Raw genomic sequence first — 57,671 nt, forward strand, 5'->3', positions numbered from 1 at the left:
CGCTCAGACGTAGTCCTTGTACTTGTCGAGGAATCGCACCGGCTTGGAGAGCGCGTCACGGCGGAACGGGTCGCCCAGCTCGCGCGTGCACATGATCTCGATGATCGTCGTCTTGCCGTGGTTCATCTGCAGGTCGATCGCCTTCTTGAGCGCCGGCCCCACGTCCTCCAGACGATCGACCGTGATGCCCTCGGCACCCATCGCGCGCGCGATCTCGGCAAAGCTCTGGTTGTCCAGCTCGCCAGCGACGAAGCGGCGGTTGTAGAAGTCCACCTGGTTCTTCTTCTCCGCACCCCACTGACGGTTGTGGAACACCACCGCGGTCACCGGAATGTTGTGGCGCACGCAGGTCATCGTCTCCATCAGGCTCATGCCCCACGCGCCGTCACCCGCGTACGACACCGCAGGACGGTGCGGCGCGGCCACCTTGGCGCCGATGATGGTCGGGAAGGCGTAGCCGCAGTTGCCAAAGCTCATCGCCGCAAAGAAGCTCCTCGGCTTCTCGAAGCGCAGGTAGCTGTTGGCCACCGAGTTGATGTTGCCGATGTCGGTCGACACCATCACGTCCTCGGGCATCGCCTTCTCGAGCTCGCGCAGCACCTGGCGCGGGTGCAGGTACTCGCCGCCCGAGAACGGCTTTTCCTTGGCGTTCTCTTCGATCATGTCCAGGCTGAACGGGTCGCGCTCGTGCGTCCATTCGTCGAGCTCCTTCTCCCACGCGGCTTTCTCGGCGGCGATCTTCGCCGCGCGCTCGCCCTGGGTGGCGTCGCAGTCGAGCGCACGATTCGCGAGCCGCGCCGTCAGCGCCACCGCCGCCGCCTTGGCATCACCGCAGATACCCACCGAGATCTTCTTCACCAGCCCGAGCATCTTGTTGTCCGCGTCGATCTGGATGATCTTGGCGTTCTTGGGCCAGTAGTCCATGCCGTGCTGCGGCAGCGTGCCGAACGGGCCCAGGCGCGAACCCAGCGCCACCACCACGTCGGCCTGGCTGATCAGCTTCATCGCCGCCTTTGAGCCCTGGTAGCCCAGCGGGCCGCACCACAGCGGGTGGCTCGCCGGGAACGAGTCGTTGTGCAGGTAGCTGTTGACCACCGGCGCACCGAGCCGCTCGGCCAGCGCCTTGCACTCCTCGATCGCGTCGGCCATCACCACGCCGCCGCCCGAGATGATCACCGGGAACTTGGCCTTGGCCAGCAGCTCGGCCGCTTCATTGAGGCTTTGCTCGCCGCCGGCGCCACGGTCCAGCCGCGCCGGCTTGGGGATCTCGCAGGTGATCTCGCCGTAGAAGTAGTCGCGCGGAATGTTCAGCTGCGTCGGGCCCATCTCGCTCATCGCGCGGTCGAAGCAGCGACCGGTGTACTCGGCCATGCGCGCCGGGTGGGTGACGTGGCCCTGGTACTTGGTGAACTCCTGGAACATCGGCAGCTGCTTGCACTCCTGGAAGCCGCCCAGCCCCATCGTCATCGTCCCCGTCTCGGGGGTGATGATCACCACCGGGCTGTGCGCCCAGTAGGCCGCACCGATCGCGGTCACGCAGTTGCTGATGCCCGGGCCGTTCTGCCCGATCACCACGCCGTGGCGGCCCGACACCCGCGAGTAGCCGTCGGCCATGTGGCCCGCGCCCTGCTCGTGCACCACCGGGATCAGCCGGATGCCGGCCGGCGCGAAAATGTCCATCGCGTCCATGAAGGCCGAGCCCATGATGCCGAACATGTCGGTGACGCCGTTGGCCACCAGGGTTTCGACGAAGGCTTCGGAGGGGGTCATCTTGGTCGGGCCGCTGGCCACGCTGCGGCCGTCGGGGGTGGGCTGGCTCATGCTGTCTCCTGGGAGTTAGTTGAACGAAATCGGTACCAAACATTCCGATATCCGAGATACGTGAACGCACTCTAGGTCCAACACCCCAAAAGGTCAACATCAAATTCCAAAAAACGGTACGACTTGAATATTTTTTTGAAACCGGACTAATATGCCGCACCGGAACGAATCGTGTATCCGGCGCCACGGAAGCAAGGCCTGCTCCGTGCATGAAGAGACCGAGGAGACAGCAGTGACGGAAACAGTCCTGACCCACCCCGACCGCATGGTGTCGGTGCGCGAAGTGTTCGGAATCGACACCGACCTGAAGGTGCCGGCGTTCGCCGAACGCGACGACCATGTGCCCGACGTCGACACCGCCTATCGCTTCAACCCCGACGTCACGCTGGCAATCCTCGCCGGCTTCAGCCGCAACCGCCGGGTGATGGTGCAGGGCCTGCACGGCACCGGCAAATCCACCCATATCGAACAGGTGGCGGCGCGCCTGAACTGGCCTTGCGTACGGGTGAATCTGGACGGCCACATCAGCCGCCTCGACCTCGTCGGCAAGGACGCCATCGTCGTGCGCGATGGCCTGCAAGTAACCGAGTTCCAGGAAGGCATCGTGCCCTGGGCGCTGCAGCGCCCGGTCGCGCTGATCTTCGATGAGTACGACGCCGGCCGCCCCGACGTGATGTTCGTGATCCAGCGCATTCTCGAGCGCGACGGCAAGTTCACCCTGCTCGACCAGAACCGCGTGATCCACCCCCACCCCTGGTTCCGCCTGTTCGCCACATCGAACACCGTTGGCCTGGGCAACCTGTCGGGCCTGTACCACGGCACCCAGGTGCTGAACCATGCCCAGATGGACCGCTGGAACATCGTCGCCACGCTCAACTACCTGCCGCGCGAGGAAGAGGTCGCGATCGTGCTCGCGCGCGTGCCGGGCAAGAACTACGACAAGGGCCGCCAGCTGATCGCCTCGATGGTCGCGGTGGCCGAGCTCACCCGCAAGGGCTTCGCCGCCGGCGACCTCTCGACCCTGATGTCGCCGCGCACCGTCATCACCTGGGCCGAGAACTGCGAGATCTTCCGCAATCCGGCGCTCGCCTTCCGCCTGTCCTTCCTCAACAAATGCGACGAGGTCGAGCGCCCGATCGTCGCCGAGTACTACCAGCGCTGCTTCGGCGAGGAGCTGGACGAATCCTGGATGCGTACGTCGGAAGCGCAATGATGGCGACGGCGCAGCAGAACGCGAAGCGGCAGCAGAAGGTCGAGGAACTGTGCGCCGCCACCCTGCGCGCCCTCACTGGTGACGCCGCGCTGCACTACCGCGGCCGGCGCCTGCACCGCGGATCGCGGCCGTTGCCGATGCATGCGCCGCACCTGCGCATCGACCCCGACCACGACGACTTCGCCGACTGTCGCGCCGCCGCCGACGGCATGGCGCTGCGCCTGCTGCATTCGGACGCCCAACTGCACCGCAGCCTGTGCCCCGCCGACCCGATCGAGCGCCTGCTGTTCGAACTGCTCGAGCAACTGCGCGTGGAAACCCTCGCGCCGGCCGACATGCCGGGCATGGTCATCAACCTGCACCACCGCTTCGAGAACTGGTCGCGCGCCTTCTACCGCTCCGGCCTCACCGAGGGACGGCTCGGCATCCTGCTGTACACCGTGGCGCAGATCTGCTGGTCGCGGCTCACCACGAAGCCGGTGCTGGAGGAAACCGAGGACTACATCGAGAGCACCCGCTTCTCGCTCGTCTCCCAGCTCGGCAGCGCGCTCGCCGGCATTCGCCGCAATCGCCACGACCAGCGCCGCTTCGCCCCCCATGCGCTCGAGATCGCGCGCATCGTGGCCGAGACGATCCATGCCGAGACCGCAGCCTCGGCTGGCGACGAGGAGGCCGACGCGAAGGACGAAGAGATCCGGCGCGGCTTCGCCCTGCTGCTCGACTTCGACCGCGACGAAGGCGACGACGACGGTATCGCCTCGGCCCTCACCGGCCACAGCAAGGCCTTCGAGGACGCAGAACAGGCCTACCGCGTATTCACCACCCGCTACGACACCGAGGTGCAGGCCGGGACGCTCGTGCGCAAGGCCCTGCTGCGCGAGTACCGCGAGCGCCTGGACAAACGCATCGCCGCGCAGGGCATCAACCTGCCGCGACTGGCGCGCCTGTTCGCCGCCATCCTTGCCGAGCCGCAGCGCGACGGCTGGATGTTCGGTGAGGAAGAAGGCCATATCGACGGCCGCCGCCTGAGCCAGCTCGTGAGCTCACCGACCGAGCGCCGCCTGTTCCGCCAGGAGCAGTACAAGCCGGCGGCCGACTGCGTGGTGAGTTTCCTGCTCGATTGCTCGGGCTCGATGAAGGCGCACATCGAGCCGGTCGCGATGATGGTCGACATCATGATCCGCGCGCTCGAGATGGTGGGCGTGCGCACCGAACTGCTCGGCTTCACCACCGGGGCCTGGAACGGCGGCCGCGCCCACCGCGAATGGCTCACCCGCGGCCGGCCGCCCCGCCCGGGACGCTTGAACGAGGTCTGCCACATGGTGTTCAAGGACGCCGATCGCAGCTGGCGGCGGGCGCGCACCGACATCGCCGCGCTGTTCAAGGCCGACCTGTTCCGCGAAGGCATCGACGGCGAGGCGGTGGACTGGGCGTGCAACCGCATGCTGGCGCGCGGCGAGGCAAGGCGCATCCTGGTCGTGATCTCCGACGGCAGCCCCGCAGACGGCGCAACCGGACTGGCAAACGACCCTTTCTACCTCGACAACCACCTCAAGGACGTGGTCGCGCGCCGCGAGCAGCAGGGCGCAGTGGAGATCCTCGGCCTCGGCGTCGGCCTCGACCTCAGCCCCTTCTACCGCCGTTGTCTGGCCACCGACATGAGCAAGGCGCTCGACAACGAGCTGTTCTTTGACATTGTCCAACTCATCAGCGGCCGCCATCGGCGCTGACGGTTCGCCACGGCGCAAGGACATCAACCACTTACGATCGGAGCATTCGACATGGCCAAGACACGAATGGTCACGCAGTTCGGCCTGGGGACCTCTATCCGCAGTCAGGACTACACACAGGCCGCGGCACGCGCGATCCGCGACGCGCTATGGCACAACTCGCTCAACGTGGCGACCGCGTTCGATTTCCCGCGCGAGGCGATGCTGATCGACGTCGAGATCGGCGTGCAGAAACCCGAGGCGGTCGACAGCACCGCCCTGCTCGACATCTTCCCCTACGGCCAACCCACTATCCGCGTCGTACGCGGCGGCCTCGACGTCTGCAAGCCGGACGGCAGCGATCCTACCGTGATCGCCAACGCCGCCATCGTGGTGTCCTTCGACATGGAGCGCAATCATGACTGAGAAACGCATCATCCTCGAAATGGGGACCGGCAACGACCTGTACGGCGGCGACTACACCAAGGCCGCCTGCCGTGCAGTGCAGGACGCCCTGCACCATTCATCCATCGTGCTGTTCAAGTCGCTCGGCTACGACCACCGCGACATGCGCGTGCAGGTGACGATCGGCGTGCAGCAGCCCGACAAGGTCGATGCGGCAGTGGTCGCCGCCACGCTGCCACGCGGGCGCGCCGAGGTGAAGGTGGTGTTCGGCGGACTGGACGTCCACGACCCGGTGCAGGAGACCACGCATGTGATCGCCACCGCAGCCGTTGCCGCGCTGCTGCCGATCGAGCCGGGTGCCTGGCGCCTGAGCGCGCCTGCGCAGGCCTGAACGCCGCCGTCCGGCTTCAGGCACCCGCGCGCATCGGCACGCCGGCCGCCGTCCGACCACAGTTGCCCGCTGGCTGACGTGAGCGTACTACCGGAGCCTCGGCCGCTGCGAGCAGGGCCCGGTCCGCTTCGTCGAGATGGAGACCCCGGGCTTCGAGCTGGCCGAGCATATCGTCGAGTTCCCAGGGCGCGGCGAGCAGGCGCTTGCGGCCATTGCGGAACTGCACATGGAGCCAGTAGGCATCCGTTTCCGGCGAATGCCGCAGGTAGAGACGCGCGACCTCTTCCGGCGAGGACAGCGCCGTCTCCAGCGCGCCCTCTTTCTTGGTACGTCCCCTGAAATAGGAGATCGCCAGAAAGGCGGCCAGGGCCACGAAACCGGTCAGCAACTCGAGCATGGATGACTCCCCCCAATGAACGACATGCAAGGAGAGCCCGCAGCCGAACGGCTCGGGATGGTCTCCCTGATCAAGATCATGTGTGGGGAGAATAAAACGAATGGAGTTCTGAAGCACCCCTATCTATAAAACCAATTGCTATAAGCAACCCGACCGCCTTCCGCACGCCGCAGGATGACGAACCGGTCGCCGACCGCGCAAGCAGTCGGCGACCGGCCATGTGCGCCTGACGAAGCCTGGGACCCGCTCAACCAGGCTGCGGGATCAGGCCGAGCGACAACCAGGGCACGAAGGCGATGATGAGCCAGGAGATGGTGAGGCCCATCATGTACATCAGCGCGAAGCGCACGAGCTTCGAATACGGGATACCCGTGACGCCGCTGGCCACAAAGAGGTTGAGGCCGAAAGGCGGCGTGATGAACCCGATCGCGGCACCTACCAGAAAGATCACCGAGAAATGCACCGGATCAACGCCCGCCGCGATCGCGATCGGCGCAAGGATGGGGGCGAAGATCACCGTCACAGGCAGACTCTCGAGAATCGTACCGGCGGCAAGCACGATACCCATGCACACCAGCAGCACGACTACGTCACCACTTCCGAACCAGGCGATGAAGGACTGCACCGTCTCGGCGGCGCCGAGCAGGGCGAAGACCTGCTGCATCACGATGGAAATGGCAATCATCGGCGCCAGCATGCCGGTAAGCTGGCCGGAGCGCAGCAGGATGTCGGGCAAGGCCCGCCACCTGATTTCGCGGGTGACGATCAGGCCGGCGATCAGGCAGAAGCCCACGGTAATCGCCGCCGCCTCGGTGGGCGAGAAGATGCCCGAGTAGATCCCGAAAATGACGATGAAGATGGCGAAGAACCCCAGATAGGCACTGCCCGCCGAGCGCACTACGCGCCCCACATCGAGCGGCGAGATGGAGCCCCAGCCATGCTTTCGGCACATCCACCAGCACACCGCCTGCATCGCGATCACCATCAGCATGCCCGGCAGGATGCCGGCAACGAACAGATCGGAGATCGACAAGTTCATCAGGAAGCCATACACGATGAAGATGATCGACGGTGGAATGATGATCCCGACCGTGCCACCGGCCGCGGCCGTGGCAGCGGCGAAGCGGCTGTCGTAGCCATCCTTCACCAGCAGCGGCTGCATGATGCCGCCGATGGTCGCGGTGGTCGCCGAGTTGGAACCCGAGATGGCCGCGAACAGCCCGCAGGAGCCGATCGTGGCCAGGCCGAGGCCGCCGCGCATCCAGCTCAGGCAGGCGTGGGCGAACTCGGCCAGGCGCTTGGCAATGCCCGCTGCGGCGATGAGGTCACCGGTGAGAATGAATAAGGGCAGCGAAAGCAGCCCGAAGAAGTTCAGCCCCTCGAATAGCGTCACACCGATGTTGGCAAGCGTAAAGTCGATGACCAGCGACGCGCCGGTGACCCACATGCCGATGACGAGGAAGATGGGCACGCCGAGCAGGAACAGCACGACGACGCCCAGTGAAACCAGAGTGATGAGAGTCGAATTGTCCATGATGCCTCCTCAGTCTCCACCAATTGCCTGGATGTCGACCAGGAAGGGTTCGCGGCGGCGGTAACGGCCAATGTCTTCGACCAGGTTCTGCAGGGCGCGGAACATCAGCAGGCACCAGCCGACCGGGGTGGCCAGGTAGAACCACCACTGCATGACGTTGTCGGTGCCTTGCACGATGGCGAAGTTGTCATAGGCGAGTTGCGTCTGCTCGATGGTGAACCAGGCCACCATGGTGCCGAAGCCGACCCACAGGATTGCGTCAAGCCACATGCAGGCGAACTGGGCTCCGTAGGGCATGCGCAGGCGGAGGTCGTTGAACACCAGATGAGTGCGCTTGCGTACGTTGTAGGCGCAGCCAATCCAAGTTACCCACAGGAACAGGTAAATCGGAATGGAGGAACTCCAGGGGACCTGAGTACTGAAAACATAGCGCTCGAACACCGCGTAAACGATGATCAGGGCCATGCTGGAATAGGCGATCAGGATCAGGGTGCGTTCGGCGTTGCGGTCTAGCCACCGAACGAGTGCCAGAAGATAGGCCATTGGGGGAACTCCGAAATGAGGGAGGCGCCCTGCGCCGACCAGGCTGACGAGCCGGCGCAAGGCGTACGGCAGGTCGGGGCTACCAACCAGCCATCAAGCGGACTGCCACCAGCGTTGCGGTTTCACGTCAGCCACAGGGGTATCTTTCGGGATTTCGCGCGCAACCATGAAGATCTCCTTGTAAACATCGTGCCCCCCGGACATCTTGTTGAGGCGCTCCCGCCACTCTGCCCAGGGCTCGGGTCGGTACTCGGGCGAGCACATCTTCTCGGCCTTGAGAATCTCGGCATCGGAGAGCGTGGCCACGCGCACGCCGTTCTTTGCGAAAACGGTATCCGGCCCCGGGTCTAGGACCGCACCGACCACTTCAACGAGCGCACGCTCCTGCTCGCGCTGGGTATATTGCTGTGCGTCGTAGGCCACCTCCATCACGATGTCCTGGATGGCAGGGGGCAGCTTCTCAAAGGTCGCGTTGTTCATCGCGGTGTGCTCAGTACCGCAGAAGAACTTCAGGTCCACCGCCTGCGCGAGCACAGGCGCCATGTTGGCGTAGGCCGCCGCCCCCATCCAGGTCTCGGCGCCGTCGATGAGGCCCTGCTTTAGGCCGTCGAGCGTCTCTTCCCAGGCGATCGGCACCGGGTTCAGATTCATGAGCTGCATGGCGATGCGGCCGAGCTGGGTGCCGGTAACGCGGTTCTTGGTGCCAGCCAGTTCCTCGATGGTGGTCACTGTCGGGCGGTTGGCGAACTTCTTGCCGAGCATCAGGCCACGCAGTTCGCAGTGGGTGTACAGGAACTGGATGTTGTGGCGCTTGCGCATCGGCTCACGAAAGAGCTTTTCGCTCTTCGGGTGATAGAAGAAGTAGTGCTGGGCCGCGCGCGAGGGGAACATGTAGGCAAAGTCGAGCACGTTGTAGTACGGCGCCGAGCCAGCCGAGTTCTGGGTACTGGCCGAGAAGATGTCGACGATGCCCTGCTGGGCCTTCTTCACGCAGTCGAGCTGGTTGCAGATCTGGTTGCTGCCGATGAACTCGATCTTCAGCGCGCCGTTGGTGCGTCTCTCTAGCTCCTGGGCAAACCACAGCTGACCCGACTCCTGAATCTTCAGGTTGCTTTCGTTGAAGCCTGATGCACCGAACTTCAGCGTCATCAGCGGCGTCGAGGCATTGCGCGCGTCGGCGGTCTGCGAGGCAGCGCGGGCGAGCCCCTCGAAGGTCAGCGGGCCGACCATGCCTGCGGCCGCAAGTGCGGTGGAGGTCAGCCCGTAGCGGCCGGCAATGCGCAGAAAGCCGCGACGATCCAGCTTGGTCTCTTTGCTCATGGTGTGTCTCCTCTTTGATGGGTGGGCTCGACGGCCCTGTGTGGAATCGCTTCTGCGTTGAGTGGACGCCGTCGCCGCGTCAGATGCGGTCGGCGAGCATCATGTCGGCGGCCTTCTCTCCGATCATAATGACGGGGGCATTGGTATTACCCGAGACGAGCTCGGGCATGATCGAGGCATCTGCCACACGTAGGCCGACCAAGCCACGCACCCTGAGTCGAGCGTCCACGACCGCATCCTCGTCCGAGCCCATTTTGCAGGTGCCGGCCGGGTGGTAGATCGACTGGCTGTAGCGGCGAGCGGCGTCGAGCAACTCGGCGTCGCTCTGGTACTTCGCGCCCGGCACGAACTCGGAGATGATGTGCGGCTTGAGCGCGGGCGCCTCGGCGATGCGGCGTGCGACCTTGACGCCACCGATCACCACCGCATGGTCGCGCTCGTCACCCAGGTAGTTGGCATGGATCGCGGGATAGGCGAGCGGGTCGGCCGAACGGATCTCGATACGGCCACGACTCCACGGCCGCAGCTGACACACCGAGGACGTGAAGGCCGAGAAGGGATGTGCGCCCTCCCCCGGCTTGTCGGCAGACAACGGCTGCATGTGGAACTGGATGTCGGGGCGCTCGACCTCGGGCGAGGAGCGCGTGAAGATGGCCACCTGACTGGCCGCCAGGGTCAGTGGTCCGGTACGCGAGAACATGTATTGCAGTCCGATCCAGAGCTTATGGATCGGACTGTTCACCTCGTCGTTCAGCGTACGCTCGCGGGTCTTGAAGACCAGCCTCACCTGCAGGTGGTCCTGCAGGTTGCGGCCGACGCCAGGCAGGGCGTGGAGCACCTGCACCCCCGCTCGCCGCAGAACCTCGACCGGACCAACGCCCGAATTCTGCAGGATCTGGGGCGAGCCGATGGCGCCCGCGGCCAGCACGATCTCGCAGCGCGCCCGGGCGATGCGGCGTTCTCCGCCCTGAAGATACTCCACGCCGACCGCGCGCTTGCCCTCGAAGAGGATGCGCAAGATCTGGGCGTGAGTCTCGACGCGCAGATTGGAGCGCCCCATGGCGGGCCGCAGGAAGCCCTTCGCGGTACTCCAGCGGAAACCCTTGTGCGCGGTCTGCTGAAAGTAGCCTACGCCTTCCTGACTCGCGCCGTTGTAGTCGTCGTTATAGGGAATGCCGATCTCCTGCGCAGCCTTGATGAAGTGGTCGGCGATCGGCCTGCGCAGGCGCAGATCCGAGACTTTCAGCGGTCCGCCCACGCCGTGATACTCGCTCGCGCCACGCTCCTGGTCTTCGGACCTCTTGAAGTACGGAAGCACCTCGTCGAAGCTCCAGCCCTCGTTGCCCAGCGCTGCCCAGCGGTCATAGTCCTCCCGCTGGCCGCGTACGTAGAGCAGGCCGTTGAGCGAGCTCGAACCGCCCAGCACCTTGCCACGCGGCCACTGGATCTCGCGGCCGGCAACCTTCTCGTCAGGCTCGGTCCGGTAGCACCAATCCAGCTTCGGATTGTGCAGAGTCTTGAAGTAGCCAACCGGGATGTGGATCCAGGGGTTGCTATCGCGGCCGCCAGCCTCAAGCAAGAGCACCTGGTTACGCTCGTCGGCGCTCAGGCGATTGGCCAGCACGCAACCGGCCGAGCCTGCCCCGACGACGATGTAATCAGCTTCAATGGACATCTAGAAGGTCTCCTGACTGCACCGTTAGGAATACGATGCTGATGTTCTGAGTAACGCCTCACGCCTTGTTTATGAAACGCAGCGTTTCAATAAAGCGCATACGCACTATTAATGAGGCCATACGCAAAACAAACACAAATCGAGCATTCCGATCCGAACTGAAACGCAACGGCGCAAAAGTGAACCAAAAAGGCGTCAAGAAACGCATTACGGATCTCGGAGACCCTTCGACGTAGCTTGTGCACATCGACGCTATTGGCGAGATGAAAGTGACTGGCGCGCGGAAGCAACGCCTTTCCGTAGACGCGTGTCCGAAGGCCAAGAGCACCTCACGACAGCTTGCCGAGACCTTCTCGCTTCCGAGGCCTCCATCCAAGTCCTTTCTCGTTGTACCGCAGGCAAGCCTTAATGAAACACAGCGTTTCAAAAGATCGATACATTTCGTACCATTGCATCAAGAGTCACAGAGAAACAGAAGCCCGACACGGATGACGGAAGTGACACGCGAATCAGGACACATGGGCGGAGGGCCCCACGCACCGAAATCGGACGACGCGGTAGTCGTGCATGACGAAGGCAGCGAAGACGTTCGCCGCCTTCGCCCGCTCACTGTCCTCGAACACCTCACGGAATCTACCCAGCCGCTCACGCTGGCTCAGCTCGCAAGCCTCATGAGCGTGCCCAAGAGCACCCTCATGAGACTGCTTCGCGCAATGGAAGACCAAGGCTACGTGCTTCATCTACCCGCGGAGCGAGGCTTTGTCGCCGGAACGCGCGCCACTACGCTGGCGCTACGCACGCTTCGCGGCTCGAACATGCGTAGAGAGTGCCGCGCCGTACTTCGCGCGCTCGTCGACAAGCTTGGGGAGTCCTGTAACCTCACTGTTCCTGATGCAGGCCGAGTGCTCTACGTCGAGCGCGTTGAGACCACCGAGCCGTTACGCATGCACTTGCAGCCGGGCACCTTCGTGCCGATGCACTGCACCGCAAGTGGCAAGCTCTTCCTTTCATCCATGTCCCTGCTCGAACGTCGCCGCCTGCTTGCCAACCTCACCCTGACACGCCACTCCCCCCGCACTCTGGTGGATATGGAAGCGCTCGAGGTGGAACTCGCGCGCAATGCCAAACTCGGCCTCGGAATTGACAATGAAGAGTTCGTCCGCGGCATGATCGCCGTCGCAGTCCCGGTGCTTGGCGAGGGCAGCAAGGCGGTGGCGGCGATTGCCTGCCACGCGCCGACTGCGCGCGTCTCGCTCGACGACCTGATGGCCAAGGTACCAAGCATGCGCATTGCAGCAGACGCGATGCGAACCATCCTCTTCCCAACGCCGAGCGCGTGAAGCTACGACGCAGATTAAGAGCAGCTGGCCGAGCACGAGGCCCCAGAAACCGGGCGGCATGCCAAAAATCGAGCATGCTCCGGCATCTGACTAGCCAGGTGCTCACGTATTCCGCAGTCACGAAAAGCAGAGTGCATGCAGCTTGCGGCCTGATCGGTGCCGCAGAAACAACTAACGATACAGCGTATTGAAGACCAGTCCGGAGCCGATCAGGATCAGCACCCCGAACGCGATGCGGCGCATCGTGACTTGAGCGAAGGGCGGCGGATAGCGCCGTCCTGCGATCGTCGCCAGCGCTACCAGCGGAACGGTGAAGCCGATCAACGCCCACACCGCCGGCGTAAACGTTCCCTGCGTACCGGCGAATATGGTCCGCGTGCCGGCGGTGAAGGCGAAGGTCAGCAGCAGCATGTTGCGCACGGTCGCCAGATCGAAAGGCTGGCGGTAGAAGTGAAAGATCACGGGGGGGCCGGCCATGCCGAACAGGCCGCCGAAAAGACCGGAGAAGAAGCCGCTGACGAAGAAGCTCAGGTTGGAGGATCGTTTGACGAGCGGCGCCGGGCGCAGCATGAATACGACCCCGCTGTAGATGATGGTGAGCCCAAGCAGGAGTTGCAGCAGGTTGGCCGCGGTGGCGCTCATGTACTCGAGCAGCAGGACACCCGCCAGGGTCGACGGCAGCACACCGACCAGCACGTAGCGTGCCGCCGGCCAGTCGATGTGGTGCAGCTTGCCGGGCAGCGCCACCGCACTGTTCATCAGCGTGACCAGGCTGATGATGGCGGCCACCAGCGAGATCGGCGCCAGGCCAAAGCCGCTGCTGACACCGATGACGATCATGCCCAGGCCAAAGCCGGTCACGGTCTGGAAGTAGGTCCCGACGGCGATCACCGCCAGCAGGGCCACCGCAGTCTCGATGCTCATCGGACTCTCCTCATGGATTCATGATCGTCCTCACCTTGAGACGTCGTCACGCTCCCTGAGCTGCGTACCAGCACATGCACAGGCAGGATCGTGCGCCGACTCATGTTCAGACCTTGAATTGACCGAGCAAGGCATCCTGGTCACGCACCCGCGCGGCCATGACCTTGCAGTGGTCGAGCTGCCGCTCGGCCACCTCGGTCACTTCGCGTCCGATGTCGCGGATCACGCCGGTGTTGCGGTCGATCTCGGACGCGCTCGCACTCTGCTGCTGAGCAAGTTCGGCAATGCGCAGGTTCATCGTGCTGATGAGGGTGATTGCCTCGCGCACACGGGCAAGGATGCCATTTGCAGTCTCGGCCTCGACGGCAGTCCGCGCGGCGGTTTCGCTGCTCTGGAGCATACGGCTTTCGGCTTGCTGGACGCCGGTGCGCAGCTCCTCGATGATGCCGCGGATATCACGCGTCGACTCCTGCGTGAGGGCCGCGAGGTTACGGACCTCATCGGCGACGACGGCGAAGCCACGGCCGGCCTCACCCGCCCGCGCCGCCTCGATCGCCGCATTGAGGGCGAGCAGATTGGTCTGGTCGGCAATACCGGTGATCTTGGCGAGGATCGATTCGACACTCTGGCTCAAGCGCACCAGCGCGTTGACAGAGTGGCTGGTGGCATCCATTTCCTCGGCGAGCTGGCGGATGGCCGCAGTCGAGCTGGATACCACGCGCACGCCTTCCCCGGTCTCGTCATGGGCAGCGACCGCGGCCTGCGCAGCCTCGTGAGCGTGGACGGCGACGTTCTGCGCCGCAGCGCTCATCTCGTGCATTGCACCGACCAGCCGCTCGAGCTCTTCCATCTGCCGGCGCAGGCGCTCGGCGGCATGACCGGCCTCGCCCGATGTCCTGGCGCTCGCCTCACCAAGCTGGTGGGCGCTGTCCTTGACGTTGCGGATCAGGGCCTGCAGGTGGGCGACGAAACCATTGAACGCGCGCGAGACGTGCGCAATCTCGTCCCGTCCCTTCTCGCCGAGACGACGCGTCAGGTCTCCCTCTCCTCGGTTGACCTCGTCCAGCGCGTGGTGCAGACGCGCGAGCGGATCGAGCAGCCGGCCCATCAGCACGGCGAGCACGAGCAGGCTCACCAGCACACCTGCGAGGGTGCCGGCAACCGCGCGCCGGCTCAGTGCGTCGGCCTCGGCCATCAGCACGGCCTCGTCGAGTACGATGCCGACGTACCAATCCATGCCGGTCAGTCCCGCAAGCGGCGTAAACGAGACCAGCAGGCGTCGGCCGCCAGCCTGTGTCTCCGTGAGCCCCTTGTCGAGCGGAGGCTGTGCGCCATCGAAGAGTTCGCCATAGGGCTTGCCGTTGAGTGCCGCATCGGGGTGGGAGATGATGCGGCCGGTACGCGTCATCAGGAAAGCGTGACCGGCGCCGTTGAAGTCGAGGGTGTTGATCGCCTCGGCGATCGTCTGCAGGCTCAGGTCGCCACCAAAGGCACCCATGAAACGGCCGCGGTCACTGAGTCGTGCCACCGCCGAGATCAGGATCTCGCCGCTTGCCGCGTCCGCATAGGGTTCGGTGAGCACGGCGCGTTCGGCGCGCTCGGCCAGCGCGTACCATGGCCGCTTGCGCGCGTCCCAGCCCGGCGGGTCCCAGCTCGGCGTATTGGTGATGCGGGCACCATCGCTGTCGAGCCCGCCGAAGATCAACAGGAACTGCTCGCGCAGCAGCGGCCGGTCGAACACACGCTGAATGTGGATGGCACTGAAGTCGGCATCGATGCTCTGCGCCGCCATGTCGATGAGCTGGAGCTTGGCGTTGAGCCAATGTTCGATCTGGCGTGCAAGGCCTGCGCCGGCCTCGCCGATGCTGGCCTCGGCCTGTGCACGCAGGCTGGCACGCACCTGTGCGACCTGCACGAACGACAGCATGCTCAGGGTGACGAACAGCACGAGCGCGCTGGCGATACCCACCTTGTACGATACCTTCATCGCGTTTCCTCCCTGCCCTCAGCCGGACGCGTCCGCCACTGCACTCAGCGCGCCGCCCTGGCTGCGGCATCCTGTGCCTGGACGACGGTCACCGCGATGACGTGGAACACGTCCTCGGCGCTGCAACCGCGTGACAGATCGTTGGCCGGCTTGGCCAGGCCCTGCAGCAACGGCCCGATGGCGACTGCGCCGCCGACGCGCTCGGCAAGCTTGTAGCCGATGTTGCCGGCCTCGAGATTGGGGAAGATCAGTACGTTGGCCCGCCCCTTCACCTGCGACTGGGGGAGCTTTCGATTCGCAATCTCGGCGACGATGGCGGCATCGAGCTGGACGTCGCCATCTATCGCCAGTCCAGGGCGCAGCGCCTTGACGCGCTCGGAAGCGGCAACGACCTTGTCCACCGCTGCATGCTTGGCGCTGCCGCTCGTGGAGAAGGACAACATCGCTACGCGCGGTTCCTCTCCGAGCAGGCTGCGGGCACTGTCGGACGCGGCCATTGCGATCTCGGCCAGCGCCTCGGCATCCGGATCGACCACCAGGCCGCAATCCGAGAAGATGAGCCCTCCCTTCAGACTGTGGAAGGGCTCGCACATCATCATCAGGAAGAAGCTCGACACAAGCTTGAACGCCGGGTCGGTACCGATCACCTGGATCGCGGTCCGCACCACGTCGGCGGTGGTGTGCACCGCGCCGGCCACCGAGCCGTCGGCATCGCCCATGCGCACCATGAGGTTGGCGAACACGAGCGGCTTGCGCACCTCCTCCGCGGCTGCCGCGCGCGTCATGCCCTTCTTCTCGCGCAGCCGGAACAGCTCCTCGGCATAGCCCTCGGCGCGAGGCGAGTCGGCCGGGTCGATCAGGGTCATGCCGCTCAGGTCGATGGCCTCGTTCTCTGCCAGCTGTGTAATGCGGGCACGATCGCCGACCAGCAGGATGCGCGCCGTACCTTCGCGTGTCGCGCGCAGCCCGGCCTGCAGCACGCGTGGGTCGTCGCCTTCGCACAGCGCGATGCGCCCCGGATTGGCACGGGCGCGATCGATGATGCGATTGATAGCCTTCATGATTCTGGGTCCTCTGCATCCCGCCCTGCACACGCTCGAGCGGGAAAAGATGCCGGCCGCCAGGGCACGGGGCCCTGGCGCCGGCCAAGCTCAATCCCAGGGGGAGGGAGGAGTGGATTGAGCGGAGGAACCCGCCACGCCCGAGCTGGGCGCGGCGGGGGTTCGGAACCCCGGAGCGCTCAGACGTAGTCCTTGTACTTGTCGAGGAATCGCACCGGCTTGGAGAGCGCGTCACGGCGGAACGGGTCGCCCAGCTCGCGCGTGCACATGATCTCGATGATCGTCGTCTTGCCGTGGTTCATCTGCAGGTCGATCGCCTTCTTGAGCGCCGGCCCCACGTCCTCCAGACGATCGACCGTGATGCCCTCGGCACCCATCGCGCGCGCGATCTCGGCAAAGCTCTGGTTGTCCAGCTCGCCAGCGACGAAGCGGCGGTTGTAGAAGTCCACCTGGTTCTTCTTCTCCGCACCCCACTGACGGTTGTGGAACACCACCGCGGTCACCGGAATGTTGTGGCGCACGCAGGTCATCGTCTCCATCAGGCTCATGCCCCACGCGCCGTCACCCGCGTACGACACCGCAGGACGGTGCGGCGCGGCCACCTTGGCGCCGATGATGGTCGGGAAGGCGTAGCCGCAGTTGCCAAAGCTCATCGCCGCAAAGAAGCTCCTCGGCTTCTCGAAGCGCAGGTAGCTGTTGGGCACCGAGTTGATGTTGCCGATGTCGGTCGACACCATCACGTCCTCGGGCATCGCCTTCTCGAGCTCGCGCAGCACCTGGCGCGGGTGCAGGTACTCACCGCCCGAGAACGGCTTTTCCTTGGCGTTCTCTTCGATCATGTCCAGGCTGAACGGGTCGCGCTCGTGCGTCCATTCGTCGAGCTCCTTCTCCCACGCGGCTTTCTCGGCGGCGATCTTCGCCGCGCGCTCGCCCTGGGTGGCGTCGCAGTCGAGCGCACGATTCGCGAGCCGCGCCGTCAGCGCCACCGCCGCCGCCTTGGCATCACCGCAGATACCCACCGAGATCTTCTTCACCAGCCCGAGCATCTTGTTGTCCGCGTCGATCTGGATGATCTTGGCGTTCTTGGGCCAGTAGTCCATGCCGTGCTGCGGCAGCGTGCCGAACGGGCCCAGGCGCGAACCCAGCGCCACCACCACGTCGGCCTGGCTGATCAGCTTCATCGCCGCCTTTGAGCCCTGGTAGCCCAGCGGGCCGCACCACAGCGGGTGGCTCGCCGGGAACGAGTCGTTGTGCAGGTAGCTGTTGACCACCGGCGCACCGAGCCGCTCGGCCAGCGCCTTGCACTCCTCGATCGCGTCGGCCATCACCACGCCGCCGCCCGAGATGATCACCGGGAACTTGGCCTTGGCCAGCAGCTCGGCCGCTTCATTGAGGCTTTGCTCGCCGCCGGCGCCACGGTCCAGCCGCGCCGGCTTGGGGATCTCGCAGGTGATCTCGCCGTAGAAGTAGTCGCGCGGAATGTTCAGCTGCGTCGGGCCCATCTCGCTCATCGCGCGGTCGAAGCAGCGACCGGTGTACTCGGCCATGCGCGCCGGGTGGGTGACGTGGCCCTGGTACTTGGTGAACTCCTGGAACATCGGCAGCTGCTTGCACTCCTGGAAGCCGCCCAGCCCCATCGTCATCGTGCCCGTCTCGGGGGTGATGATCACCACCGGGCTGTGCGCCCAGTAGGCCGCGCCGATCGCGGTCACGCAGTTGCTGATGCCCGGGCCGTTCTGCCCGATCACCACGCCGTGGCGGCCCGACACCCGCGAGTAGCCGTCGGCCATGTGGCCCGCGCCCTGCTCGTGCACCACCGGGATCAGCCGGATGCCGGCCGGCGCGAAAATGTCCATCGCGTCCATGAAGGCCGAGCCCATGATGCCGAACATGTCGGTGACGCCGTTGGCCACCAGGGTTTCGACGAAGGCTTCGGAGGGGGTCATCTTGGTCGGGCCGCTGGCCACGCTGCGGCCGTCGGGGGTGGGCTGGCTCATGCTGTCTCCTGGGAGTTAGTTGAACGAAATCGGTACCAAACATTCCGATATCCGAGATACGTGAACGCACTCTAGGTCCAACACCCCAAAAGGTCAACATCAGATTCCAAAAACCGGTACGATACGTTCACTTTTCAGGAATATTTCGGAGAGGACACCATGACTGAGCTCCGTTCGAACCGCGCCGAGATCGCCAAGATCGATGGCGATACCCCCACCATGCGTTTGCTGGCGCTGCTCGAGGTCATTGCGGCCAAGGACCAGCTCGTGACGCTGCAGGGGCTCGTCGAGGAAACCGGCCTGCCCAAGCCGACCCTGCACCGCATGCTCCAGCAACTGGAGGCGGCAGGCATGCTCCAGCGCGACAGCGATGGGCGGCAGTACGGCACCGGCGCGCGCCTGCGCCGCCTCGCCGAGAACCTCCTCCTCAATGACACGATCCATGGGGCGCGCCACGCCGTGCTGCGGCAACTCGTGGAAGAAGTGGGCGAAAGCTGCAACATCACCGCGTTGTCGGGAAGCGAGGTCTTGTATCTGGACCGCGTCGAGACAGCCGCCCCACTGCGCTTCTATCTGCACCCGGGCTCGCGGGTTCCGGCGCACTGCTCCGCAAGCGGCAAGCTGTTCCTGGCGCAGATGACGCCCGCCCAACGCCGCCGACTGCTCGCCAACGCGCCGCTGATGCAATACACGACGCGTACGCTCACCAACCTGAACGCCCTTGAAGCCGAAATCGAGCAGGTGCGCGAGCTTGGCTATGCCTTCGACAACGAGGAGTTTCTGCCCGGCCTGTTCTGCATTGCCGTCCTTGTGCCCGCGCCCGAGGGGCGTTCGAACATGGGGATCGCCATGCAGGCCCCGATCATGCGGATGACCGAACGCAACGCTCTCGACTCCTTACCGGCGCTGCGCCGCGCGGCCTCGGCACTGGCGGCAATCGAAGCCGACAGCGCAGGTAGCTCGCAGGCCGAGTGCGCCTGAGTCAGAACCAGCACGTGGATCGGGGAGGCCAGGATGAGGATTGCGGTGCTCGGCGGCGGCGTCATCGGCATCAGCACTGCCTGGTACTTGCACAGCAAGGGCTTCGAGGTGACGGTCATCGATCGCCAACCCGATGCCGGCATGGAGACCAGCTATGCCAATGGCGGGCAGATCTCGGTGTCGCATGCCGAACCTTGGGCAGGCCCGCGTACGCCTTTGAAAGCCCTGTACTGGCTCGGTCGCGAAGACGCGCCACTGCGCTTCCGGCTGCGCGCCGACCGGGCACTGCTGAACTGGTCGGCGGCCTTCCTCCGCGAATGCCTGCCGTGGCGCACGCGCGCCAACATTGGACGCATCGTGGAGCTGGCGCGCTACAGCCGCAGCGAACTGCAGAGGCTGCGCGCCGCCTTTGCAGAGGATTGCCCGCTTGACTACGACCATCAGGAACGCGGGATCCTGCATTTCTACACCGACCGCCGGGAGTACGAGCACGCACTGCGTGCGGCATCTGTCCTGCGCGACTTCGGTTGTGACCGGCGGCCAGTCGGGGTCGATGAGTGCATTGCGATCGAACCCGCGCTCGAGGGTGCCCGCAAGCTGCTGGTGGGCGGTGACTTCACCGCCGACGATGAGTCCGGGGATGCACATCGCTTCACCCGAAGCCTCGGCGAGCGCTGCCGGCGAGCCGGCGTGGCATTTCGCTTCGGCACCACGATCACGAACCTTGAGCATACAGGGCAGCGCGTTGCCGCGGCACGTACGCTTCAGGGCGAGCACATCGAAGCGGATGGTTTCATCGTCGCCACGGGCAGCGCCAGCCCACAGCTGCTGACGCCACTGGGCATTCGCGCACCCATTTATCCGGCCAAGGGCTACTCGGCGACGATTCCCCTCGCGGAAGATAGCGTTGCGCCATTCACCAGCCTGACCGATGACGGCCACAAGCTCGTGTTCTCGCGCCTGGGGAACTCGCTGCGGGTCGCCGGTACGGCCGAATTCGACGGCTTCAACCTGCGCCCCAACCTCGTCCGCCAGGAGGCCATGATGCGCCGGGTGCACGAGCTGTTCCCTCAGCTCAGGCCCGCGGGCGCAGCAAAGACCTGGTGCGGGCTTCGACCAGCGACCCCGGGAGGCGTACCCCTCGTGGGCGCAACCCGCTACGAGAACCTGTGGCTGAACACCGGCCACGGCACACTCGGATGGACCATGGCCTGCGGATCGGCCGCCGCGCTGAGCGACCTGGTTGCGGGGCGCGCACCCGCGGTGCATCTAGCTGAAGTTGCCTGAAAGGGCTCAAGCTGCGCAGCGCGCACGCCCCCCCCCAGGCGGGGCGGCGTCAGACGTCCGGCGCGCCCTCGGTGGCCAAGGTATCGAGCGCGGCTTCCACCGTCATCTCCTCGGCCTCCAGCTCCACCGTCTGCAGCATCGGCTTGCCTGCCGGAGCCTGCAGCGCATGCTGGGCGCCGCTGAAGAGGTCGCGCTTGAGCGTCTCGATGGCTGCAACCCAGGCGGCAACCGGCTCGCACTCGGGCAGGAGTTCGCCATTGCGGCACACCGTGAGGCGCTTGCCTTCGAGCGCCAGCTGGACCCCGGGCAAGGGGCGGATTCGGACCGCATCGTCACTGCGCGCAGCAAAGCGCAGCATGGTCTCACGCTCGTCGTCGAGCAGATCGAGGATGAGCGCGGGCAAGGCGTAGATCGGCAGGTCGCCGGTGCGCAAGGGACCACGCTTGCCGTCGATGACGACGAGCGGAGTCGACACCAGGGTACGGAACATGGGGTCGTCGAACTGTGCGCGGTTCGGCGCGAGCAGGCCTGACTCGGCATAGCCGCCATGGTTCCAGCCCAGCGAAGGCAGGTGGTCGCCGAACAGCACGATGATGGCGTCGGGGTCACGCTCGCGCAGTTCGCCGAGGAAGGCCATCAGTTCGCGCGACTTGTAATACACCGTGTTGGCATAAGCCTTGACCAGGGCATTGTCGGTCCTGGTATCGATGACCTGCGGGCGCTGCGCGTTGAGCGGATAGTCGAGGTGGCCAAAATAGGTCAGCACATAGTTGAACACCGGCTGGCCATTACCGAGCTCAGGGCCGATGCGTTCGAGCACCTGGCGATAGAGCGACGCATCGCTGAGGAACTCGCGGTTCATGTCGTCGAGTTCGAAGTCGCGGTCGGACCAGTAGTGCTCGAAACCAATGCGTCGGTAGGCGTTGATGCGGTTCCAGAACGGCGCCGCATTCGGGTGCGAGGCGTAGCTGCGGTAGCCGGCCTCGCCCAGGTGACGCGGCAGGCAGGGCACGTCGCGCCGCAGCCGGCCTTCGAAGAAGACGGCATCGGTCATCACCGGGAAGCCGCACAAGGCCTCGAACTCGGCATTTGCGGTGTAGCCGCCGAACACCGGCGACATCACCTTGGCGTTGCCGGCAGCTTTCCACAGCTTGCGGAAGGCCGGATCGAGCGGGTCGGCCGACAGACCGGCCGCCTTGAGCGCCACCGGATCCCAGAAGGACTCGAGCACGATCATGTGCACATTGCGCCCGCCCCGTCCGTCACGACGGGCCGCGGCGCGCATGAAGGGGCTGGGCTGAGTCGCACCGAGCAGGGCGAGCGCGCCATCAACCTCGTCGGAGGCCGGTGCAGCCCCCCTGCGCGCAAGGTTGCGCGCCGCCTCCTGCACCAGATGAATGGGCAGGCCGCGCATCTCATAGTTGCCGCGCTGGTTCCACACCCAGTCGCCAAAGCGGGCATCCATCCAGCTCGTGACCACGGCCGGCTGGGCAACGATCATCCAGACGCCCGCGGCCACGGTGGCCACGGCGCCCCAGGCGCGCGGACTGCGCCAGGCGAACATCCAGGCCAGAGCCCCCAGCGGCAGCGCGAGCATCGCCACGCTGCCCCAAAGCTGCCAGCCTTCCAGCAACAAAAAGAGATTTCTTGCCGCGACGAAGTCGTCGGGCATGACCGGGCCGCCCAGCACCGCAAGTTTGAGCGCATTACCTACCGTAAACGCAGAGAACAGCACGACCATCGCCACGCCGAAGCGCGCGACGCTGCGCGCCATCAGGAACAGCAGGCCGCCGATCAGCAGGTGTGCGGAGAGGTCACGCAGCCAGGCGTCCGGACGCGGCGCCACATCCAGGAAATGGGCGCTGGCCCATTGTGCGAGCGCATACCAGGCGGCCACCAGTCCCAACGCATAGCCCCACTCGCGCGCGTGACGAAGCCCTGCGCGCGGACGCGTGACGCCGACAGCGGGAGACTGCGCCGCTGACTGTGACTCGGACCTGGCGGGGGAACGGCTTGCGGACGTGGGCACGGCGGCACTCCGGAAGAAAATCGGGAGTGAGGATAATACGCGTGTAACAATCGTCTGTTATCGAGCGCGTCCGCTTTTCCCCGCAATGCAACAATGCAAATTGCGACAAGTCTTTGCGACCCGCAGCCGCCCACTCACGGTCTCAGCAACGGGAAGCGACGAACTGCAGCGCAAGTCCGTAGCCCTGAGTGCCGAAGCCGGCCATCACCGCCTCGGCAACATCCGACAAGTACGAGTGGTGACGGAAGGGCTCGCGCTTGTGCACGTTCGAGATATGCACCTCGACGAAGGGGATCGCCACCCCGGCAAGCGCATCGCGGATCGCCACGCTGGTATGCGTGTAGGCACCCGGGTTGATCAGCACCCAGGCGACGCCCTCGCCACGCGCGGCATGGATGCGATCGACAATCGCGCCTTCATGGTTGCTCTGGAAGCACAGCACCTCGACGCCCAGCGCCTCGCCCTGCTCCTGCAGGCCGCGCTCGACATCGACAAGGGTGGTGGCGCCGTAGATCTCGGGCTCGCGCGTACCGAGCAGGTTTAGGTTGGGGCCGTTGATGACGAGAACCTTGGGCATGGGGCAGGACTCCGCAAAACACAGTCGTAAAAAAGGCGGCCCGCAGACCGCCTTTCGCGAATCGCTTCAGCGCAGAGGATATCAGCGCGGCAGCAGGCTCTCACCCATCAGGAACTCGTCGACTGCACGGGCGCACTGGCGGCCCTCACGAATCGCCCACACGACCAGCGACTGGCCGCGGCGCATGTCGCCGGCGGCGAATACCTTGGGCACGTTGGTGGTGTAGCAGCCTTCGCCGTCGGTGGTCGCCTTGGCGTTGCCGCGCGCGTCCTTGTCGACACCGAAGGCCTCGAGCACACCGCCCACCGGCTGGGTGAAGCCCATGGCGAACAGCACGAGGTCGGCCTTGATCTCGAACTCGGAGCCCGGCACCTCGGACATCCTGCCGTCCTTCCACTCCAGGCGACAGGCCTTGAGCGCCTTGACCTTGCCGTTCTTGCCGATGAACTCCTTGGTCGCGACAGCGAAGTCGCGCTCGCAGCCTTCCTCGTGCGAGGAGGAGGTGCGCAGCTTGGTCGGCCAGTACGGCCACACCAGCGGCTTGTTCTCCTGCTCGGGCGGCATCGGCATCAGCTCGAACTGGGTCACGCTCGCCGCACCGTGGCGGTTCGAGGTTCCGACACAATCGGAACCGGTGTCACCGCCGCCGATCACCACCACGTGCTTGCCCTTGGCCGAGATCGGGTTGGGCTTGTCGCCGGCGACCTGCTTGTTCTGCGGGATGAGGAACTCGAGCGCGTAATGCACGCCACCGAGCTCGCGCCCCGGCACCGGCAGGTCGCGCGGCACTTCGGCGCCGCCTGCCAGCACCACGGCATCGAAGTCCTTCTGCAGTTGCTCGGCGCTGATGACTTCCTTGGCATCATTGACGATGCCGGCCGGCATGTCCTTCGCGGCGACGAGCACACCGGTGCGGAAGCGCACGCCCTCGGCCTGCATCTGCTCGACACGGCGGTCGATCAGGCCCTTCTCCATCTTGAAGTCGGGGATGCCATAGCGCAGCAGGCCGCCGATGCGGTCGTTCTTCTCGAACACGGTGACGTCATGGCCGGCGCGTGCCAGCTGCTGCGCAGCCGCCAGGCCAGCCGGGCCGGAACCGACCACCGCAACCTTCTTGCCGGTCCGGGTTTCGGGCGGCAGCGGCAGCACCCAGCCCTCCTCCCAGGCCTTGTCGATGATGGCGTGCTCGATCGACTTGATGCCCACCGCGTCGGTGTTGATGTTCAGCGTGCACGCGGCCTCGCAGGGCGCGGGGCAGATACGGCCGGTGAACTCGGGGAAGTTGTTGGTCGAGTGCAGCACCTCGATCGCCTCGCGCCAGTGGCCGCGATACACGAGGTCGTTCCAGTCCGGAATGATGTTGTTGACCGGGCAGCCGTTGTTGCAGAACGGGATACCACAGTCCATGCAACGCGCGCCCTGGACCGATGCCTGCTCGTCGGTCAGGCGCAGGACGAACTCCTTGTAGGTCTTCAGGCGCTTGTCGACCGGCTCGTAGGCCTCGGACAGACGCTGATGCTCCAGAAATCCAGTGGGCTTGCCCATTTATGCGGCCTCCTTCTCTGCTTCACGCGCCTCGGCCATCTCGGCCAGCGCGCGACGGTACTCATGCGGGAACACCTTGACGAACTTCTTCCGCCAGGTGGCCCAGTTGTTCAGGATCTCGCGGGCGCGCACGCTGCCGGCGAAGCGGACATGGCGCTCGATCAGGCCCTTGAGGATGAGCTCGTCGCCCATCGTCAGGTGGTCGATGTCGACACGGCCATGGGATTCGAGATCGTCACCCGACTCCGAGCCCTTGCGCGCAGCGATCTCGTCGGGCAGCGGCTCGAGCGCAACCTGCGCCATGTTGCAGCGCTGCTCGAAAGTGCCGTCCTCGTCGAGCACGTAGGCCACGCCGCCCGACATGCCGGCGGCGAAGTTGCGGCCGGTCTGGCCGAGCACGACCACGGTGCCGCCGGTCATGTACTCGCAGCCATGGTCGCCCACGCCTTCCACCACCGCAGTGGCGCCGGAGTTGCGCACTGCGAAGCGCTCGCCGGCAACGCCGGCGAAGTACACCTCACCCTCGGTGGCGCCATAGAGCACGGTGTTGCCGACGATGATGTTCTCCGGCGTGCTGCCGCGGAACTCGGCCTTCGGACGCACGACGATGCGCCCACCCGACAGCCCCTTGCCGACGTAGTCGTTACCCTCGCCCACCAGCTCGAGCGTCACGCCACGTGCCAGGAAGGCGCCGAAGCTCTGGCCCGCGGTGCCGTTGAGGCGGATGTGGATGGTGTCGTTGGGCAGGCCGGCGTGGCCGTAGCGCGCCGCAACCTGTCCGGAGAGCATGGCACCGACCGTGCGGTTGATGTTGCGCACCGGCAGGTCGATGTTGACCTTCTCGCCCTTCTCGAGCGCCGGCTTGGCAAGTGCGATCAGCTGCTGGTCGAGCGCGCCCTCGAGGCCGTGGTCCTGGGTCTCGGTGTGCAGTCGCGGCACTTCGGCCGGCACCGGCGGCAGGTAGAAGATGCGCGAGTAGTCCAGCCCTTGTGCCTTCCAGTGCGCGATGCCCTGCTTCATGTCGAGCAGGTCGGCACGGCCGATGAGCTCGTCGAACTTGCGCACGCCGAGCTGGGCCATCAGCTCGCGCACTTCTTCGGCGACAAAGAAGAAGTAGTTGACGACGTGCTCGGGCTGGCCCTGGAAGCGCGCGCGCAGCACCGGATCCTGGGTGGCGACGCCAACCGGGCAGGTGTTGAGGTGGCACTTGCGCATCATGATGCAGCCTTCGACGACCAGCGGCGCGGTGGCGAAGCCGAACTCGTCGGCGCCGAGCAGCGCGCCGACGACGACGTCGCGGCCGGTCTTGATCTGGCCGTCGACCTGCAGGCGGATGCGCGAACGCAGCCGGTTGAGCACCAGCGTCTGCTGGGTCTCGGCCAGGCCGAGCTCCCACGGCGAACCGGCGTGCTTGATCGAGCTCCACGGCGAGGCGCCAGTGCCGCCGTCATGGCCGGCGACGACGATGTGGTCGGCCTTGGCCTTGGCCACGCCGGCGGCCACCGTGCCGATGCCGATCTCGGACACCAGCTTGACCGAGATGCTCGCAACCGGGTTGGCGTTCTTGAGGTCGTGGATGAGCTGGGCCAGGTCTTCGATCGAATAGATGTCATGGTGCGGCGGCGGCGAGATGAGGCCGACGCCGGGCACCGAGTGGCGCAGGAAGCCAATGTACTCCGAGACCTTGTGACCGGGCAGCTGGCCCCCTTCGCCGGGCTTCGCGCCCTGGGCCATCTTGATCTGGATCTGGTCGGCGTTGACCAGGTACTCGGTGGTGACGCCGAAGCGGCCCGAGGCCACCTGCTTGATCGCCGAGCGCAGCGAGTCGCCAGCCTTGAGCTCGAGGTCGCGCGCAATGCGCTTCTCACCGATCACCTGCGACAGGCGGATGGCCTCGGTCAGCGGCTTGAAGCGCATCGGGTCTTCGCCGCCCTCGCCGGTGTTCGACTTGCCGCCGATGCGGTTCATTGCCACCGCGAGGGTGGTATGGGCTTCGGTGGAAATCGAGCCGAGCGACATGGCGCCGGTGGCAAAGCGTTTGACGATTTCCTTGGCGGGTTCGACCTCGTCCAGCGGCACCGGGGTGGCCGCAGTCTTGAACTCGAACAGGCCGCGCAGCGTCATGTGGCGCTTGCCCTGGTCGTTGATGATCTTGGCGTATTCCTTGTAGGTTTCGGCCTTGCCCGAGCGCGTGGCGTGCTGCAGCTTGGCGATCGCGTCCGGCGTCCACATGTGCTCTTCGCCGCGGATGCGGAAGGCGTACTCACCACCGGCATCGAGCATGTCGTGCAGTACCGGGTCGGCCGAGAACGCGGCCTTGTGCAGACGGATGGCCTCTTCCATCACCTCGAACACGCCGATACCTTCCACCTGGCTGGTGGTGCCGGTGAAGTACTTGTCGAGCAGTGCCTGCTTGAGGCCGACGGCCTCGAAGATCTGCGCGCCGGTGTAGGACATGTAGGTCGAGATGCCCATCTTGGACATGACCTTCATCAGGCCCTTGCCGACCGCCTTGACGAAATGCTTGACGTACTTGGCGGCGGCTTCGGCATCGCCCGCCATGTGCTCGAGCGTCTCGAGCGCGAGGTAGGGATGGATCGCCTCGGCGCCGTAGCCGGCGAGCACCGCGAAGTGGTGTACCTCGCGCGCAGAGCCGGTCTCGACCACCAGGCCGGTGCGCGTGCGCAGGCCCTTCTCCACCAGGTGCTGGTGGATCGCGGACAAGGCCAGCAGCGCCGGGATGGCGACGCGGTCGGCGGCCAGCTTGCGGTCGGACACGATCAGGATGTTGGTACCGCCCAGCACAGCGTTTTCGGCGTCGGCACAGAGCGAAGCCAGACGCGCCTCCACGCCTTCGTTGCCCCACTCGGCCGGATAGCAGATATCAAGCTCGGCCGAGCGGAACTTGTTCTGCGTGTAGCGCGCGATGTTGCGGATCTTGGCCATGCCGGCGAAGTCGAGCACGGGCTGGCTGACCTCGAGGCGGAACGGCGGGTTGATCTCGTTGATTTCGAGCAGGTTCGGACGCGGGCCGATGAAGGACACCAGCGACATCACCATCTGCTCGCGGATCGGGTCGATCGGCGGGTTGGTGACCTGTGCGAAGAGCTGACGGAAGTAGTTGTACAGCGGCTTGTTCTTGGAGGACAGCACCGCCAGCGGCGAGTCGTTGCCCATCGAGCCAGTGCCTTCCTCGCCACTCTTGCCCATCGGCTCGAGGATGAACTTGATGTCCTCCTGGGTGTAGCCGAAAGCCTGCTGACGGTCGAGCAGCGGCTCGACGCGCTCCGCCGCAGCGGCGGCGTCGACTACCGCAGGCGCCTCCAGCGTGTCGAGCTTGATGTTGATGCGGCGCAGCCAGTCGGCGTAGGGGCGCGCGTGGGCAAGCGACTCCTTGATCTCCTGATCGCCGATGATGCGACCCTGCTCCATGTCGATCAGGAACATCTTGCCCGGCTGCAAGCGCCACTTCTTGACGATCTTGCTGTCAGGGATGGGCAGCACGCCGGACTCGGAGGCCATGACGACCAGGTCGTCGTCGGTAACCAGATAGCGCGCCGGACGCAGGCCGTTGCGGTCGAGGGTGGCGCCGATCTGGCGGCCGTCCGTGAAGGCGACCGCAGCGGGACCGTCCCACGGCTCCATCATCGCCGCGTGGTACTCGTAGAAGGCACGGCGCTTCTCGTCCATCTGCGTGTGCGACTCCCAGGCCTCCGGGATCATCATCATCATCGCGTGGGCGAGCGAATAACCGCTCATCACCAGCAGTTCGAGCGCGTTGTCGAACGACGCCGAGTCGGACTGACCGGGGTAGATCAGCGGCCAGATCTTCTGCAGATCGTCGCCAAGCAGCGGCGAATGCACGCCCTTCTCGCGCGCGCGCATCCAGTTGTAGTTGCCGCGCAGGGTGTTGATCTCGCCGTTGTGGGCGATGTAGCGGAACGGGTGGGCGAGGTTCCACTTCGGGAAGGTGTTGGTCGAGAAACGCTGGTGCACCAGGGCCAGCGCCGAGTTCGCACGCGGATCGACCAGGTCCAGGTAGTACTCGCCGACCTGGTTCGCGAGCAGCAGGCCCTTGTAGTTCACCGTGCGTGCCGACATCGACACCATGTAGAACTCCTTGCCGTGCTTGAGCTGCAGCGCGCCAATGGCATTGGCGGCGCGGCGGCGCACAACGTAGAGCTTGCGCTCGAGCGCTTCGGTGACCATGACGTCGGCACCGCGGCCAATGAAGATCTGGCGGATCACCGGCTCCTTGGCCTTCACCGTCGGCGACATCGGCATGTCGTGATTGACCGGGACGTCGCGCCAGCCGAGCACGACCTGCCCTTCAGCCACCACCGCACGCTCGATCTCTTCTTCACAGGCCAGGCGGGAGGCGGCTTCCTTGGGCATGAACACCATGCCGACGCCGTACTCGCCGGGCAGCGGCAGGGTCACGCCCTGGGCGGCCATCTGTTCGCGGTAGAGCTGGTCGGGGATCTGGATCAGGATGCCGGCACCGTCGCCCTGCAGGGGGTCGGCACCAACCGCACCGCGGTGGTCGAGGTTCTTCAGGATTTCGAGGCCCTGCAGAATGATGTCATGACGTTTCTCGCCCTTGATGTGGGCGATGAAACCCACGCCACAGGCATCATGTTCGTTGGCGGGGTCGTACAGACCCTGCTTTTGGGGCTGATCCATCTTCTTTTCCTCAAACGACACGCAAGATCACGCGCAGGAGCCCAGGGAGGCCAGTCGGACCGGAGTCAGGTCCGATAAAACCGAACGCGCACAAAAAAGCCGGGCGCGCGCGCACCGGCTTTGTGATTTGCACCAACTTGGTGCAAAAACAGCTTTTGGATGACCAGGCAGATTGGGCAAATAGCCCGCATGCACCATTTTGGACACCGCCACCAGACAGGCTGTTGACGAAAAAAACTATACGCCCGCAAAACGCTGGGTTCAAGAATTTTTTTGCACTGCGGCAGCGATCTGGAGCAAGGTATTCCTGTGCGCCATTGGGCAGGTGTATGTGGCACGAATCAGTGGATCTCGCCAACGGCGAACAAGCGCCGATGCTCCTTCATGGCGTAGCGGTCGGTCATGCCCGCGATATAGTCGGCGATGGCCCGCGCCTTGTCATCGCGCGCCATCGCCTGGTACTGCGGCGGCAGGATGTGCGGATCGTCCATGAAGGCGGCAAACAGATCGCTGACAATGCGGCGCGCCTTGTTCGTCATGCGCAGCACCTGGTAGTGGCGGTACAGGTTCTCGCGCAGGAAGGCCTTGAGTTCGCGCAGTTGCACCAGCAGCGCCTCGGAATACGCCACCAGGCGGGGCGCGCGGCGAACGTCGTCGAGCGAGGCGACACCGGCTGAGGCGACATTGGCGCGCGTTTGCTCGAGCAGATCGATGACCATCAGATGGATCATGCGGCGCACGGTCTCGTTGATCAGTTTGCGTCCCGCCAGCCCGGGCCAGCGCGCCTCGACTTCGCGACGCTGCGCGGCGAACAGAGCGACCTCTTCGAGTTGTTCGAGCGTGATCAGGCCCGAGCGCAGCCCATCGTCCACATCGTGGTTGTTGTAGGCGATCTCGTCGGCAAGATTGGCGAGCTGGGCCTCGAGCGAGGGCTGGGTTCCTTCGAGGAAGCGCCGACCGACATCGCCCAGGCGTTCGGCATTGGCGCGCGAGCAGTGCTTGAGGATGCCCTCGCGGGTCTCGAACATGAGGTTCAGGCCGTCAAAGGCTGCATAGCGGTCCTCGAGTACGTCCACCGTGCGCAACGACTGCAGGTTGTGCTCGAAACCGCCATGGTCGCGCATGCAGGCATTGAGCGCCTCCTGGCCGGCATGGCCGAAAGGCGTGTGACCAAGATCGTGGGCAAGCGCGATGGATTCGGCGAGATCCTCGTTAAGCCCAAGCTGGCGGGCGATGCCACGGGTGATCTGCGCCACCTCGATACTGTGAGTGAGGCGGGTTCGAAACAGGTCGCCCTCGTGATTCACGAACACCTGGGTCTTGTACTCGAGGCGACGGAACGCAGTGGAATGCACGATACGATCGCGGTCGCGCTGGAACTGACCGCGCGCCACCGGCACGGGTTCGTCGTAGGCACGGCCACGCGAGTTGTGTTCGGTGACCGCGTACGGCGCAAGCTGCAGCATCGGCATCTCCTCTGTTCAGACTCGCAACGCGCAAGCGCTCAGCGGCAGCGCGCCTCGATGGCGGCGGCGATATCGGTCTGCTGCGCATCGCCGTGGATCACCGCACGCCCCAGCTCACGCAGCAGCACGAGGCGCAGGCGCCCCGCCTCCACCTTCTTGTCGTGCGCCATGAGCTCGAGATAGCGCTCAGCCCCGAGCAGCGGCCCCCACACAGGCAGCCGCGCACGCTCGAACAGCGCGCCAACTCGTGCGACCTCGGCTTCGCCCAGCCAACCGAGACGCCGCGACAACTCCGCTGCCATCATGGTGCCGGCAGCCACCGCCTCGCCATGAAGCCATTCTCCATAGCCAAGGCCGGTCTCGATCGCATGGCCGAAAGTGTGGCCGAGGTTCAGCAGCGCGCGCTCGCCCTGCTCAGTCTCATCCGCAGCCACCACCTCGGCCTTGTTGCGGCAGGAACGCTCGATCGCATACGCCAGCGCATCGGCGTCGCGCGCCACCAGGCGCTCAAGGTTCTGCTCAAGCCAGGCGAGGAACTCGGGGTCGCGAATCAGCCCGTACTTGATCACCTCGGCCAGGCCAGCAGAGAGCTCGCGATCAGGCAGCGTGGCCAGCGTATCGATGTCGGCCAGCACCAGGCGGGGCTGGTAGAAGGCGCCGATCATGTTCTTGCCGAGTGGATGATTGATCGCCGTCTTGCCGCCCACCGAGGAGTCGACCTGGGCCAGCAGCGTGGTCGGCACCTGGATGAAGGGCATGCCGCGCTGGTAGCAGGCAGCGGCGAAGCCCCCCATGTCGCCCACGACACCCCCCCCCAGTGCGATCAGGGTGGTGGAACGCTCGCAGCGCTCGGCAAGCAGCATGTCGAAGATCCTGTTGAGGGTCTCCCAGTCCTTGTAGGCCTCGCCATCCGGCAGGCTGACCGCAGAGACGCCAACCCCCGCCTGCGCCAGCGCCGTGCTCAGGGCCTCAAGGTAGAGCGGGCCGACGGTGTCGTTGGTGACGATCGCCACGCGTCGCGTCCTGAGGTGGGGCAGGATCAAATCGGCTCGCCCGAGCAGGCTGCGACCAATGTGAATGGGATAGGCGCGATCGCCGAGAGCGACGTTCAGGGTCTGCATGTACTTTGCTCGCGTTTCTTCAGCGCGTCCTCGATCAGGCGCACCATGGTTCCGGGATTCGTGCGCCCGCCATCGACGATGATGTGGGCGACTTCGCGATAGAGCGGATCGCGCTGACGGTAGAGTTCATCGATGCGCTGGCGCGGGTTCTCCACCTGAAGCAGCGGGCGGTTGCGATCGTGGCGGGTGCGCTCGTACAGGATCTGCGGCGGCACGTTGAGGTAAACCACCACACCACGCTCGCGCATCAGCGCACGGTTCTCGGGGGCAATCACCACGCCGCCACCAGTGGCGATGACGATGTCCGGCTCCAGGGTCAGCTCATCCATCATCTGCGTCTCACGACGCCGAAAACCCGCCTCGCCCTCGATTTCGAAAATGGTCGGGATAGTCACCCCGGTACGGGCAACGATCTCGTGGTCGCAGTCGGCAAAGCGCAGCTTGCGCCGCCGCGCCAGCTCCTTGCCTACCGTGGTCTTGCCGGCGCCCATCATGCCGATCAGTATCAGACAGCTCACGCGTGACTCGCCGGAAGTCGAGATGAAAAAGGGCGGGCACCCTTTCGGAATGCCCGCCCCGGCATTGTAACAGCTGCCGCCGCCGCTCAGCGGAGCGTCAGAGAATCGGCAACGATACGCGGCGTGATGAAGACGAGCAGCTCCTTGCGGTCAGAGACCCGCTTCTGCGCCCTGAACAGATGCCCCAGCACCGGCACGTCACCGAGCACCGGCACCTTGTCCACCCCGGTGGACTCCTCTTCCTCGTAGATGCCACCGATCACGACGGTGCCGCCGTTCTCGACCAGGACCTCGCTCTTGACGTTCTTGGTCTCGATCGGCGGCACACCGAGCAGCGCCCGTTCATAGATCGGACGATCCTTGTTCACCTCGATCGACAACTGAAGCCGCCCGTCTGGTGTGATCTGCGGCTTCACCTTCAGCGCCAGCACGGCCTTCTTGAACGAAACGCTGGTGGCACCGGAGCTCGACGCCTCCTGATAGGGAATCTCGGTACCCTGCTCGATCGAAGCCTCGACCTGGTTGGCGGTCAGCACACGCGGACTGGAAACGACTCGGCCACGGCCATCGGCCTCGAGCGCCTGCAGTTCGAGATTGAGGAAGCGCGTCAGGCTGTTGTTGAAGAGGGTCAGATTCAGCGCGCCAAAGGCGCCTGCAACCGGCCGCCCGCTGACGACGTCACCGCCCTGAGTCACCACCTGACCAATCGAGTTGACCGATGTCGTTCCGGGCCTGAAGGTCTCGCGGATGAAGCCCGGAATCACGGGATCGCCCGGCTGGGGATCCGTGGGCTGCTGGCCGACAACCTCCAGCGCTCTCGTTCCGAACGCCGACTTGCCGAACCCGACCTGACCCAGGTTGCCGAGCTTTGCAGTCCCAAGACTACCAAGGCCAAGGCGGACACCGATTTCGCGCGAGAAGGTCTTGCTGGCCTCGACGATGCGCGCCTCGATCAACACCTGCCGGGGCGCAACGTCAATTTCCTGAACCAGACGCCGCAGCGCATCGAGACGGGACGCCACATCGGTCACGAAGACCTTGTTGCTGCGCTCGTCGACCACCACGCTACCACGCGAGGACAGCATGGTCTGGTCCTTGCTCTTCAGGAAATCAAAGATCTCCTTGGCCTTGTGGTAGTTGATCTGGAAGCTCTCGGTCTGCAACTGCTCGAGATCCTTGACCTGAGCCCGCGCCTCGAGTTGCAGGCGCTCACGCGCCGCCAGTTCGTCACCCGGCGCGACCCAGATCACGTTGCCGTTCTTGCGCATGTCCAGACCCTTGGCCTGGAGGATGATGTCGAGCGCCTGGTCCCACGGCACGTCTTTCAGTCGCAGCGTCAGGCCACCCTGAACGGAGTCGGAAGTGATGATGTTGAAGTTCGTGAAGTCGGCGATGACCTGCAGCACCGAACGCACGTCCACGTTCTGGAAGTTGAGCGACAGCTTCTCGCCCTGATACTGCCCACGCGCCGCCCCCTGCACCAGGCGGTTCGGATCCTCGACCAGTCGCTTGACCTCCAGCACGAAGCGGTTGTCGCTCTGGTAGGCGTTGTGCTCCCACAAGCCATTGGGCGTGACTGTGAGGCGGACGCGGTCGCCGACCTGCTGCGCCGTCATCGAAGTCACCGGAGTGCCGAAGTCGGTGACATCCGAACGCCGGCGCAGATGCTCTGGCAGCGACGTCTTGAGGAAATCAACGACGAGATTGCCGCCCTGCTGGCGGATGTCGATACCGGTATCCGCACTCGAAAGATCGACGACGACGCGGCCATCTCCCTCGGTGCCACGCCGGAAATTGATGTCACGCACAGCAAACGCCGACGCGGCGGCAACCGGAGCCTCGGCAAAATTGCCACGCGATTCCGAGGCGACGCTCGCGCGCGCAGCCTGGACGTTGACCGGCGAGATGGCGACGATCACGTCGCGTCCCTCGACGCGCGTCTCGTAGGGACTCATGCGTACGAGGTTGAGCACCAGCCGCGTGCGATCGCCAGCCTGCACGATGTTGGCGCTGCGCAGGTCACCCTGGTCGATGGCCTGAACGTTGCGACCAAGCCCGTTGGCCGTGCCAGCGAAGTCGAAGGCGATGCGCGCCGGATTGGCCACGCTGAAGCTGGGCGGCACAGCTGTCAGCGGCTCCTTAAGGGTCAGGCGCACATACAGGGTACCCCCCTGCTCGGCAACCTCCAGCCCCTCGATCTGGTTCGACAGCGCCTGCGCCTGCTCCGCACCCTGCGCAAGGGCAGAAGGCACGGGCGCTACGCCGGCGACCATCGCCGCCAGCAGCAGCATTCCGATTCGATGTCTCATTTTCTGGTCTCCTGCTGCTCCTGCAATACCAGCGAACTGGTCCTTTCGACCCAGTCGCCGTAGACGTCTTCGACGAGTTCGCGCAAGGTCACTTCGCTCTCGCTGATGGCGGTGACGACCCCGAAGTTCTGTCCCATGTAATGTCCGACCTTTACCTGGTGGAGGGTGTTATTGACGCTCACCAGGGCATGTACGGTACGGCCCTGCTCAAGGACACCCACCATCTGCATGGATTCGAGCGGGTAAGCCTCGAGAGGCTCGCGGCGGCGGTCCATGTCAGGCCTCAGCGCACTCGCAGCACGCCGCTCGGGCTCCATGCGTGCCGACCGGAAAGGGTCGTCGCCCTGAACACCCGCATAATCGACAACGGCCAGCGGCAACAACTCGGGCAACTGCATGACCGAGCCACGCATCGTCCGCGCCTGTTCGGTCATCCATGCCTGCAGATCGTCCTGGTTGCCACCGGCACACCCGGCAAGCAATGCGCAGGCCGCGACCAATGAAGCCCTCTTCATCATCTGCTCCTCTGCGCTGCCGCTGCAGCCTGAGCCGCCTGGCGCTGCTGGGCGAGCTCTTCCTCGTCGAGATAACGATAGGTGGTCGCCTTGGCCTCGAACTTGAGCTTGCCATCCTCGCCCGCTCCCAGGGCGACGTTGTTGAGCGTGACGATTCGCGGCATGCGCGCGACATCGGCAACGAATTCGCCAAGATCGTGATAGACCCCCTGAACCCTGACATCGATGGGCATCTCGGCGTAGAACTCCTTGACCACGTCGGCACCCGGCTTGAACAGCTCGAACTGCAAGCCACGACCCAGGCCCGCCTGGTTGATGTCCGACAGCAGCGAGTCCATCTCCGCACGATTGGGCAGTTGCTTGAGCAGCGCGCCGAACTGACGGTCGATCTCGGCAAGCTGCCGCCGGTGCTCTTCCAGATTCACCGCCTGCCGCTTCTTGGCGACCCAGCTGTCCCTCAGCTGCTGCTCCTCGGCGCGCACGCGCTCGAGCGAAGCGGCCTGGTCCTGCCAGTCGAACCACCAGAAGCCCGCAATCGTCAGCACGAACAAGCCGACGAACACAGCCACCCGAGGCGCGAGCGGCCACAAGCCCGGATCATTGGGATCCAGGCCCTTGAAGTCATTCACCAGGCGATCGAGATCGATGCCCTTTCCAAGTCTGGTACCGGTACTCATTGCGTCGCTCCCGTGGCGCCACCGGCAGCGGCTTCCGTGACTTCCGCGCTGGGCTGCCGGATGCCGATACCCAGGGTGAACTCACTGACTCGCCGGGCGTCCAGCCTCGCCGCCTTGGCCTCGACGAGGACCGGCAACTCGAGGAAGGGAGAGGACTCGAGGTTGCGCATCAGGTGCGAAACTCGCGCGTTTGACTGCGCATACCCAACCAGCGTCACGCGGCGGCCATTCTGCTGGATGGACTTCAGATAGACACCGTCCGGCATGCGATGCGCCAGTTCGTTGAACAAATGGACGGTCTCGGCCCGCGTCGTCTGCAACGACTCGATGACCTGCTTGCGCGACAGCATGGCGTCGATCTGCCCACGCAAGCGTCGGATCTCGGCGATGTCGCGATCGAGACTTGCGATCTCGGCCTTCAGGAAGTTGTTGCGCTCGCGCTGGCTGTCGATGTAACCCTCGTAAACCGCATGGACGACAAACCCGATCAATGCGCCAAGCACGATCATGAGCCCGGAGACCGCGTAGAACTGATGACGACGCTGGCGACGCTTCTCGACGCGATGGGGGAGCAGGTTGATGCGGATCATGCGTCGAACCTCCGCAGCGCGAGGCCGCAAGCCGCCATCAGCGAGGGCGCATCGGCCAGCAGGCTCTTGGGCCGCAGCTTGGCATTGATCGTCATGCCGGCAAACGGGTTGGCGATGATGGTGTCGACCTGGGTGCGCGCCCCGACCACATCACCAAGGCCGGGCATCACGGCACAGCCGCCGGCAAGCACGATGTGATCGACCTGGTTGAACTGTGTAGAGGTGAAGAAGAACTGCAGCGCGCGCGAAACCTCGAGCGCCAGGCTGTCCATGAAAGGCCGCAGCAGGTCGCGCGCATAGCTGTCGGGCAATGACCCGGCGCGCTTGGCGGTCTCGGCCTCCTCGAAGCTCATGCCATACTGGCGCGCAATGTCCTGGGTGAGCTGCACGCCACCGAAGGCCTGCTCGCGTGCATAGAGCGACTGCCCGTTGCGAAACATCGTGACGTTCATGACATTGGCACCAACATCGACCAGGGCGACGACCTGATCGGCGCCTGCGCGTGGCAGTTGGCGGCAGACCAGTTCCAGCGCAGCCTCGGTGGCGAGCGACTCGACATCGACGATGACCGCCTTGAGCCCGGCAGCCTGGGCCACGGCAACCCGATCCTCGACCTTGTCCTTGCGCGACGCGGCAATCAGCACCTCGACGTCACCCTGGCTGCCGGGCGCCGGCCCGATCTCCTGGAAGTCGAGATTGACCTCCTCGAGTGCGAACGGGATGTACTGATTGGCCTCGGACTCGACGGCGAACTCCATCTCGGTTTCGCGCAAGCCCGCAGGCAGGATGATCTTCTTGGTAATGACCGACGACGACGGCAGGGCCACCGCAACATTGCGGACGCTGCCACCGAAACGGCGCAACGCGCGCTTGATCGCCTCGCTGACCGCCTCGAGGTTGGCGATGTTGCCGTCGACGACGGCGTCACGCGGCAAGGACTCGATTGCGTAGCGCTCGACTTTGTAAGCGTCCTTGTCACCCCCGGACAACTCGACCAGCTTGACCGATGAGGACGAGATGTCGAGCCCGGCAAGCTGACGTGCCGCTGAGCTGAGAAAGGGGATTTCAATCACAAAGAAAGTCCTTACATTTCTTTATGTTACGCGCAGAGCCTGAGCAGGCTTCTAGAATGCTAGCAACAAGGCCATGGGGTGTAAAGCAAACTGCATTTCTGACACATGCTGCATACAGGATCGACTGGGGCCAGACTTGCGCTTCCCTTATAATGCCTGCCCACCTGCCACAACCCCGGATTTCCCATGCGCTGGGTCCTGTATCCGATCACAGCGCTGCTTGCGCTGATCACTCTCGGCCTCGCCACACTTGCGGCGATGGCCTTTTTTGCCTGGCCGAATCTCCCTGCCCTCGACACGCTCACCGACTACCGGCCGCGCGTGCCGCTGCGAGTATATACGGCGGACGGCCACCTCATCGGCGAATTCGGCGAAGAACGCCGTGATGTAGTTCGCATCGCCGACGTTCCGTCGACGCTGAAGCACGCCATCCTGGCCGCCGAAGACGAGCGTTTCTACGAGCACCCCGGGATCGACCTGGTCGGTCTTGCGCGCGCGGCGATCGCCAATCTATCGACCGGAGGCCGCGGCCAGGGCGCATCGACGATCACCATGCAGGTTGCGCGCAACTTCTTTCTTTCGCGCGAGAAGACCTACAACCGCAAGCTCTACGAGATCCTGCTCTCGCTCAAGATCGAGCAGAACCTCAGCAAGGACCAGATCCTCGAGCTCTACATCAACCAGATCTTCCTCGGGCAGCGCGCCTATGGCTTCTCTGCAGCTGCGCGCGCCTACTACGGCAAGACACTCGACCAGCTGAACCTGCCCGAAGCGGCCATGCTTGCCGGCCTGCCCAAGGCGCCCTCCGCCTTCAACCCGATCGTCAATCCGGCACGCGCAGCGGTACGCCAGCAATACGTGCTGCGCCGCATGCTCGAGGCTGGCTATATCAGTAGTACGCAATACGAAGAGGCGCTTGCATTCGCCACCCCGAAGCAGAGCCAGCGCGACATCGCGGCTGCCCGCAAGAACCAGGACATCGTCGTGCCCGGCGACCATGTCGCGGAGATGGCGCGCCAGATTGCCGTCGAACAGTTCGGCGAGCAAGCCTACGAACTGGGTATCCGCATCGTCACCACGGTGACCCGCAAGGACCAGGAGGCCGCCTATGCCGCCCTGCGTCGCGGCGTGCTCGACTATGACCGCCGCCACGGCTACCGCGGCCCCGAGGCATTTGTCGACCTGCCCTCGGGAATGGTCGACGCCGCGCGCCTGGACGAAGCGCTGAGCGACCACAGCGACCATGGCGACCTGCTCGCGGCACTGGTCGTCAAGGCTTCGCCCAAGGAGGTCGTTGCCTACCGCAGAGGTCAGCAGATCACGATCAGCGGCAAAGGCCTCGCCTTCGTTGCCCCCATGCTCGCCGAAAAGGCGCCACAGAGCCGCCGCATCCGCCCCGGCGCTGTCGTGCGCCTGCGCAACAGCGGCAACGACGCCTGGGAGATTGCCCAGCTACCCGAGGTGCAGGCCGCCCTCGTGTCGATCGACTCGCGCACTGGCGCGGTGCGCGCCCTGGTCGGCGGCTTCGACTTCAATCGCAACAAGTTCAACCACGTCACCCAAGCGCTGCGCCAGCCTGGATCGAGCTTCAAGCCCTTCATCTACTCGGCTGCGCTCGAGCGCGAGTTCGGCCCGGGCAACGTGCTTGCCGACGAACCGCTCTACTACCCGGCCGGCGTCACCGGCAGCAAGGCCTGGGAGCCCAAGAACTACGACGGCCGCTATGCCGGGCCGATGACCCTGCGCGAATCGCTCGCACGCTCCAAGAACATGGTCGCGATCCGCCTGCTCGAGCAGATCACCCCGGAGTATGCCCGCGACTACCTCACCCGCTTTGGCTTCGATGGCGCGCGCAACCCGGCCTACCTGACGCTGGCACTGGGCGCAGGCGCAGCGACGCCCTGGGAGATGGCCGCGGGCTATGCGGTATTCGCCAACGGCGGCTATCGCATAGAGCCCTACATCGTGAAGGAGATCTACGATGGCAACGGTCGCCTGATCGCCCGCACCGACCCGCCGGTCGCAGGCCAGAGCGCACCGCGTGTGATCGACGCCCGCAACGCCTGGCTCATGGACTCGATGATGCGCGACGTGGTCCAGAGTGGCACGGCGACCCGCGCGCGCAGCCTCAAGCGCACCGACCTCGCCGGCAAGACCGGGACGACCAACGACTATGTCGACGCCTGGTTCTGCGGCTATCACCCCGAACTCGTAGCCGTGGCCTGGGTCGGCCACAGCCAGCCGCGCAACCTGGGGCGCGGCGAGACGGGCGGCGCGGCGGCGCTGCCGATCTGGATCAACTACATGGCCAGCGCCCTGGAAGGCGTGCCCGAAACACAGCTGCCACGCCCCAACGGGCTGATCCTGGTCGACAATGGCCTGGGTACGCGACAGGACTTCCACTACGCGGAATACGCGCCCCCCGAGCCGCCTGCCGCGCCGGACTGGCTGCAACAGATGTTCGCAGCCGACACCTCACCGGCCATGGAAGCCCCCAGCGAGGCGATCCCGCCCGGGCCGCCTGCGCGCCTGCCCCCCCTGCCCCCTCCGGCCCAGGCTCCGGCACCCGTGGTGGATCGCATGCCGACCCCCATCGGGCGCTGAGCTCGCTCAGGCTTGCGGATTCAGCTGCACGGGCTGATCGGCCTGGGCGGCAACGAGGTCCGCAAGCATGGCCCACAGCTCACGGCCGTCACGCGTATTGACCCAGCTTTCACCCTGGAAGCGGAAGTGGAAACCGCCCGACTTCGCCGCAACCCAGATCTCCCGCGCGGCGGTGTGACGGTTGATGATCATCTTGCTGCCATTGTCGAACTCGAGCTCGAGGATGCCGCCCGGCTTGGGTTCGATATCGATGTCCGCCCCACACGCCTCGAGTGCGGTCTCGATGCGGGCGAGCTCGGCTTCGGCAAGGGCGTTGAATGCAGACTCTTCCATGCTGATTCCTTCTGTTAGGATTCCGGTTTTTCCAGAATGACGGCCATGCGAGCCAAACTCACCGCGATCGCGCTTGCCTGCGCGCTGCTGTCGGCATGCGGCATCAAAGGCCCGCTCTACCTGCCTGCCCCCGGCGGACAGGCCCCGGCGGGCGCCGATCATAACAAACCCATCGTCCCTGCGGACCTGCGCCCGGAACGCCTGATCGAATGAACGCCAACACCCCTGCCTGCCCCAACCTGCCGGTACCCACGCTGCAGCTGCGCGAAGGCGCACTCTGGCTCGAGGAGCGGCCGCTGGCCGACATCGCAGCGCGCTTCGGCACGCCCACCTACGTCTATTCCCGGGCCGCGCTCGAGTCGGCCTTCACGGCATGGCAAGAGGCACTCGCCGGCCGCCGCGCCCTGGTGTGCTATGCGGTCAAGGCCAACTCGAACCTGGGCATCCTGTCGGTATTCGCGCGCCTGGGCGCCGGCTTCGACATTGTGTCGGCAGGCGAGCTTGCACGCGTGCAGGCCGCAGGCGGACGTGCCGACCGCATCGTCTTCTCCGGCGTCGGCAAGACCGCAGCCGAGATGCGCATCGCCCTCGAGGCGGGCATCCGCTGCTTCAACGTCGAGTCTGCGGCAGAACTCGAGCGCCTGAACGCCGTGGCCGGCGAACTCGGCAGCACGGCACCGATCGCCTTGCGCGTGAATCCCGATGTCGACCCGAAGACCCACCCCTACATCTCGACCGGACTGAAGGGCAACAAGTTCGGCGTCGCCTTCGCCGACGCGTTCGCGCTCTATCAGCGCGCAGCGGCGCTACCGAACCTGCGCGTCGCAGGCATCGCCTGCCACATCGGCTCCCAGCTCCTCGACCCGGCACCGATGGCCGAGGCCGCACAGAAGCTGCTCGATCTGGTCGACCGGCTCGGTGCCGCGGGCATCGCCCTTGAGCACATCGACCTCGGCGGCGGACTTGGCATCCGCTACCGTGACGAGATGCCGCCGACGGTGGCCGACTACCTCGCCCCCCTGCTGGCTGTATTCGCAGGGCGCGAGGAAGAGCTGTGCTTCGAGCCCGGACGCTCCCTGGTCGGCAACGCCGGCCTGCTGCTCACCCGCATCGAGTACCTCAAGCCGGGCGAGACGAAGAACTTCGCGATCGTCGATGCCGCCATGAACGACCTTGCCCGCCCAGCGCTCTACGATGCCTGGCACGAGGTGGTCGCCGTAACCCCGCATGACGGCGACGAGCAGGTGTACGAAATTGTCGGACCGATCTGCGAAAGTGGCGATTTCCTTGCCCATGACCGCAGTCTGAAGGTCAACGCCGGCGATCTGCTCGCCATCCTGTCCGCCGGCGCCTATGGCATGACGATGAGCTCGAACTACAACACCCGCCCGCGTGCGGCAGAGGTGCTCATCGACGGCAGCGAAATGCACGAGATCCGCCGCCGCGAGACCGTTGCCGAACTGTTTGCAGCAGAACGCACGCTGGCCTGACGCAGTGGGGCCGTGCCCGCGCCGGCCCCGCTCACCCTCATCGCAGCCTCACCCCTCCATGGCGGGAACAGGGTCGGCGTCGCGCACCACCCCGGCGTCGTAGGCCTCATAGAGGGCGCGCCCAAATGCCTTCCAGGCCGGCCCACCGTGGGTATGCATGCCCACCTCCGCGCTCTGGCGCATGTTCTCGAACATCAGCTCGGAAAGCGCGAACAGCTCTCCGGTTAGCTTTTCCTGTCGAATGGGACTGCGCAGCATCTTCATCATGCAACCCGGCGTGCAGCTCAGCGCTCTCGCCGCCAGCTCACGCAGGCGCGCGGCATCCTGCCAGTCGATGCCGATTGCAATGCCGCGCTTGACGATCTCGCGCTCAAGCTCGTCCGCAGTGCGCTCGTAGTGTCCGAATCCGCTCATAATCCGATCCTTTCCGGCAAGCTGTGTGCCGCTGGTAACGCAACCCATGCTGCATTGCGTGATTTCCATTGCCTTATGTTTGCAATGCTAATCCAGTCTGCAGCCAGATCGTCAGTGAATCCGGCACGAACATGACGCATTTCCGCAGGATAAGTCTTATTTTTACGCGCATCAGCAAGACCTTCGTACTCGCGCTGATGCTCTGTGCAGCGCAACAAACCAGTGCCAGCACCACCCTGCCGGCCAGCGTGCGACTCGCACTCGACGCCGCACGAATTCCGGTGGATGCGGTTTCCATCTGGGTGCAGCCGGTCGACACCGGCGCTCAGCCTACACTGGCAGTCAACGCCGAGCGCGCGATGAACCCCGCCTCGGTGATGAAACTGGTCACCGCCTTCGCTGCGCTCGAGCAACTAGGCCCGGCGCATACCTGGCGTACCGAGATTGCCATGTCGGGGCGCGTACGCGAAGGCGTGCTGCACGGCGACCTCTTCCTCGTCGGCGGCGCCGACCCGGTGCTCGGCTATGACCGCCTGTGGAAACTGCTGCGCCGGCTGCGTGCACTGGGTATCGAGCGCATCGAGGGCGACATCGTGCTCGATGCGTCAGCGCTACGCCTGCCACCCCACGACCCCGATGCCTTCGACGGACGCGGCCTGCGCCCCTACAACAGCGGTCCACACGGCCTGTTGCTGCACTACAACACCCTGCTGCTCGGACTCTACCCGGGCAAGGGCGCCAACGAGCCGGTCACCCTTGCCGCCGAGCCGCCGCTCGCCGGCATCGTCATCGACAACCGCATCCTCACCTCCAGCGCCCCCTGCGGGACCTGGTACCGCGACCTGCAGGCCAGCATCGAAGGCGGGCGTCGACTGGTGCTGAGCGGCACCCTGCCCGCCGCCTGCGGCCCGCGCACATGGAGTGCCGCACCTCTCCCACCAGCCGAATTCGGCATCGCCCTGGTCGCCGCGCTGTGGAGCGAAGTCGGCGGACACCTGGGCGGCAGCGTGCGTGCGGGCGTGCGTCCGGCCAGCGGCACGCAACCGCTGTTCAGCGACGATTCGCCGCCCCTTGCCGAAATCATCCGCGACATGAACAAGTGGTCGAGCAACGTCATCGCGCGCCAGCTGCTGGCCAGCCTTGGGACGGCGCATCAGGACGCAGCGGACATGGTGGTCGGCGGCGCACGCGTCGCGAGCGCCCAGCTCGCCGCCGCAGGCATCGCCACCGAGGGGCTGGTCATCGACAACGGCTCCGGCCTGTCACGCATCGAGCGCATCCGCGCCGACAGCCTCGGCCGCATGTTGGTGGCGGCCTGGCAGCGTCCGTGGATGCCCGAGTACATCGCCGCGCTGCCAATGGCGGGCGTAGATGGCACGGCGCGCCGCCGCCTGGCGGGCAGCCCGGCCAACGGTCAGGCCCACATCAAGACCGGCACGCTCAACGGCGTGCGCGCGATCGGCGGCTACCTGCTCGACCGCAATGGCCACCGCCATGCGGTGGTGATGATGGTCAATCACCCTGAGGCCCACAACAGCGCCGCGGCACAGGATGCCCTGCTCGAATGGCTGTGGGCGGCAACGCCCTGATCAGTCCATCGGCAGGCCGCGCCGCTGCGTCAGCACCCACCAGCCACGCACCACGCGGTACAGGATCCACAGCCCGGCGAGCAGGATCACCAGGATGGCGAAGGGCACGCCGATCACGGTCAGCACCATCAGCACCGCCACAGCGACCCACATCACTGCGAACCAGAAGGTGCGGATCTGCCAGCGGAAGTGGCTCTCCAGCCAGGTACCGCGTACCGCCGTCTGGTTCCAGTAGTTGATGACCACCGCCGCGATCGACGGCAGGCTGGCAATGAAGCTGAAGATGATGGTCGCCGAGCCGGCCACCGCGGTGAACACCGCGAAGGCGTGCAGGGCGTACACCAGAGGGTCACCGTGACCATGTTCTCGGACGGCTGGCCGGCGGCCAGCGGGGCCGGGTGGGGGCTGTTCATCGAGGCTCCTCGTAGCGCGGACCGCGCCAAGGCGTCCGCACCGGATGGGTGGGTGGGCGAAGCGCGGACCATGCCGCGAATCCGCAGACAACGCAACTGCAAGACGCAAGCTGGCCGGTCTGCCGCCTACAGTCCGAGCTCGCCCCACATCGCGTCCACCCGCGCCTTGACTGCGTCGTCCATGACGATCGGCGTGCCCCACTCGCGGCTGGTCTCACCCGGCCACTTGTTGGTCGCATCCAGGCCCATCTTGCTGCCCAGGCCGGCGACCGGGCTGGCGAAGTCGAGATAGTCGATCGGCGTGTTATCGACCAGGGTGGTGTCGCGAGTGGCGTCCATGCGCGTGGTGAGCGCCCAGATCACCTCCTTCCAGTCACGGATGTTCACATCCTCGTCCACCACGATGATGAACTTGGTGTACATGAACTGGCGCAGGAAGCTCCAGATGCCGAACATGACGCGCTTGGCGTGGCCCGGGTACTGCTTCCTGATGCTGACCACCGCCAGGCGGTAGGAGCAGCCCTCGGGCGGCAGATAGAAATCGACGATCTCGGTGAACTGCTTCTGCAGCAGCGGCACGAAGACCTCATTCAGCGCCACGCCCAGCATCGCCGGCTCGTCGGGCGGCTTGCCGGTATAGGTGCTGTGGTAGATCGGCTCGCGGCGCATGGTGATGCGCTCGATGGTGAAAACCGGGAAGTCGGAGACCTCATTGTAGTAGCCGGTGTGGTCGCCGTAGGGCCCTTCGGGCGCCATGTCGTTCGGATGAATCACGCCTTCGAGCACGATCTCGCTCGATGCCGGCACCTGCAAATCGTTGCCAATACACTTCACCAGCTCGGTCTTGGCACCGCGCAGCAGGCCGGCGAACTGGTACTCAGAGATCGTATCCGGCACCGGCGTCACGGCACCGAGGATGGTGGCCGGGTCGCAGCCGAGCACGACCGACACCGGGAAAGGCTCGCCCGGATGCGCGCGCTGGTGCTCGAGAAAGTCCAGCGCACCGCCGCGATGCGCCAGCCAGCGCATGATCACTCTGTTGCGGCCGATCACCTGCTGACGGTAGATGCCCAGATTCTGACGCTTCTTGTGCGGCCCACGCGTCACCACCAGGCCCCAGGTGATCAGTGGCGCCGCATCCCCCGGCCAGCAGTGCTGGATCGGCAGCCTGGCGAGGTCGATCTCGTCGCCCTGCCACACCACTTGCTGGCAGGGGGCGGAACGGACCTCCTTGGGCGCCATGTTCAGCACCTGCTTGAGTACCGGCAGCTTCTCCCAGGCGTCCTTGAGGCCCTTGGGCGGCTCGGGCTCCTTGAGGTAGGCGAGCAATTTGCCGACTTCGCGCAGCGGCGTGCTCCAGTTGCCGTCGGCGACGTCCTCACCCATGCCCATCGCCACCCGTTGCGGCGTACCGAAGAGATTGGCGAGCACCGGGATGGACTGCGCTACGCCCTTGGTCACCGGCTTCTCGAACAACAGCGCGGGACCACCCGCGCGCAGCACGCGGTCGGCGATCTCGGTCATCTCGAGGTGGGTGTCGACCGGAACGGTGATGCGCTTGAGCTCGCCGCGCGCCTCGAGCTGGGAGATGAAGTCGCGGAGGTCGTCGTATTTCATGCTGGGCGTCTCGTGATGGATGCGGGCCACGGCAGGCACGGGCGCTGGTGGACGCCGCATCCGGCTGGAAGTTGCAGCCGCGGTGGCGTGCGCGCGCTCAGCGCTGGGCGTTGATCGCGTCGCGGGTGTCGAGCGCCACCTGGCGCGCGGCATCGGCGAAGTCCTCGCCCTTGCCGGCATAGAGCACGGCGCGCGAGGAGTTGATCATCAGCCCGGTGCCGTTCGCCGTGCGGCCCGCCGCGAGCGTGGCGGCGATGTCGCCGCCCTGGGCGCCGATGCCGGGCACCAGCAGCGGCATGTCCCCGGTGAGTTCGCGCACGCGCGCGATCTCGGCCGGGAAGGTGGCACCGACCACGAGGCCGCAATTGCCGCTGGCATTCCAGTCCTCGGCGACGGTACGGGCCACGTGCTCATAGAGCTTCATGCGGCCGTGCGGGGTGTCGACCTCGAGGAACTGGAGATCCGAACCGCCCGGGTTGGAGGTGCGGCAGAGCAGGATTACGCCCTTGTCGGGCCAGGCCAGATAGGGGGCGACCGAATCGCGCCCCATGTAGGGGTTGACCGTGATGGCGTCGGCCTTGAAGCGCTCGAAAGCCTCTACGGCGTACTGCTCGGCCGTGCTGCCGATATCTCCACGCTTGGCGTCGAGGATCACCGGGGTGGCGGGATGGACGGCGTGGATGTGGGCGATCAGCGCCTCGAGCTGGTCCTCGGCACGGTGGGCCGCGAAATAGGCGATCTGCGGCTTGAAGCAGCACACCAGGTCGGCGGTGGCGTCCACGATGGCCTTGCAGAACTCGAAAATGGCATCGGGTCGACCCTGCAGATGGGCAGGGAGCTTGGCAGGATCGGGGTCGAGGCCGACACAGAGCAGGCTGTCGCGCTGCTGCCAGGCAGCCTGGAGGGCGGTCATGAAGTGCATGGGCAGGTCCGGAAAGAGGCGTTCAGGCGCAAAAGGGGGCAAGCGCAAAGGAGGTTCGGGCACGACGCACGACGCTCAAGCCGCGCGCAGCAGATGGTCGAGGACGATGCCGGCAAACACGGCGGCACCGAACCAGTTGTTGTGGCGGAAGGCCTTGAAGCACGCCGCACGCTCGCGGCCGCGGATCAGGACGTAGTGGTAGCCGGCGATGCCGGCCGCGAGGACGAGGCCGAGGTAGTAGGCCGCCCCCGCCGAGATCATCCCGCCCACGACAGCCAGCAGGGCAATTGCGCCCGCGTAGCACAGCATGACCGCGGCCACGTCGAAGCGGCCGAAGGTGATGGCCGAGGTCTTGATGCCGATCTTGAGATCATCCGGGCGGTCGACCATGGCGTACTCGGTGTCGTAGGCGATGGTCCACAGGGTGTTGGCGAGCAGCATCAGCCAGGCGAGGGCGGGCACCGTGCCCTGCACCGCCGCAAAACCCATCGGGATGCTGAAGCCGAAGGCCAGGCCCAGGTAGGCCTGCGGCAGCGCGAAGAAGCGCTTGGTGAAGGGATAGCTGGCGGCGAGAAAGAGCGCGGGTATCGACATCCAGATCACCAGCGCGTCGAGCGGCAGCACAAGCAGGAAGGCAAGCACGGCGAGCCCCCCTGCCAGCCACAGCGCCTCGCGCGTGCTCACCGCACCGGTCGCCAGCGGCCGGTTGGCAGTGCGCTCGACATGGCCATCGAAGTCGCGGTCGGCATAGTCGTTGATCACGCAGCCGGCCGAACGCATCAGAAAGGTGCCGAGCACGAAGATGAGCAGGATGTGCAGCGGCGGCCAGCCCTCTGCCGCCACCCACAGCGCCCACAATGTCGGCCACAGCAGCAGCAGCGTGCCGATCGGCTTGTCGATGCGCATCAGGCGGGCATAGAGGGGCAGGCGGTCGGCAAGAGGCATCGTCTGGATCATTGCGGCAGGTCGAAAATCGCGGGCAGGAAGAACTCGCTCACCATGAGCGCACGGCCGTGAAGGCGGAACAATGAGCGCCGCCCCCACAGGTCGTGCCCGAGGACCCCGGCGCTGGCGGTGGAGGCAAGCACGGCACTTGCCCGATGATAGCGCGCGTCACGGCGGTCGAGCCGGGCGCAGGTGAGCGGCGAGCGCGCGATGGCGGGGTCGGCAAACAGCGCAGCGCCGAGCGGCCGCGCGCCGAGGCCATGGAACAGGTTCCAGGCCCCGCGCACGTTGGCGCGCGGCAGCAGGGAACGCGCGAACACCACCGGCCGCCCGTCGGCCATCAGCAGCACCTCGCGCACCCACACCCGCTCACCCGGACGCAGGCCAAGCACCGCAGCCTCGTCGCGCTGGGCCTGACCCAAGCCCTGGCGCAGCACGCGCACGGCGAAACGACCACAACGCGCCTTGATGCGGGCCGTCAGCGACGCGGGATCGGTCAGCCAGGGGCGCAGCAGCGGCGGCAGCGTGGCGCGCGGCGGCACCGGGTGCCAGGTTTCGTGGTGAATTCGGGTGCGCATGAACAGAGAAACGGACGGAGGCCGGCATTCTACCAACCTCGCAGGTCGACACCGCGCGCATGAGCACTCAGCGACACCGCGCGCATGAGTTCTCAGGCCTGCAGCAAGCCCTCACGCGCACCCAGCCAGCGCCGCATCAACGCATCTGCGCGCGCCGGCTCGTGCGCCAGCAGATGCTCGGCGAGCTCGCGTGCGGGATCGATCAGGTCGCCGTCGTCTTCCAGGCTGGCGTAACGCAGCAAGGGCACACCACTCTGGCGCGCACCCACAAACTCTCCCGGGCCGCGGATGCGCAGGTCGGCGCGTGCGATCTCGAAGCCGTCGGTGTGCTCGAAGATGACCTTCAAGCGCTCACGACCGGTCTGCGACAGGGGTTGGGCGTAGATCAGGATGCACACCGACTCCACCGTTCCACGCCCGACCCGACCGCGCAGTTGGTGGAGCTGGGCAAGGCCGAAGCGCTCGGCGTGCTCGATCACCATCAGGCTGGCATTGGGGACATCCACGCCGACCTCGATGACCGTGGTGGCTACCAGCACGTCAAGTTCGCCGGCCGCAAAGGCAGCCATGGTCGCGGACTTCTCGTCACTCTTCAGACGGCCATGGACGAGTCCCACGCGCAGCTCGGGCAGCGCCGCGACCAGCGTGTCGTAGGTCTCCTGCGCGGTCTGCAGCTGCAAGGCTTCGGACTCCTCGATGAGCGGACATACCCAGTAGGCCTGACGCCCGCCCAGGCAGGCTGCGCGCACGCGGGTGACCACTTCGTCGCGCCGTGCGTCCGACACCAGCCGGGTACGGATCGGCGTGCGCCCCGGCGGCAGCTCGTCGAGCACCGAGACGTCGAGGTCGGCGTAATGCGTCATCGCCAGGGTGCGCGGTATCGGCGTGGCCGACATCATGAGCATGTGCGGACGCTGCCCGAAGGCCCCCTTCTCGCGCAGCGCAAGGCGCTGGCGAACGCCAAAGCGGTGCTGCTCGTCGACCACCGCAAGCGCAAGCCGCGGCAGGTTGACCGGGTCCTCCAGCAGCGCATGGGTGCCCACTGCGAGAAGCACCTCGCCGCGCTGCAGGCGCGCAAGCTCTGCCTCGCGCTCACGCTTGCGCCGGCTGCCCGACAACCAGGCCAGCTCGAGACCGAGCGGCTCGAACCAGGCGGCGAGCTTGCGGTGGTGCTGTTCGGCAAGGATCTCGGTCGGCGCCATCATCGCCGCCTGCCAGCCGTTCTCGGCCGCCTGCAGCATGGCAAGCGCCGCCACCAGGGTCTTGCCCGAGCCCACGTCGCCCTGCAGCAGGCGCTGCATGGGGTGCGGCGCAGCAAGGTCCGCGGCGATCTCCGCCGCCGCCCGGCGCTGCGCGCCCGTGGGCGCAAAGGGCAGCACATCGAGCAGCGCCGCTGTCAGCGCACGCGTGTCGGGCAGGGGCACGGCCGAGCGCGCGCGACGGGCAAGGTAGGCGCGCCGCAGCGACAGCTGCTGCACCAGCAGCTCCTCGAACTTCATGCGCCGCCAGGCCGGATGCTGGCGCGACTCCAGATCCGCCGGCGAGACATCAGGTGAGGGGCAATGCAGGGCCTTCAAGGCCTCGGCAAAGCCGGGCAGGTCGAGCTGTGCCAGCCAATCGCCGGGCAGCAGCTCATCGAGGCGTTCGCTGCGCAGCGCACGCGCCACCAGCTTGCGCAAGGTCGCCTGGCCAAGGCCGGCCGTGGTGGGATACACCGGTGTGAGCGCCTCGGGCAGGCCCTCGCCGGCCTCCACCGCGCGTACGCGCGGATGCACCATCTCATCGCCGAAGAAGCCGCCCCGCACCTCGCCGAACAGGCGAACACGGCGACCGACGGCAAGCTGCTGCTTCTGCGAAGGGTAGAAATTGAGCCAGCGCGCGACCAGGGCACCTGAAGCATCGGCGATGCGTGCAACCAGCTGCCTGCGCGGCCGCAGCACCACCTCGCAGGACACCACCTCGCCCTCCACCTGGGCCGGCCAACCCGGTCGCGCACTGGCGATCGGCGTCAGCCTGGTCTCGTCCTCATAGCGCAGAGGCAGGTGCAGCAGCAGGTCGCGCGGGCCACGCAGATCGAGCTTCGCCAGGCGAGCGGCAAGCTGGCTACCCACGCCCTCCCAGCCGCGCGCCGGCTCCACTGCGCCCCCGACCCGACCCGGCCCGCCGCTGACGGGGGCTCAGTCGAGAACCAGCACCAGGTCGGCCTCGACCAGGGCGCCGCGCGGCAACTCGCGAACACCGACCGTCGCGCGCGCGGGATAGGGCTCGGCGAAGTAGCGCGTCATGATCTCGTTGACGACACCAAAGTTGGCCAGATCGGTAAGGTAGATATTGATCTTGACCACATCGGCAAAGCCCCCACCCGCAGCGGCGGCCACCGCCTTCAGGTTGTCGAACACGCGCACGGCCTGCGCTTCGACACCGTCGGCGAGCTGCATGCTGACCGGATCGAGACCGATCTGACCGGAGAGGAAAACCTGGTTGCCGACCTTTACGGCCTGCGAATACGGGCCGATCGCAGCCGGGGCATCGGGCGTGGAAATGATCTGTCTCGCCATGGGTGAAGCTCCAAGTTCGTAAAGGCCGCATTGTAACCGGCGCGCGGTGGCACACAGCCGCAGGCGCACCTGCGCTCTGCTTCAAACGCCAGGTCAGCTCTGCGCGCGCAGCGTAATCTCGCAACCCAGCTTGCTGATGACCTTCTGCAGGCCCCTGCGGGTGGCGGCATTGATGACGAGTGGCGCCATGAAGTTCGCACGCAGACCGGTGGACGCAGGCCCGGCCTCATCTTCGGCCTCCCGGCGGATGATGACCGCCACCGCGGCATCCGCGGGCTCGCTCAGTTGCAGCAGGGCAAGCTCTTCGTCGTCCAGCTCGAACTCGAAGTTGATGCCCAGACGCTCGGGACCCGTCACCGAGAACGCAACCTCGGCGTCATCGAGGCTCTGCAGCAGGAAGACGTCGGGGTCATGGCCCTCCTCATGCACCAGCGCAAAGCGGCGGCAATGCTCGAAACCCGGCAGGCCTGCGGGGAAATCGAGGACTTTCTCGTCGGCGATCTCGATGTTGCCGAAGACAGGGCTCTTGATCTGCATCTCTCACTCCTAGGTTGTTATCCGACAGGGGGCTCGCACAGCCCTTCAACGACACTTCATCTGGACCGGGGTGGCACAAGGATGCCTTCGGGCTCCCCTGCCTTGCGCAACGCAGCCTGAGCCCGCTCCGCTGCACGCCGGTCCGCAAACGGGCCGACGACGACCCGGCTCTGGATACGGGCCTCCATGCCAGCCTCCGCAAGGCGCTCGTACACCGCGAGCGCGTTGCTCACGTCCCCGAACACGCCCAGCTGGAGATATATCCCCTCTCCGCCCGGCTGCACCGCAGCCAGCGGCAGCAGCACGCCCGCCACGGGCTCGACCACGGGCACGGCGGGCGCAATGGCTGTGGACGCATCCACCTGTACCTGTGCTGGCGAATCGACAGGGCGCTCGACAACCGCACCCAGGCCGGAGGTTTCATCCGGCACGACCTTTATGTCCGCAACCGGCGTCTGCACCCGCTCGGGATCAGGCGCCACCGGCAGCGCGGACGCCACCGCGGACGGTCGGGGCTGGCGCTCACCGTAGGCAAGAAGAAGAACCCCGAGCACGACTGCCCCGGCCAAGGCCAGCCCGGCGCGGCGCAGTGCGCGACGGCGGAGCGCACCCGCCTCACCCCGAAGGCCCGGCGGCAAATTCATGAATGTCCACCCGCGCCTTTCGCCACCACGAGGACGAGTTCGGCCTCGGCCAGGGTGATCCCGCAGCGCTCGGCAATCATGCCGGCGTTGAGGCCCTGGCGCGCAAGCACCAAGGCCTCGCTGTATTCGGGCGACGAGCCAGGCTGGATGAGCTCGTGCGACTGGCGCGCGCTCAGATCATCGATGTCGGCCAGCAGGTTGGCGATCTCCTCCTGCTGGCGGGCGACAACGCCTTCGAGCGCGGCGAGCTGGCGCTGCAGATGCTGGTTCTCGAGCTGGAGCCGGAAGCGCTCGTCGTCCGCGCCGGCTTGGGCAGGCGCTGCCACGGCAGCAGGCTGCGCGCCCAGGTCCTTGCGCAGCACCGGCGCGTAGTCGACATGGTCATCATCGTCGCCCTCGTCCGGCGCAGCGCCTGTCGCAGCCCCGGGGTCACGCCCGGAGCGCCTCTCCGCCCCACCCCTCAGCGCCAGCAGAAACTGCCATGCCGCATAGCCGGCCAACACCGCCACCGCCAGCCAGAGCAACTCGCGCGGCGCCATCATTGCCCCACGACGCCGCGTAACGGCCGGAGGCCGCGGACACGGTCGCAACTTGAATGGGACGAAGGATGCGATCGAGACATGTCACTCGGCACAATTGGAATGCACGGATAATACTGCCGCCCTCCCTCACCCACAAATCACGATGGACCACGGCACGATGGACCTCGCACTCACCCCCCTGCTGTTCTGGCTCAAGAAGATCGTCGTCGCACTGGTCCTGCCGCCGCTCCTGCCCCTGCTGCCAATCGTGCTCGGCCTGCTGCTGGGCATGCGCTGGCGCCGCCTCGGCAACGCCCTGGCATGGTCCGGCGTGGCGCTGAACCTGTTGCTTATAAGCCCACCAAGCGTGAGCTGGCTGGTACGCCAGGTCGAACATGCACAAGCCCTCGAGGCGGATGCAGCCCGGCGGGCGCAGGCGATCGTGATCCTCGGTGCAGGCCGGCGCAGCCACGCACCCGAGTTCGGCGGCGAGACGGTCAATCGCCTTGCGCTCGAGCGCCTGCGTTACGGTGCGCGGCTGGCGCGCGAAACCGGACTGCCGATTCTCGTCACAGGCGGCACGGTCCGCGACGAGACTCCCGAAGCGCAGCTCATGCAGGCAGCCCTGCGCGAAGACTTCGGGCTGGAGGCGCGCTGGGTGGAGACAGCGGCGCGCGACACACGCGAGAATGCCCGCTTCTCCGCCGTGCATCTGGGTGCGGCGGACATCGACGCCGTGCTGCTCGTGACCCACGCGATGCACATGAAGCGGGCACAGGCGGAGTTCGAGGCTGCAGGCCTGGCGGTCATCCCGGCCCCCACCGCCTGGCTCGGGGGCGGCGAGGACGATGCAGGCGCCGATCAGGCTCTGCCCCTGCTGCCAAGCCAGAACACGGCCTATGCAGGCTGGTTCGCACTCCATGAACTGCTCGGCGGGCTCGCCTACCGCTGGAGTCGCTGAAGTCCAGCGCCAGGACGAAAAAAACCGGTGCGGGCAATCGCCGGCACCGGTTGTTCTTGAAGCGAAGACGCGGATCAGCCGCCGAAGTCGTCGAGCATGATGTTCTCGCGCTCCACGCCGAGGTCGAGCAGCATCTTGATCACTGCGGCGTTCATCATCGGTGGGCCGCACATGTAGAACTCGCAGTCCTCGGGCGCCGGGTGGTCCTTGAGGTAGTTCTCGTACAGCACGTTGTGGATGAAGCCGGTGTAGCCCGTCCAGTTGTCCTCGGGAAGCGGGTCGGACAGCGCCAGGTGCCACTTGAAGTTGGGGTTTTCGGCGGCGAGCTTGTCGAACTCCTCGACGTAGAAGGCCTCGCGCATCGAGCGTGCGCCGTACCAGAAGCTGATCTTGCGCTGGCTGCTCAGTCGCTTGAGCTGATCGAAGATGTGCGAGCGCATCGGCGCCATGCCAGCGCCGCCACCGATGAAGACCATCTCATGATCGGTCTCGCGCGCGAAGAACTCGCCGAAGGGCCCGTACACCGTGACCTTGTCGCCCTTCTTGAGGTTGAACACCCACGACGACATCTTGCCCGGCGGGATGTCGTCACGACCCGGCGGGGGCGACGCGACGCGGATGTTGAACTTCACCACGCCCTTCTCGTCCGGGTAGTTCGCCATCGAGTAGGCGCGGATGGTGGTCTCGTCAACCTTGGACACGTAACGCCACAGGTTGAACTTGTCCCAGTCGCCGCGGTACTCGTCCTGAATGTCGAAGTCCTTGTAGCTGACGACGTGTGGCGGGCACTCGAGCTGCACGTAACCGCCGGCGCGGAAGTGTACGTCCTCGCCTTCGGGCAGGCGCAGGGTGAGCTCCTTGATGAAGGTCGCGACGTTCGGGTTGGACTCGACCGTGCACTCCCACTTCTTCACGCCGAACACCTCCTCGGGCACCTCGACCTTCATGTCCTGCTTGACGGCGGTCTGGCACGAAAGGCGCCAGCCCTCGCGCGCGTCGCGCTTGGTGAAGTGCGACTCCTCGGTGGGCAGCATCGAACCGCCGCCTTCCTTGACGATGCACTTGCACTGCGCGCAGGTACCGCCGCCGCCGCAGGCCGAGGGCAGGAAGAGCCCGCTCTCGGCCAGGGTCTGCAACAGCTTGCCGCCGGCCGGCACGGTGATCTTCTTCTCGCCGTTGATGTCGATGGTGACGTCGCCGCTGGCGACGAGCTTTGAACGGGCAAACAGGATCACCACCGCCAGCAGCAGCACCGTGGCGGTGAACATGCCAATGCCCAGTACGATTTCCGGATTCATCTTTTCATTGCCTCCTTACAGCTGCACGCCCGAGAAGGACATGAAGCCCAGGGACATCAGACCGATGGTGATGAAGGTGATGCCCAGGCCCTGCAGGCCATCCGGCACGTCGCTGTACTTCAGCTTCTCGCGGATGGCTGCCAGCAGCGCGATCGCCAGGCCCCAGGAGAAGCCCGAGCCCAGCCCGTACACCACCGACTCGCTGAAGTTGTAGTCGCGCTCGACCATGAACAGCACCCCGCCCATGATCGCGCAGTTGACCGTGATCAGCGGCAGGAACACGCCCAGCGCGTTGTAGAGGCTGGGCACGAACTTGTCGAGCAGCATCTCCAGGATCTGCACCGTCGCCGCGATGATGCCGATGAAGGACAGCAGGCCGATGAAGGACAGGTCCACATCCGGCATGCCAGCCCAGGCCAGCGCGCCGTCGGCGAGGAAGGTGTGATAGACGAGGTTGTTGAGCGGCACGGTGATGGTCTGCACCACGACCACTGCGACACCCAGACCGATCGCGGTCTCGACCTTCTTGGAGATGGCGATGAAGGTGCACATCCCCAGGAAGAAGGCGAGCGCCATGTTCTCGATGAACACGGCACGAACAAAGAGGCTCAGGTAGTGTTCCATCAGAAGGCCTCCTTGCGCACCTGGTGTGCCATCTTGAACTGGTTGTGCTCGACCTGGTCACGCTTCCACTCGCGCAGCCCCCAGATCAGGAAGCCGATCAGGAAGAAGGCCGAAGGCGGCAGCAGCAGCAGGCCATTGGGCTGATACCACCCGCCCTCGGTCACCGGCTGCAGGATGGTGACACCGAACAGCTTGCCTGCACCGAACAGTTCGCGCACGAAACCCACCGCGATCAGCACCATGCTGTAGCCCAGGCCGTTGCCGATACCGTCGAGGAAGGACAGCATCGGCGGGTTCTGCATCGCGAAACCCTCGGCACGTCCCATCACGATACAGTTGGTGATGATCAGGCCGACGAACACCGACAGCTGCTTGGACAGGCTGTAGGCAAAGGCCTTCAGCGTCTGGTCCACCACGATCACCAGCGAGGCGATGATCACCACCTGCACGATCATGCGGATCGAGCTCGGGATCTGCGCCCGGATCAGCGACACGAACAGGCTGGAGAAACCGGTCACCAGGGTGAGCGCGATCGACATCACAAGCGCAGTGTTGAGATTGGTCGTCACCGCCAGCGCAGAACAGATGCCCAGCATCTGCAGTGCGATCGGGTTGTTGTTGAAGACCGGATTGAGCAGGACTTCCTTTGGAGTGAGCTTGGCCATGATCACGCCTCCTTCGAACGCAGCTTGGCGAGGAAGGGGCCGAAGCCCTGCTCACCCAGCCAGAAATGGAGCAGGTTGTTGACGCCGTTGCTGGTCAGCGTCGCACCTGCCAGGCCGTCGACCTGATAGGCCGCCATGCTCGCCTGCGGATCGACCGTGCCCTTGACGATCTCGACTGCCAGCTGCCCTTGGTCATCGAACAGACGCTTGCCCGCCCACTGGTTGCGCCAGCGCGGGTTGTCCACCTCGCCACCCAGGCCCGGCGTCTCCGCATGCTGGTGAAAACCAAGGCCGACCACCGTGTTCAGGTCGCCCTTGAGCGCCATGAAACCGTGCAGCGTCGACCACAGGCCATAGCCGCGGATCGGCAGGATCAGGGTCTCGATACCGCCCTGTGCATCCTCGATCATGTAGACCGTCGTGAAGCGCTCGCGACGCTTGATCGAGGCCACGTCCTCCGCCTTGGACAGGCGCACGGACTGCTGCGGGTCCTTGGCAGCCTTGAGCGGGTCGAAAGTAACGGCGTCGAAGTCGTCGGCGAACTCGCCGGTCTCGAGGTTGACCAGGCGTGCCTTGATGGTCTCGCCGAACAGCGCACGCACCTGGGCGGCGGGCAATTCCCGCCCGCCCATGCCAGCGATCGCGGCGATGCTGCGCTGCTTGTCGAGCAGGCGATTCTGGGTCTGCAGCGGCTTGAGCGACACCGCTGCCCCGGCCACGAAGACGGAGCTGACGAGACTGACCGCCAGCGCCACCTTCAGGGTACGGGATGTGGATTCCTTATTGGACATCGCGCGCGAGCCTCCGCTTGATGTTGGCCGCCACCACGAAGTGGTCGATCAGCGGCGCGAAAAGGTTGCCGAACAGGATGGCCAGCATGATGCCTTCCGGGAAGGCCGGGTTCACCACGCGGATGAGCACGGTCATGACGCCGATCAGCGCACCGAAGATCCACTTGCCGGTGTTGGTCATCGATGCCGACACCGGGTCGGTAGCCATGAAGATCATGCCGAAGGCGAAGCCGCCCATCACCAGGTGCCAGTACCAGGGCATCGCGAACATCGGGTTGGTGTCCGAGCCGATAGCGTTGAACAGCAGACTCATCGCCACCATGCCCAGGAAAACGCCGAGCACGATGCGCCAGGCTGCGATCTTCATGATCAGCAGCACCGCGCCACCGAGCAGGATCGCCAGCGTGCTGGTCTCGCCGATCGAGCCATGCACCGTGCCGAGGAAGGCATCCCACCAGGTGATACCACCGGCCATGATC

The 57,671-nt window shown here is 65.6% G+C and carries 50 protein-coding genes and 2 pseudogenes (1 of these 52 running past the window's edge); 13 read left to right on the forward strand and 39 right to left on the reverse strand.

Annotated elements, in window-relative coordinates; translation table 11 throughout:
- Positions 1-3: 3 nt before the first annotated feature.
- Positions 4-1,821: a sulfoacetaldehyde acetyltransferase gene (gene xsc, locus P7F68_RS05055; protein ID WP_277831238.1), complete on the reverse strand. Its 1,818-nt coding sequence runs from the start codon at positions 1,819-1,821 to the stop codon at positions 4-6.
- 232 nt (positions 1,822-2,053) lie between these two features.
- Here xsc (P7F68_RS05055) and P7F68_RS05060 point away from each other — a divergent pair, with 232 nt between their 5' ends.
- Genes P7F68_RS05060 through P7F68_RS05075 form a run of 4 tightly spaced genes read left to right on the forward strand, consistent with a single transcriptional unit; the run spans position 2,054 to position 5,539 of the window.
- Positions 2,054-3,034: an AAA family ATPase gene (locus tag P7F68_RS05060; protein ID WP_277831240.1), complete on the forward strand. Its 981-nt coding sequence runs from the start codon at positions 2,054-2,056 to the stop codon at positions 3,032-3,034.
- Positions 3,031-4,764: a cobaltochelatase CobT-related protein gene (locus P7F68_RS05065; protein WP_277831242.1), complete on the forward strand. Its 1,734-nt coding sequence runs from the start codon at positions 3,031-3,033 to the stop codon at positions 4,762-4,764. The genes P7F68_RS05060 and P7F68_RS05065 overlap by 4 nt, the downstream gene beginning before the upstream one ends.
- Positions 4,765-4,815: 51 nt before the next feature.
- On the forward strand, positions 4,816-5,169 hold the full coding sequence (locus tag P7F68_RS05070) for a Lin0512 family protein (RefSeq protein WP_002925848.1): 354 nt from the start codon (positions 4,816-4,818) through the stop codon (positions 5,167-5,169).
- Positions 5,162-5,539 carry a Lin0512 family protein gene (locus P7F68_RS05075; RefSeq protein ID WP_002925847.1) on the forward strand — a complete coding sequence of 126 codons (378 nt, stop codon included), beginning with the start codon at positions 5,162-5,164 and terminating at the stop codon, positions 5,537-5,539. The genes P7F68_RS05070 and P7F68_RS05075 overlap by 8 nt, the downstream gene beginning before the upstream one ends.
- Positions 5,540-5,555: 16 nt before the next feature.
- Here P7F68_RS05075 and P7F68_RS05080 read toward each other — a convergent pair whose 3' ends face one another.
- From P7F68_RS05080 to P7F68_RS05100, 5 genes are all read right to left on the reverse strand, one after another.
- On the reverse strand, positions 5,556-5,936 hold the full coding sequence (locus P7F68_RS05080; RefSeq protein ID WP_002942843.1) for a hypothetical protein: 381 nt from the start codon (positions 5,934-5,936) through the stop codon (positions 5,556-5,558).
- Between the two features lie 247 nt (positions 5,937-6,183).
- Entirely contained in the window at positions 6,184-7,470 is a 1,287-nt protein-coding gene (locus P7F68_RS05085; protein WP_002925845.1) for a TRAP transporter large permease, read from the reverse strand.
- Between the two features lie 9 nt (positions 7,471-7,479).
- Entirely contained in the window at positions 7,480-8,013 is a 534-nt protein-coding gene (locus P7F68_RS05090; protein WP_002925844.1) for a TRAP transporter small permease, read from the reverse strand.
- A 93-nt stretch (positions 8,014-8,106) separates the two neighbouring features.
- On the reverse strand, positions 8,107-9,333 hold the full coding sequence (locus P7F68_RS05095) for a TRAP transporter substrate-binding protein (RefSeq protein ID WP_277831249.1): 1,227 nt from the start codon (positions 9,331-9,333) through the stop codon (positions 8,107-8,109).
- 79 nt (positions 9,334-9,412) lie between these two features.
- Positions 9,413-11,008 (reverse strand): GMC family oxidoreductase, encoded by a 1,596-nt coding sequence (locus P7F68_RS05100; RefSeq protein WP_002942840.1) that lies wholly within the window; start codon positions 11,006-11,008, stop codon positions 9,413-9,415.
- Between the two features lie 518 nt (positions 11,009-11,526).
- Between P7F68_RS05100 and P7F68_RS19955 the strand changes: the two are divergent.
- Positions 11,527-11,682: pseudogene (locus tag P7F68_RS19955) on the forward strand (hypothetical protein); the annotation flags it as partial.
- Between the two features lie 21 nt (positions 11,683-11,703).
- Entirely contained in the window at positions 11,704-12,348 is a 645-nt protein-coding gene (locus tag P7F68_RS05105; RefSeq protein WP_232431655.1) for an IclR family transcriptional regulator, read from the forward strand.
- A gap of 171 nt (positions 12,349-12,519) precedes the next feature.
- Here P7F68_RS05105 and P7F68_RS05110 read toward each other — a convergent pair whose 3' ends face one another.
- The 4 genes from P7F68_RS05110 to xsc (P7F68_RS05125) form a co-directional block, all read right to left on the reverse strand.
- Entirely contained in the window at positions 12,520-13,272 is a 753-nt protein-coding gene (locus tag P7F68_RS05110) for a sulfite exporter TauE/SafE family protein (protein ID WP_002925830.1), read from the reverse strand.
- Between the two features lie 106 nt (positions 13,273-13,378).
- The gene (locus tag P7F68_RS05115) at positions 13,379-15,259 is read right to left on the reverse strand and encodes a methyl-accepting chemotaxis protein (RefSeq protein WP_277831255.1); all 1,881 of its coding nucleotides are present in this window, start codon (positions 15,257-15,259) and stop codon (positions 13,379-13,381) included.
- Between the two features lie 44 nt (positions 15,260-15,303).
- The gene (pta, locus tag P7F68_RS05120; RefSeq protein ID WP_277831257.1) at positions 15,304-16,320 is read right to left on the reverse strand and encodes a phosphate acetyltransferase; all 1,017 of its coding nucleotides are present in this window, start codon (positions 16,318-16,320) and stop codon (positions 15,304-15,306) included.
- Positions 16,321-16,499: 179 nt separating this feature from the next.
- The gene (gene xsc, locus P7F68_RS05125) at positions 16,500-18,317 is read right to left on the reverse strand and encodes a sulfoacetaldehyde acetyltransferase (protein WP_277831259.1); all 1,818 of its coding nucleotides are present in this window, start codon (positions 18,315-18,317) and stop codon (positions 16,500-16,502) included.
- A gap of 159 nt (positions 18,318-18,476) precedes the next feature.
- Here xsc (P7F68_RS05125) and P7F68_RS05130 point away from each other — a divergent pair, with 159 nt between their 5' ends.
- Positions 18,477-19,298, forward strand: a complete 822-nt coding sequence (locus P7F68_RS05130) for an IclR family transcriptional regulator (protein WP_002925813.1) — start codon at positions 18,477-18,479, stop codon at positions 19,296-19,298.
- Between the two features lie 33 nt (positions 19,299-19,331).
- Entirely contained in the window at positions 19,332-20,585 is a 1,254-nt protein-coding gene (locus P7F68_RS05135) for a D-amino acid dehydrogenase (protein WP_277831263.1), read from the forward strand.
- 49 nt (positions 20,586-20,634) lie between these two features.
- Here P7F68_RS05135 and P7F68_RS05140 read toward each other — a convergent pair whose 3' ends face one another.
- The 12 genes from P7F68_RS05140 to P7F68_RS05195 form a co-directional block, all read right to left on the reverse strand.
- Positions 20,635-22,614 carry an LTA synthase family protein gene (locus P7F68_RS05140; protein ID WP_277831265.1) on the reverse strand — a complete coding sequence of 660 codons (1,980 nt, stop codon included), beginning with the start codon at positions 22,612-22,614 and terminating at the stop codon, positions 20,635-20,637.
- A gap of 142 nt (positions 22,615-22,756) precedes the next feature.
- Entirely contained in the window at positions 22,757-23,191 is a 435-nt protein-coding gene (gene aroQ, locus P7F68_RS05145; protein ID WP_277831267.1) for a type II 3-dehydroquinate dehydratase, read from the reverse strand.
- An 81-nt stretch (positions 23,192-23,272) separates the two neighbouring features.
- On the reverse strand, positions 23,273-24,736 hold the full coding sequence (locus P7F68_RS05150) for a glutamate synthase subunit beta (RefSeq protein ID WP_002925803.1): 1,464 nt from the start codon (positions 24,734-24,736) through the stop codon (positions 23,273-23,275).
- The gene (locus tag P7F68_RS05155; protein ID WP_277831270.1) at positions 24,737-29,419 is read right to left on the reverse strand and encodes a glutamate synthase-related protein; all 4,683 of its coding nucleotides are present in this window, start codon (positions 29,417-29,419) and stop codon (positions 24,737-24,739) included.
- Between the two features lie 341 nt (positions 29,420-29,760).
- Positions 29,761-30,885, reverse strand: coding sequence for a deoxyguanosinetriphosphate triphosphohydrolase (locus tag P7F68_RS05160; RefSeq protein WP_277831272.1), 1,125 nt, complete (start codon positions 30,883-30,885; stop codon positions 29,761-29,763).
- 38 nt (positions 30,886-30,923) lie between these two features.
- Positions 30,924-32,006 (reverse strand): 3-dehydroquinate synthase, encoded by a 1,083-nt coding sequence (gene aroB / locus P7F68_RS05165; protein ID WP_270068513.1) that lies wholly within the window; start codon positions 32,004-32,006, stop codon positions 30,924-30,926.
- Entirely contained in the window at positions 31,994-32,524 is a 531-nt protein-coding gene (locus P7F68_RS05170) for a shikimate kinase (protein ID WP_277831277.1), read from the reverse strand. Before P7F68_RS05170 ends, aroB begins: the two co-directional genes overlap by 13 nt.
- 86 nt (positions 32,525-32,610) lie before the next feature.
- Positions 32,611-34,833: a type IV pilus secretin PilQ gene (locus P7F68_RS05175; protein WP_198291828.1), complete on the reverse strand. Its 2,223-nt coding sequence runs from the start codon at positions 34,831-34,833 to the stop codon at positions 32,611-32,613.
- Entirely contained in the window at positions 34,830-35,348 is a 519-nt protein-coding gene (locus P7F68_RS05180) for a pilus assembly protein PilP (RefSeq protein WP_002925797.1), read from the reverse strand. The genes P7F68_RS05175 and P7F68_RS05180 overlap by 4 nt, the downstream gene beginning before the upstream one ends.
- Positions 35,348-36,025, reverse strand: a complete 678-nt coding sequence (locus P7F68_RS05185; protein WP_277831282.1) for a type IV pilus inner membrane component PilO — start codon at positions 36,023-36,025, stop codon at positions 35,348-35,350. Before P7F68_RS05185 ends, P7F68_RS05180 begins: the two co-directional genes overlap by 1 nt.
- Positions 36,022-36,615 (reverse strand): PilN domain-containing protein, encoded by a 594-nt coding sequence (locus P7F68_RS05190; protein ID WP_277831284.1) that lies wholly within the window; start codon positions 36,613-36,615, stop codon positions 36,022-36,024. Before P7F68_RS05190 ends, P7F68_RS05185 begins: the two co-directional genes overlap by 4 nt.
- Positions 36,612-37,688 carry a pilus assembly protein PilM gene (locus tag P7F68_RS05195; RefSeq protein ID WP_002925794.1) on the reverse strand — a complete coding sequence of 359 codons (1,077 nt, stop codon included), beginning with the start codon at positions 37,686-37,688 and terminating at the stop codon, positions 36,612-36,614. Before P7F68_RS05195 ends, P7F68_RS05190 begins: the two co-directional genes overlap by 4 nt.
- 186 nt (positions 37,689-37,874) lie before the next feature.
- Here P7F68_RS05195 and P7F68_RS05200 point away from each other — a divergent pair, with 186 nt between their 5' ends.
- Positions 37,875-40,292, forward strand: a complete 2,418-nt coding sequence (locus P7F68_RS05200; RefSeq protein WP_277831287.1) for a penicillin-binding protein 1A — start codon at positions 37,875-37,877, stop codon at positions 40,290-40,292.
- Between the two features lie 6 nt (positions 40,293-40,298).
- Here the strand turns inward: P7F68_RS05200 and cyaY are convergent, their stop codons facing one another.
- Positions 40,299-40,625, reverse strand: a complete 327-nt coding sequence (gene cyaY / locus P7F68_RS05205; RefSeq protein WP_277831289.1) for an iron donor protein CyaY — start codon at positions 40,623-40,625, stop codon at positions 40,299-40,301.
- Positions 40,626-40,670: 45 nt separating this feature from the next.
- Between cyaY and lptM the strand changes: the two genes are divergently transcribed.
- Positions 40,671-40,838 (forward strand): LPS translocon maturation chaperone LptM, encoded by a 168-nt coding sequence (lptM, locus tag P7F68_RS05210; RefSeq protein ID WP_232431661.1) that lies wholly within the window; start codon positions 40,671-40,673, stop codon positions 40,836-40,838.
- Complete coding sequence (lysA, locus tag P7F68_RS05215; protein WP_277831292.1) at positions 40,835-42,115, forward strand: diaminopimelate decarboxylase; 1,281 nt, start codon at positions 40,835-40,837, stop codon at positions 42,113-42,115. Before lptM ends, lysA begins: the two co-directional genes overlap by 4 nt.
- Before the next feature lie 48 nt (positions 42,116-42,163).
- On the opposite strand, the gene P7F68_RS05220 is transcribed toward lysA, so the two are convergent.
- On the reverse strand, positions 42,164-42,529 hold the full coding sequence (locus tag P7F68_RS05220) for a hypothetical protein (protein ID WP_002925787.1): 366 nt from the start codon (positions 42,527-42,529) through the stop codon (positions 42,164-42,166).
- A gap of 131 nt (positions 42,530-42,660) precedes the next feature.
- Between P7F68_RS05220 and dacB the strand changes: the two genes are divergently transcribed.
- Positions 42,661-44,118: a D-alanyl-D-alanine carboxypeptidase/D-alanyl-D-alanine endopeptidase gene (dacB, locus tag P7F68_RS05225; RefSeq protein ID WP_277831294.1), complete on the forward strand. Its 1,458-nt coding sequence runs from the start codon at positions 42,661-42,663 to the stop codon at positions 44,116-44,118.
- Here dacB and P7F68_RS05230 read toward each other — a convergent pair.
- From P7F68_RS05230 to P7F68_RS05275, 10 genes and pseudogenes are all read right to left on the reverse strand, one after another.
- Positions 44,119-44,531, reverse strand: a pseudogene (locus tag P7F68_RS05230) (DUF4870 family protein).
- 126 nt (positions 44,532-44,657) lie between these two features.
- Positions 44,658-46,148, reverse strand: a complete 1,491-nt coding sequence (gene ubiD, locus P7F68_RS05235) for a 4-hydroxy-3-polyprenylbenzoate decarboxylase (protein WP_002943080.1) — start codon at positions 46,146-46,148, stop codon at positions 44,658-44,660.
- A 97-nt stretch (positions 46,149-46,245) separates the two neighbouring features.
- Positions 46,246-47,070: an orotidine-5'-phosphate decarboxylase gene (gene pyrF / locus P7F68_RS05240; RefSeq protein WP_277831297.1), complete on the reverse strand. Its 825-nt coding sequence runs from the start codon at positions 47,068-47,070 to the stop codon at positions 46,246-46,248.
- A 75-nt stretch (positions 47,071-47,145) separates the two neighbouring features.
- Entirely contained in the window at positions 47,146-48,027 is an 882-nt protein-coding gene (ubiA, locus tag P7F68_RS05245; protein ID WP_002925778.1) for a 4-hydroxybenzoate octaprenyltransferase, read from the reverse strand.
- Positions 48,024-48,593, reverse strand: coding sequence for a chorismate--pyruvate lyase family protein (locus P7F68_RS05250; RefSeq protein WP_277831301.1), 570 nt, complete (start codon positions 48,591-48,593; stop codon positions 48,024-48,026). The genes ubiA and P7F68_RS05250 overlap by 4 nt, the downstream gene beginning before the upstream one ends.
- Before the next feature lie 92 nt (positions 48,594-48,685).
- A complete protein-coding gene (gene recG, locus P7F68_RS05255) occupies positions 48,686-50,704 on the reverse strand; it encodes an ATP-dependent DNA helicase RecG (RefSeq protein ID WP_277831827.1) in 2,019 nt (672 codons plus the stop codon).
- Positions 50,705-50,770: 66 nt separating this feature from the next.
- Positions 50,771-51,151 (reverse strand): Rid family detoxifying hydrolase, encoded by a 381-nt coding sequence (locus tag P7F68_RS05260; RefSeq protein ID WP_002925771.1) that lies wholly within the window; start codon positions 51,149-51,151, stop codon positions 50,771-50,773.
- A gap of 93 nt (positions 51,152-51,244) precedes the next feature.
- Entirely contained in the window at positions 51,245-51,688 is a 444-nt protein-coding gene (gene fliW / locus P7F68_RS05265; protein ID WP_002925769.1) for a flagellar assembly protein FliW, read from the reverse strand.
- A 56-nt stretch (positions 51,689-51,744) separates the two neighbouring features.
- Entirely contained in the window at positions 51,745-52,332 is a 588-nt protein-coding gene (locus P7F68_RS05270) for an SPOR domain-containing protein (protein WP_277831306.1), read from the reverse strand.
- On the reverse strand, positions 52,329-52,874 hold the full coding sequence (locus P7F68_RS05275; protein WP_277831308.1) for a DUF2802 domain-containing protein: 546 nt from the start codon (positions 52,872-52,874) through the stop codon (positions 52,329-52,331). The genes P7F68_RS05270 and P7F68_RS05275 overlap by 4 nt, the downstream gene beginning before the upstream one ends.
- A gap of 157 nt (positions 52,875-53,031) precedes the next feature.
- Between P7F68_RS05275 and P7F68_RS05280 the strand changes: the two genes are divergently transcribed.
- Entirely contained in the window at positions 53,032-53,814 is a 783-nt protein-coding gene (locus P7F68_RS05280; RefSeq protein WP_277831310.1) for a YdcF family protein, read from the forward strand.
- Positions 53,815-53,888: 74 nt separating this feature from the next.
- Here P7F68_RS05280 and nqrF read toward each other — a convergent pair whose 3' ends face one another.
- The 5 genes in view from nqrF to P7F68_RS05305 are tightly spaced (at most 15 nt apart) and all read right to left on the reverse strand, a layout consistent with a single transcriptional unit that may run on beyond the window.
- Positions 53,889-55,112, reverse strand: a complete 1,224-nt coding sequence (gene nqrF, locus P7F68_RS05285) for an NADH:ubiquinone reductase (Na(+)-transporting) subunit F (RefSeq protein ID WP_002925765.1) — start codon at positions 55,110-55,112, stop codon at positions 53,889-53,891.
- Between the two features lie 15 nt (positions 55,113-55,127).
- Positions 55,128-55,736 carry an NADH:ubiquinone reductase (Na(+)-transporting) subunit E gene (gene nqrE, locus P7F68_RS05290; protein WP_002925764.1) on the reverse strand — a complete coding sequence of 203 codons (609 nt, stop codon included), beginning with the start codon at positions 55,734-55,736 and terminating at the stop codon, positions 55,128-55,130.
- On the reverse strand, positions 55,736-56,401 hold the full coding sequence (locus tag P7F68_RS05295) for an NADH:ubiquinone reductase (Na(+)-transporting) subunit D (RefSeq protein ID WP_002943121.1): 666 nt from the start codon (positions 56,399-56,401) through the stop codon (positions 55,736-55,738). Before P7F68_RS05295 ends, nqrE begins: the two co-directional genes overlap by 1 nt.
- A 2-nt stretch (positions 56,402-56,403) precedes the next feature.
- Positions 56,404-57,192 carry a Na(+)-translocating NADH-quinone reductase subunit C gene (locus P7F68_RS05300; protein WP_002925760.1) on the reverse strand — a complete coding sequence of 263 codons (789 nt, stop codon included), beginning with the start codon at positions 57,190-57,192 and terminating at the stop codon, positions 56,404-56,406.
- Positions 57,182-57,671: the 3' portion of an NADH:ubiquinone reductase (Na(+)-transporting) subunit B gene (locus tag P7F68_RS05305; protein WP_002925759.1), read on the reverse strand. Its footprint extends 725 nt past the window's final position; 490 of the gene's 1,215 nt are visible here — the last part of the coding sequence; its start codon lies beyond the right edge, outside the window — the gene reads right to left on this strand; its stop codon occupies positions 57,182-57,184. The genes P7F68_RS05300 and P7F68_RS05305 overlap by 11 nt, the downstream gene beginning before the upstream one ends.

Origin of the sequence: Thauera mechernichensis (assembly GCF_029588855.1) — a bacterium.
Classification (GTDB): domain Bacteria; phylum Pseudomonadota; class Gammaproteobacteria; order Burkholderiales; family Rhodocyclaceae; genus Thauera; species Thauera mechernichensis.

Coding starts and splice junctions, on each gene's coding strand:
- xsc (WP_277831238.1), bottom strand. CDS start 1,821: ATGAGCCAGCCCACCCCCGACGGCCGCAGCGTGGCCAGCGGCCCGACC.
- P7F68_RS05065 (WP_277831242.1), top strand. CDS start 3,031: ATGATGGCGACGGCGCAGCAGAACGCGAAGCGGCAGCAGAAGGTCGAG.
- P7F68_RS05070 (WP_002925848.1), top strand. CDS start 4,816: ATGGCCAAGACACGAATGGTCACGCAGTTCGGCCTGGGGACCTCTATC.
- P7F68_RS05075 (WP_002925847.1), top strand. CDS start 5,162: ATGACTGAGAAACGCATCATCCTCGAAATGGGGACCGGCAACGACCTG.
- P7F68_RS05080 (WP_002942843.1), bottom strand. CDS start 5,936: ATGCTCGAGTTGCTGACCGGTTTCGTGGCCCTGGCCGCCTTTCTGGCG.
- P7F68_RS05085 (WP_002925845.1), bottom strand. CDS start 7,470: ATGGACAATTCGACTCTCATCACTCTGGTTTCACTGGGCGTCGTCGTG.
- P7F68_RS05090 (WP_002925844.1), bottom strand. CDS start 8,013: ATGGCCTATCTTCTGGCACTCGTTCGGTGGCTAGACCGCAACGCCGAA.
- P7F68_RS05095 (WP_277831249.1), bottom strand. CDS start 9,333: ATGAGCAAAGAGACCAAGCTGGATCGTCGCGGCTTTCTGCGCATTGCC.
- P7F68_RS05100 (WP_002942840.1), bottom strand. CDS start 11,008: ATGTCCATTGAAGCTGATTACATCGTCGTCGGGGCAGGCTCGGCCGGT.
- P7F68_RS05105 (WP_232431655.1), top strand. CDS start 11,704: ATGAGACTGCTTCGCGCAATGGAAGACCAAGGCTACGTGCTTCATCTA.
- P7F68_RS05110 (WP_002925830.1), bottom strand. CDS start 13,272: ATGAGCATCGAGACTGCGGTGGCCCTGCTGGCGGTGATCGCCGTCGGG.
- P7F68_RS05115 (WP_277831255.1), bottom strand. CDS start 15,259: ATGAAGGTATCGTACAAGGTGGGTATCGCCAGCGCGCTCGTGCTGTTC.
- pta (WP_277831257.1), bottom strand. CDS start 16,320: ATGAAGGCTATCAATCGCATCATCGATCGCGCCCGTGCCAATCCGGGG.
- xsc (WP_277831259.1), bottom strand. CDS start 18,317: ATGAGCCAGCCCACCCCCGACGGCCGCAGCGTGGCCAGCGGCCCGACC.
- P7F68_RS05130 (WP_002925813.1), top strand. CDS start 18,477: ATGACTGAGCTCCGTTCGAACCGCGCCGAGATCGCCAAGATCGATGGC.
- P7F68_RS05135 (WP_277831263.1), top strand. CDS start 19,332: ATGAGGATTGCGGTGCTCGGCGGCGGCGTCATCGGCATCAGCACTGCC.
- aroQ (WP_277831267.1), bottom strand. CDS start 23,191: ATGCCCAAGGTTCTCGTCATCAACGGCCCCAACCTAAACCTGCTCGGT.
- P7F68_RS05150 (WP_002925803.1), bottom strand. CDS start 24,736: ATGGGCAAGCCCACTGGATTTCTGGAGCATCAGCGTCTGTCCGAGGCC.
- P7F68_RS05155 (WP_277831270.1), bottom strand. CDS start 29,419: ATGGATCAGCCCCAAAAGCAGGGTCTGTACGACCCCGCCAACGAACAT.
- P7F68_RS05160 (WP_277831272.1), bottom strand. CDS start 30,885: ATGCTGCAGCTTGCGCCGTACGCGGTCACCGAACACAACTCGCGTGGC.
- aroB (WP_270068513.1), bottom strand. CDS start 32,006: ATGCAGACCCTGAACGTCGCTCTCGGCGATCGCGCCTATCCCATTCAC.
- P7F68_RS05175 (WP_198291828.1), bottom strand. CDS start 34,833: ATGAGACATCGAATCGGAATGCTGCTGCTGGCGGCGATGGTCGCCGGC.
- P7F68_RS05180 (WP_002925797.1), bottom strand. CDS start 35,348: ATGAAGAGGGCTTCATTGGTCGCGGCCTGCGCATTGCTTGCCGGGTGT.
- P7F68_RS05185 (WP_277831282.1), bottom strand. CDS start 36,025: ATGAGTACCGGTACCAGACTTGGAAAGGGCATCGATCTCGATCGCCTG.
- P7F68_RS05190 (WP_277831284.1), bottom strand. CDS start 36,615: ATGATCCGCATCAACCTGCTCCCCCATCGCGTCGAGAAGCGTCGCCAG.
- P7F68_RS05200 (WP_277831287.1), top strand. CDS start 37,875: ATGCGCTGGGTCCTGTATCCGATCACAGCGCTGCTTGCGCTGATCACT.
- cyaY (WP_277831289.1), bottom strand. CDS start 40,625: ATGGAAGAGTCTGCATTCAACGCCCTTGCCGAAGCCGAGCTCGCCCGC.
- lptM (WP_232431661.1), top strand. CDS start 40,671: ATGCGAGCCAAACTCACCGCGATCGCGCTTGCCTGCGCGCTGCTGTCG.
- lysA (WP_277831292.1), top strand. CDS start 40,835: ATGAACGCCAACACCCCTGCCTGCCCCAACCTGCCGGTACCCACGCTG.
- P7F68_RS05220 (WP_002925787.1), bottom strand. CDS start 42,529: ATGAGCGGATTCGGACACTACGAGCGCACTGCGGACGAGCTTGAGCGC.
- dacB (WP_277831294.1), top strand. CDS start 42,661: ATGACGCATTTCCGCAGGATAAGTCTTATTTTTACGCGCATCAGCAAG.
- ubiD (WP_002943080.1), bottom strand. CDS start 46,148: ATGAAATACGACGACCTCCGCGACTTCATCTCCCAGCTCGAGGCGCGC.
- pyrF (WP_277831297.1), bottom strand. CDS start 47,070: ATGCACTTCATGACCGCCCTCCAGGCTGCCTGGCAGCAGCGCGACAGC.
- ubiA (WP_002925778.1), bottom strand. CDS start 48,027: ATGATCCAGACGATGCCTCTTGCCGACCGCCTGCCCCTCTATGCCCGC.
- P7F68_RS05250 (WP_277831301.1), bottom strand. CDS start 48,593: ATGCGCACCCGAATTCACCACGAAACCTGGCACCCGGTGCCGCCGCGC.
- P7F68_RS05260 (WP_002925771.1), bottom strand. CDS start 51,151: ATGGCGAGACAGATCATTTCCACGCCCGATGCCCCGGCTGCGATCGGC.
- fliW (WP_002925769.1), bottom strand. CDS start 51,688: ATGCAGATCAAGAGCCCTGTCTTCGGCAACATCGAGATCGCCGACGAG.
- P7F68_RS05270 (WP_277831306.1), bottom strand. CDS start 52,332: ATGAATTTGCCGCCGGGCCTTCGGGGTGAGGCGGGTGCGCTCCGCCGT.
- P7F68_RS05275 (WP_277831308.1), bottom strand. CDS start 52,874: ATGATGGCGCCGCGCGAGTTGCTCTGGCTGGCGGTGGCGGTGTTGGCC.
- P7F68_RS05280 (WP_277831310.1), top strand. CDS start 53,032: ATGGACCTCGCACTCACCCCCCTGCTGTTCTGGCTCAAGAAGATCGTC.
- nqrF (WP_002925765.1), bottom strand. CDS start 55,112: ATGAATCCGGAAATCGTACTGGGCATTGGCATGTTCACCGCCACGGTG.
- nqrE (WP_002925764.1), bottom strand. CDS start 55,736: ATGGAACACTACCTGAGCCTCTTTGTTCGTGCCGTGTTCATCGAGAAC.
- P7F68_RS05295 (WP_002943121.1), bottom strand. CDS start 56,401: ATGGCCAAGCTCACTCCAAAGGAAGTCCTGCTCAATCCGGTCTTCAAC.
- P7F68_RS05300 (WP_002925760.1), bottom strand. CDS start 57,192: ATGTCCAATAAGGAATCCACATCCCGTACCCTGAAGGTGGCGCTGGCG.